Source organism: Yersinia massiliensis, assembly GCF_003048255.1.
GTDB classification, from domain to species: Bacteria; Pseudomonadota; Gammaproteobacteria; order Enterobacterales; family Enterobacteriaceae; genus Yersinia; species Yersinia massiliensis_A.
This window is the reverse complement of sequence record NZ_CP028487.1, coordinates 3,168,273-3,225,943: the sequence shown is the minus strand read 5'-3', so window position 1 is coordinate 3,225,943 and position 57,671 is coordinate 3,168,273. Positions and strand designations below refer to the sequence as shown.

Below are 57,671 nucleotides of genomic sequence, written 5' to 3'. Positions count from 1 at the left end.
TCTGCCGTTGGGGTGAGGGTGGTATTTTTCATGCCCAGCGGCGCGGTAATTTTATCACGCAGTAAGCTGGTATAAGGTTTGCCAGAAGCCCGTGATAGCGCATCAGCCAGTAAGTCATAGGCTAAGTTGGAGTACGCGGCTCTGACACCCGGTGGTACGGTCACGGTCGCCTGTTTCAGCCACTGCCAGCGGTTATCTTTGGTTGGCCAAGTGAATACGGGTCTTTTCTGTGGGCCACCGGGTTGCTCGCGGGGCAGGCCACTGGTATGGCTGGCAAGATTCAACAAGGTAATCGGTTGTTTGGTATTATAAGCAGGCACCTTGGCACCCTTAGGTGCGTATTTCCGTAGCGGATCGGTCAATTTAACCGTGCCATCATCGGCCAGCTTAACCATCACTTCACTGGTCATCAGCTTGGTAATGGAGGCAATGCGAATTAATGAGTCAGGTCGTGGGCGCAGGTTGTTGCCCGGTTTGGTTTCACCAAAACTGCGGTTGACCACTTGATTGTTATCGATAACCACCAACGCCATTCCCATGGCACCACTGTTATAGAAAATATGTTCGGCGTATTGGTCCACAACTTGTGAAGTCAAAAGCTCTGTTTTGGCTTGGCTGTGCAAGGAGGTGGTGAATAGGGCAGCGGCCAGCAGCGAGAAGGAAAAATGTTTCAGCACTCTTTTATCCATATCAAAAAATCAAACAATAAGCAGTCGTGAACTTATAGTAATCGGATATGTGAATAAAACATGCTGAAATTTTCGAGTAGACAAATAATTTACATTTTCAGTAGAAGGGAAGCCGTAAATACGCAAATGGTATCGCAATCTGCATCCTCTCAATACTCATGCAAAAAACGCATCGGAGGGAGGCCGATGCGCTTGATGAGTTCACTTCAGATCAATTAACTTTCTGTCACCGGTTTAGGGATCACAGTGGAAGTTTCTTTCATGCCTAGTGGGTTATTTCCCCAGCATTGCTCATACTTCCAGCCGGTTAACTCTTCAGCAACGGCTCTGGCGTGTGCAGGGATATCCGCCATGGCACCGCCACTTTTAATACGATCAATTTCTTCCAGCAGAATTTTATGATTCTTACGGTCTAACTTCATTTGCGTAGTGTAGTAAATCGCCACTAGCGCCAGTGAGATGACCCCGATAGCAAATACACCCACAATTGCTTGTACCGCCACTTCTGGTTGACTTGATTGACCTGACACAAAACCAAAGCGGCTTAATGTCCAACCCATGGCAAAGACAATAATCGAGCGAACCATTTTACCGGCAAAGGTCATGGCACCTGCGTATATCCCTTCACGGCGACGGCCTGTTAATACTTCGTCTACATCGGCCAGGAAGGTATAAACCGTCCACGGAATGTAATAAATACCACCGGTACTTAAGCCGAATACCGCAGTGATGCCGAATAAAACAACCACAGTTGTTGTTTGTGACCAGCCCGTAAAATAGAGCGCGGCATAGGCAATGACACTGACTATCACCACTTGCAAGGCAATACGGAACGGACGGGCAAAGCCCATTTTGACGCATATACCAATAAAGACGGCGGTTGAGATCAACTGCATGATTGAACTGAAGCTGTTGAGCTGAGAAACCAGTGCAGCATCTTGGCCCAAGCCAAAAATAATAAAGTAGGTAAAGGCGGAAGCGAACAACCATTCAGCACCGAAACCGAACAAATACATGCCCAAATGCTTGCGGAAAATACGTAAATGGAAGGTAGATGCCATGTCCACACACAGTTTTTTCAGTGCTTGACCCAAACTGCTGGTGGTTTCACGTACCACTTCACTGGCTGGACGTTCCCATGAGGAACTGTACAGCCAGATCATCGCGAAGCACATAATCAAGCCGTAGGCGATACCGGTATAGAGGAAGGGGGTCGCTGAATCTTTGCCATAAATAGCAATAAATTGTCCGGGAATAAAGGCCGCTAAAAAGTTAGCAACTTTACCGAAAATGGCTTTGGAACCGGTTAATTTTGAGCGTTTAGCAAAGTCAGTGGTCATCTCGGTTGCCAATGTTTCATAAGGCACCATGATGGAGGTATAAATCAGCTCAAACAGCGCGTAGGTCAGCAGGTAATACCAGAAACCAAAGCCACTCATCCAGAGCATCGGATAGACTAATACGAGTGGAATACCCAGCAAGATAAAGAAGCGACGCCGACCAAAGATGCGGCCCAAGCGAGTGTTGTAGAAGTTATCGGTGATATAACCCATGATTGGGTTACTAATAGCATCGAGAATACTGGCGATTGAAAAAATTGTAGCGGCTTCGACGACAGACAATCCGCAAAAGGTGGTGTAGAAATACATCAGCCAAGCACCGCTGATGGCTAACGCCCCACTGCCCAATAAATTGGCACTCCCATATGCCAATGTGTGCCTGGTTGTAATAGGTTTACTCATTTAAACTGCCACCTCAAATTAAAACAATGTTTCATAAATAATGGATATCTGTTTTCTTTATAAAGGTATGGCGTTTTTAAAAATGAGGGCTAGATCACGAAAAGGTTTTTTTGGCTCTGAAATGGCGCGTATTACAGTGATAAATTGATATAAATCAAATTAGTGGTGATTGAGGATTTTCAACAAAACACTGAAATGCCCGTGATAATGCACATACGCGATAATGCCTCTTTACGCTAATTATGACCGTGACCGATGTGGCAAGATTTTCATCGGCAAACTGAAATATCATCACCAGTATTAGGTCTATCGCTTGGCGTGTTAAAGTGATGCTATTGAGAATGAATAAATAACGATAGGCGCAGCCTAATCATGCCTGTTGGCTGTCATTGCAGTGAGCAGTAAAGGAATAAAATGGCGAAGAAAAACCCTTATTACGATGCCAGTAAACCCCATCACACGGAGTTTGGATTCCAGAATCTGGAGCCAGTTATTCATCATCCGCAAGATTTGAAGCGCTGGCGTGAAGAACGTAAACGCCAAGCATTACCAAAACCGCCTCAGCAGGGCTACACACAGTTCATCAATGACTGGTGGCAGGCGGCAGATTTTAGTGGTCAACAAGATGCGTTGTGGTGGTTAGGGCATGCCTCGCTTTTGCTGCGTGTGGCTGGAAAGACAGTGTTGTTTGATCCTGTGTTATCCAGCCGTGCTTCGCCGCTAAATTTTTACGGGCCTGCTCGTAAAACCCCAGTTCCCGCCAGAGTCAAGGCATTGCCGCAAATCGATGTGGTGGTGATTTCCCATAATCACTACGATCATTTGGATGTCACTACGATTAACCAATTATTGCGGCGCTTTCCCGATATCACCTTTTTGGCCCCCCTAGGACTGAAAAATTGGCTACTGCAACACGGTGCTCGCCATGTTCATGAGCTGGATTGGTGGGATACAACGACGGCCGCTGAATTTGAGTTTCATTGTGTACCGGCCCGTCATTGGAGCATGCGAACGCCTTGGGATCGCAACCAAAGTCTATGGTCGGGGTGGGTGGTCAAACGCGATGGAATCAACTTTTATTTCACTGGTGACACCGGTTATTGCCAGCAATTGCTGACTATAGGCGAGCGGTTGGGGCCATTCAATTATGCTGCATTACCGATTGGTGCTTATGCCCCTCGCTGGTTTATGCAAGCGCAGCATATGGACCCGCAGCAATCAGTGCAGTTATTCCAGCAATTAGAGCAGCCTATAACAGTGCCGATTCATTGGGGAGTATTTGAGTTGGCAGATGAGTCGTTGGATGAACCCCCGCAACAACTCAAATTAGCGTTAGCGGAAGCGGGGGTATCAAACGATAACTTTGCGCCGATTAAAATTGGTGCACGGATCTTATTGGGATAGGGCGTTTTAGCGGGTGATAAGCGATCACACCGCTAAAACGGTTGTTTTGCTGAAAAATAAGCTCTGCTGTACTAGATCCTAAACTGATTCACCGCGCCAGTTAAATCAACGGCCTGCGCTTGTAAGGCTGCAGATGCTGCTGTTGATTCCTGCACCAACGCTGCATTTTGTTGCACCATCGTATCCAACTGAGCGACTGCACTATTGATCTCATGGATGCCGCGCATTTGTTCATCTGCAGCGTTAGTGATTTCTGACATGATAATGGTGACATCAGAGACGCTGCTGACAATCTCAGTCATGGTATTGCTGGCCAGTCGCACTTGGCCAGAACCTGATGACACACTGCTGACGGTGGATTCGATCAGGGTTTTAATCTCTTTCGCTGCTTGTGCGCTGCGTTGCGCCAAGGTGCGAACCTCACCAGCCACCACTGCAAAACCGCGTCCTTGTTCACCGGCGCGGGCTGCCTCCACCGCGGCATTCAATGCCAAAATATTGGTCTGGAACGCAATGCCATCGATCACACTCGTGATATCGCCAATTTTGCCCGATGCGGCTTCAATTGATTCCATCGTGGTGATCACTTTTGCAATCACGTCACCCCCACGAGAGGCATCTTTCGCCGCAGAGAGTACCGCCGTGTTTGCTTGGCGTGCGGCACTGGCTGATTGGGCAACAGTGGCCGATATTTGCTCCAGTGCTGCCGATGTTTGCTGCAAGCTAGCCGCAGCCGATTCTGTTCGACCGGATAAATCCTGATTACCAGCCGCAATTTCATTGGCAGCAATACGTACCGATTCGCTGGTATCGCGAATTTGTGCCATCACAGCACTCAGCTTGTCGGCAAATCGGTTGAATGATTGGGCAATTTTTGCCACTTCATCACGGCCTTCGATCGGCAAACGTCTCGTTAAATCCTCGGTGCCGGAGCTGATGGCGTCCATGGCTTTATGCACATGGCTAAGGGGGAGTAAGGCACGCTGTGTGATCAGGCCAATAATCACGATAGCGATCAAAATAATCACTATCAGCGTCACCAATGACGTTGTCAGTAATGATCGCATACCGGCAGTGGCTTGTGCCTGATCTAGGGCGACCACTGTAAACCATTGTGTCCCCGGTACAGCTTGCGCAAGCAGCAACTTAGGCTGCTCACCTATCTTGGCAACAATAGGATCTGTCGCCGTCAATAGAGCTTTTAGATCTAATGACGGTGCAATATCACTTAGCGGCTTAAGGGTTAGCTGTGCATCCGGATGAGCGATAATGGTGCCATCGGCATCAATTAACATGCCGAAGCTATCATCGGTTGGATGTATGGATTTCACGTTTGCAATAACGCTATCCATAGTGACATCGGCAGCCAATACCCCTTTGACATTCCCATCCTGAATAATGGGTAAGGCAAACGTCACCACTAATTGATTAGTCCCCGCATCAACATACGGTGGAGTCACCACGGGTTTGCCAGCCTTAACCGCTTGCAAATACCACGGGCGACCAGTGGGGTCATAGCCTTCAGGAATGCCATCAGGATTAGAAAAGGTGGCTGTTTTATTGGCATAACCAATATAAACGTTAATAAAATTACCGGCCGCTGCCACTTGACGCAATGCGGGTATCGGGTCAGCCGTCAGTGCACTGTCTTTGAGTGACACAATCATTTGTGTTTTAGCGGCCACCCAGTCTGCAATCCCGACACCATGACTGGCGGTCACAGCAGTCAAAGTGTTATCGATGGCACTGCTGTTATATTTGTTGGCAACGGAATAGTTAAAATAAGTGTTAATGGCGAGAGAACCCGCGACGATGATGATGCAGGCAGCCAAGATACGTGAACGAATGGAATCAAGCATAGAGCGTCCTAATTAATGGGGATGGCATGATCCCAATAACGGCTTAGCAGCGTAAAACTTGAACTGAGTCACAGTCACAAAAGGCGATAAGTGCGTCATTGTTAACGCTTCTTTATGTAATAGTGAGAAAGTGGGGGGGATAGTTGTAATCGATATCGAAGGAAAACATAAAGTTGACAAAGGCAATGTCTAAAGTTTATTGGTGAGAATCAAAAAAATGTTGAAAATAATAGTGATATTTAAAGTATAAAGTCAGCCTCAATATGAGGACTACAAAGGTGTGTAGGCGACATATTGAGGCTGATTCTTGGCGGCGACATCGCGTGGGATGATTAAAATTTATGCTGCAAACCCAAGGACAGTGTTTGGTGGCGGTAAGCGATACCAGCACCCTTTAGCGTGTTTATGGACTGACCCGTTGCTTGGTTGAGCATTTGTGAATTTCCTTTACCTTCGGAGTATCGATTCCAAGAAGCTTCAACAAATACTTTGGTATTTTTAGTGACATAATATCCGACATCCATAGCGACACCATAATAGCGAGAGTTTTTGCTGGTATCGTTGAAGGTTTGATTACGCAGATGATGCTTATCATAGCCATTGGCATTGACCCAACTGCTATATTTAAACATTGTATTAAGCTCGAAATTTTGATGGCGATAATGGCCAGCTAACCCAATATAGGGCATATTAAATTTTTGCTTATAACTGATGGCCATGATGTCATCAGACAGCTTAATGAGTTGGCTGCCATTACTGTAAATTAAATCACCACCATATGCCACCCAACTATTGTTACTCTGCTGATAGCCGGATATGGCTCCAATACGATAATTATTATTGTTTAAAAGCCAAAACTTGACATTGAGATCAATTTCATTGGCATGGTTTAAATTAGTTTTACTATGATGAGACCACTCACTCCAATTAATTTGATTTTGATTTAGCCAGTCATAATTATCCATGAAGCCATCTGCAGATGATAATGTGCTCCAGCCTTTGGCCGTTAAAGTTAGTCTAGATAAGAGATCCCATGAAATATCCATCTTGATGATGGGGGCGTTTCTCACTTTCCAATCCAGTTGGCTGACTTTATGCCCTTGGTTTTCGGGTTGATAGACAGATTCTTGCGATTCTGCACTTAATAAACCCAGTGAGGTGCTCACTTTTAAGTTATCGGTAATACTTGAATTATAGCTAGCTGAGGCTATATGGCATGTCATAAGCAATGCTAATGCGCATACGCTTTTCTTAATTAATGTTACGTTCTTCATTACTAACCTTTAATGGACTTAAATATCGATAATGAAAGGTAACATTGATATAAGGTTAATGTTTTAAATTAAATATTAAAAGAAAATTAAAAATATTAAATATTGCTTATTTTATTAGAGTACAATAGAAAACTATCTAATCCGAGCGGAATTGCTCGGATTACTTCAGATTAAAAGTCACTGACAAGCCATTCGTCTGCTTCTTCAAACATTTCTTCAACCAAACGATTGAGCACTGATTTTTCTTGTTTGTTCGCATCAGTATTGATGCCGTTCGCTTGCATCGCTTTGACTTTCACGTCGGCATCCGGAAAGACACGATGCACACGTTTAGTTAGCTCCGCCTTAATCATTTCACCTGCATTAGCCAAACCAGCGACATTCCGTTTGTCATAAATCAATTCAACACGCATGTTTTTTTCCAAAAAGAGATAATATACTGTGTTAATGTACAGTATTAAGGCGCATGAAACAACGCGTTTTAGCTATTCTATGATGATAAAATCAGTAAATTAGATTGTTTATCGATATAAAAATAGCCACAGGTGATTTTCGCGATTCATGACTTGCCGCTATTTTTTATCTCAATGTTAAAAGAGGGGATTTAGTTTGATAACGCGTAGTTCTCAAGACTACAGATGTACGAGACTAATCTTTTGCCGACCAGTGGGCATTCACGACGACCCCAGTATTTTATAGTGATCTGTTAGCTTGAGCAGACGATAGGCTGGATCCTGTGGCCTCATACCAAATTGTCCGCACTTACTCCGACAGAGATAAAAACATGGGAGGACTTAGGGTGCTCTGCAGAATGAGCAAATTTCTCGGTACACAAGATAGGTTTTTACCCAGCCAGCAATAGGCGTCTTTCGGATATGAAGTCATAAACTTTCGAATTGGCAATATTAATTGATAATCATTGCTATTTAAAGGCTAACTAACATAGCAATGATTGTTATTTTTTATGCTGCATGGTGTTAAGCAGTGTGTGTTTTTTAATAAAAATAAAATATTTTCACTTTTACAACGTAAATATTATGTAAATATCATTTTCTGATAAATATGAATTATGATTTTTTTGATTTGACTCAAAAAATGATTGTGGTCTTGATTATCACACTCATTTATCCCATGAGAAAATTCCTACCATTCTGTTTTGTCTTGTTTTTTTATTTCATTTTTTGTCGCTATTATTAACTTGTGACTGATGGGGTAATTTATTTTCAATATCTAATGTAGGTATTTTCCTACAAGTTAAATGAAAAATCCCACACCTTATTTTCTTTTTTCTTTTTTCTTTTTTCTTTTGTTCATACTTATTCATTCTTATTATTTTACAAAATAGTAATACCTATGTGTTTTTTAGCCTAATTGACAATGTTTTAAATGATGAAATAATAGCCATAACGAAATCGGACTTCACTGGTTCAGGATATAAATCCTAATTAAAAACATTGTTCTAAACATATTTAAGATCACGGGGAAATAAACATGAAAATTAAAACTACCAGCGCATTAATTGCAGCTATCACTGGTCTGTTTATCGCGCAGTCTGCTTTTGCTACAGACGGCACTATTACTATCAATGGCCAAATTACTGATACCACTTGTGGCGTTTCAGTAAATAATGGCACTAAAGATGGCACAGTCAATTTACCGACTATCTCTGCCAGCGCATTGAGCACGATTAACTCGGTTGCCGGTACTACACCTTTTAGTATCGTCTTATCTGGTTGCTCTGGGGCGTCAATGAATAATGCTTATGCTTATTTTGAGCCAGGCGCTACGGTAGAAACCTCAACAGGTCGTTTGAACAGCAATGGCACATCGACAGGTGTTCAGGTTCGTCTATTAAATAAAAATAGCTCGCCTATTATGGTCGGCGGTGCAGGTCAGAGTAGTGTCGTCGAAGATATATCTGGTGGTGGCGCGACATTAGCCTATTATGCACAGTATTATGCGAACAACGCTTCAGTCGGTGCGGGTACAGTAACGACTCAAGTTGACTATACTATTGTTTATGACTAAGTAATGCTTGTGATATAGCGGGGCTGATAAGAGGGAGATAGTTAATCTCCAATGTTATCAGCAACAACATGGGAGCTTAGTGCTCCCTGTTTAGTTCGCTCTATAATTGGAAACCTTATGCGTAAAACATTCTTTATAGCGTTCACCTTGGTCACATTATTCATTACGGCGACAATTGCTCGCGCGGAAGTGATGATCACTGGGACGCGTGTCATTTACAATGAAAAGCAACGTGAAGGTATAGTTAAGGTTTCCAATACAGGGAATATGCCAGTTCTCTTGCAAGCCTGGATTGATAACGGTGATGCGAATGCACGTCCGGATACGATCAAGGTACCTTTTAGTGTTACGCCACCAGTAATACGTTTAGATCCTAAAAGAGATCAAACTATCCGGCTGTTTCGGACGGGCAGTGGCTTAGCAACTGATCGTGAAACGCTTTTTTGGTTTAATTTGTTAGAGATCCCACCTAAGCCAACAAAAAGTGCTACCGGCGAAGATAACAAACTACAACTGGCTTTCCGCACCAGAATTAAAATGTTTTATCGCCCAGCAGAATTAATGATGACGTCAGAACAAGCGATGAAACATTTGACCTTTTCTAAGAAAGGCAACCAGTTGGTAATAAAAAATGCGTCACCGTATTACATTACCTTTAGGAAAATTGAGTTTCGTGCATCTAAAGACAGCCCAGTTTTGGCTAACTTGAGTAAAATAAATAATAAAATGGTAGCACCTTTTGCTGAGCTTAGTTTACCTGTGAACACTCAAGGGGCGACTAATAATACGACACAAGTCTTTTATTCTATTATCAATGATCAAGGTGGAGAGACGCAGGGCTCTCAAAAACTGGAATAATAAAATTAGAAAGCATAAAAATAATTAATTTAACTCTTTATGCCTTTTTACGGCACATCTTCATTTAATGGCCTAGATATAATGCATTGTAATGATATGTATTATCAAAAAAACGAGCGCCTGAACTATTTATCGGCATTCTCCCTTGTTATTTTTAGCTTGGGCAGTGTGCTATTTAGTCCGACTTCAGCAGCTGAAGATCCTGAACATGTTGAGTTCAGTGATTCTTTCCTTCGTTTCTCTGTGGATGCGGCGCGTTATAGTGAGGGGAACCCAGTTGCTCCAGGTGAGCGCAGCATTGATATTTATCTGAATGACCAGTGGGTTGGGCGTCAGAATATGCGCTTTGAATTACCTACGCCAGATTCTAAAGTTGCCTCCCCGTGTTATGACTCCGCGCTATTTGCTGAATTAGGCGTTGATATCACACATATCACTTCTGATATCTTAACGCAGCTTGATACAACCGGCGTATGCTTGCCATTGAGCAATCTCGTGGAGGGCGGCAATGCGATTTTTGATGAGAATATTCAGCGCCTCGATATTCAGGTTCCTCAAGCATTTTTAATCCGTCAGGCTCGTGGTTATGTTAACCCCAAATATTGGGATGACGGGGTGACTGCGGCAACGTTAAAATATGATTACACCGGTTATCGTAGCAATCAGCGCGATATTAGCAGCCAGACATATCAATATCTGGGGCTGTTGGGCGGTTTTAACTGGCAAAGTTGGCGTTTGTATTATCGTAGCGCACTCAATCGTAGTGATAACCAAGGATTTGATTATCAAAACTTAGCCACCTATGCTGAGCGCGCAGTGCCATCCTTATACAGCAAAATGACAATTGGTGATTCAAGCACTGATGGTCAGGTGTTTGACAGCATCAGTTACCGCGGTATTGAACTGACCTCAGATGATCGCATGTTTGCTGATTCTCAGCGTGGTTATGCACCAGTGGTACGTGGCATTGCTCGGACCAATGCCCGCGTAGTGGTGCGACAGCAAGGCCAATCCATCTATGAGACCACGGTACCGCCGGGGCCTTTTACCATCGACGACCTCTATCCTACTGGTCAGGGCGGTAATCTGAGTGTGACTATCACCGAAGCCGATGGTAGCGAACAGTCTTTTACCGTGCCTTTTACCGCCATTGCTGAATTATTACGGCCAGGAACAACGCGCTACTCCTTGATGGCCGGTGAGTATCGTGACAATTCAATGGTGGAAAAACCAACCCTGTTTATGGGGACCGTACGCCATGGTCTATCCAATCTCATTACGGGCAATGGCGGGGTTGTCGCTGCTGAAGGGTATCTTTCGGCATCTGCTGGGCTGGCATTTAATACTTCCGTCGGTGCGCTGGCATTTAATGTGACACAAGCACAAACCAAACTACCGGATGAAGGCGATCAGAATGGCCAGAGTATTGGTATCACCTACGCCAACTCCTTACCCGAAACCAATACCAGCCTGACCATCGCCAGCTACCATTATTCTAGTGATGGTTTTTACACACCCTCTGAAGCCATGCGGATGCGTGATTATCTACAGCACGGTGAAGTGAATAGAACTATTTTCAATTCTAGCCTGCCAACAGATAGCACTAGCTATGATGACAGCTTTAAATATCGTCGTCGTAATCAGGCGCAAATCAGTATTACTCAAGGCCTGCCTGAGGGTTACGGTTCGTTTTATGCCAATGCCAATGCGCAGGATTATTGGGGTGGGCAGAGGCGCGATATGAACTTCCAGCTTGGCTATAATAATAGCTATAAGTCATTGAGTTATAACGTCGCGATTAACCGGTTGCGCAATATGTCTAGCGGGGATTGGGATAATCAGTTGAGTGTTTCTTTCTCTATTCCGTTGGGAACTCAAAATGGCTCACCGCGGTTGAGTACCAGCTATACCAGCACTCGCGACAGTCATTCGCTACAAACGGGCGTTTCTGGTTCTGCCGGAATTGATAATCAATTTAACTATGGTGTCTCGGTTGCGGATAATCGTACTGATGAGAATGGCAACTATAACACTCTGGGTGTGAATGGTAATTGGCTGGCACCGAAAGCCACTGTGGGTGGCAGTTATTCAAAAAGTAATGATTACGATCAGGTCAGTGCCAGCCTGTCTGGCGGTGTTGTTGCTTACAGCGGTGGTGTGGTATTTGCCTCGTCGTTGGGTGATACCGTTGGCATTGTTGAAGCACCGGATGCGGCCGGTGCCCGTGTGACTAACTATTCGGGAACACGCCTTGATAGCCGAGGCCGGGCGATTGTGCCTTATCTGAGCCCTTATCGGCAGAATGATGTTGAACTTGATCCGAAAGGTTTGTCATCAGATGTGGAATTTAAAACCACCAGCCAGCGAGTTGCGCCAACCGCAGGGGCGGTGGCACTGATGAAGTTTGAGACTTCAAGCGGTTATTCGATTCTATTGACCGGTCGTCGGGCAGATAGCACGCCACTGCCTTTTGGTGCTGAAGTCAAAGACGCTAATGGTATCGGTGTGGGCTATATCGCTCAGGGTGGGCAGGCCTTGGTTCGAGTGAATGAACAAGATGGCCATCTGCGTGTGATATGGGGTGAGGGGGTTGGTGAGAGTTGCGGATTTGATTATAAATTACCCAGTGGCGCAGTGGCTCAGGGAGAATTCCGGCAGTTAGAGGTGATATGCAAATAAATGCTTATCGGAAGACAGGAATACGACAATGATGCAACGTGATTTTTTACGCTTTAGCTCGACTCTCTGGGCCGCGGTGACCCGATGGAAGCCTCTGTTTTTGGGCGGGTTGTTGCTGCTTGGTTATGCCGGTTCGGTCAAAGCCGAGGGCATTTATGCTAACTGTGCGCGTAACAGCGGTTATTATCAGTATTTCGATACTACGGCTCTGGAAATAGGCAAAGACAGTACCGTCGGGAGTGTGATTGGCCCTTGGATCAATTCAAATAACCCTACCGCCTGGAGTTGCACACCTAACAGCAACTATCAGCAGCCGATAACTTTTAGCGTGCAAGGTTATCCACCCTTTACAGTGAACAGCAGTATCAGTACTGATGGGCAAACTTACACTGTTTACAATCATCCCAACAAGGTTGGTTTGGGTTACATTGCCCGCTGGCGCTTTACCTTAAATGGCAAAACCACCAACTGGCAGCCACTGACTATCGCCACTGGGGGGCAACAAACGCATCCTGATTCGATAGCCATCAGTTACAATGCCGGGGCCAAGTTCTATCTGGGGCTTGATGTTCAGGTTCGTTTTGTCAAAATCGCCACTAATCTGACCAGTGGCACCATCCCATTGTTCGACCCCACTTATATGCGCCATGTGCAAACCTACAATAACGGTACGCCTGCAGTAGGGGATCTCACCTATATGATCACCCAGTTTAAAAGTGGGAGTTCAATTGCTGCTGGCACAGGGACTTGCACAACGCCGAATGTGACGGTTAACCTGCCTGAGGCTTCAGTCAGTGATTTTCACGGAGTTGGCTCTAATGCGGGGCGTAAAGCATTTAATTTGGCATTCAACCAATGTCCAGCCGGTTTGGCCAGTATCGGTTACAGTTTTGCGGCCACCACGCAAGTGCTTGATGCCACAAATGGTGTGGTGGCACCTAACGCGAGCTCCACTGCCAGTGGGGTCGGCATCCAACTATTGCGTGGTACGGGTACACCGGTGACCTTTGGTACGGTTTATCTGCTGGATAACTACGATGCAACGTCAAAGGCCAACTATCAGGTGCCAATGCAGGCTGGGTTGTTTCAAACCGGCAACTTGGTTGGCGCAGGCAGTGCGAATAGCGAAATCACTTTTACGCTGAATTATAAGTAGGGCTACTATGTCAGCTTTTAATTGTTGGAATTTTAACCTGAAAGGTCGATGGGTAAGTGGCTTGTTGCTGATTAGCGCGGTGGCCCTGCTTATCCCAATTCCAGCAGCATATGCCGAGATCTATCTGGGGGCTACGCGTTTGATCGTCAACGCGAAAGAGAAAGAAGCAACATTGAGAGTGGTCAACGAAGGCCGTTCAGCCGTGCTGTTACAGATCTGGGTAGATCTTGGGGAAAGTGAAGCACCGCCAGAGAAAATCACCACGCCTTTTATCGTTTCTCCACCGATTTTGCGCCTTGACGGCACACGCTCACAACGCCTCAGAGTTTTGTTTACCGGCAGTGGTACGCCACTGCCAAGCGATCGTGAGTCGGTATTTTGGCTAAATGTACTGGAAGTCCCGCAGAAGGTAACGGGTAATACCGCCAGCCATATGCAGATGGCTTTCAGAACGCGAATTAAATTATTCTATCGACCGTTGCAGTTGCAGGGAATAAGCACCGCCAATATTCAGGAACAATTGCGTTTTAGCTTGATAAAACAAGGGAATAAATCTGCGGTGCGGGTCAGTAACCCCACACCTTTTCACCAGACATTGCTGGAGATCTCACTGGGGCGCGATAAGAACCAGATTGTCGCGAGTGTCATCCCTGAAAGCGGCATGATTAATCCTAAAGGTCAGGATAGTTTTGTTTTGGAGCACACCAAGGCAACAGTTGCTTCTGGTATGACGGTGTTTTACTCGGTATTGGACGACTTTGGCACGGTGGTGACGGGGGAGCAGCAGCTACAGCCCTGACAGATGGAATATCCAATAATAACGGATGATATTCCGGTGGTCCTGCCCAATCAGTTTAACTGCGGTCAGTTCCCCCCTCGTTAGTCCCACCATTTCATGTTAAATTCAGCTGTCTAAGGCCATTGCATCGTTTTGGGTATCTGTATGTTTACATATCAAGAAATATCAGCGTTAAACGAACTGGAATTGATCGTTTATAACTACATCATCAAAAATACCGACAAAGTGATGTATATGACCATCAGAGAATTAGCTGATGCAGCGGGTGTTTCTACCACCACGGTTTTGCGCTTCTGCAAGAAAATGAATTGTGATGGTTATTCTGAATTTCGGGTTCGCTTTAAGCTGTATTTAGAACATGATGATAAACCCCCTGTCAGTTTTGGTATCAGCGAAATAATAAACTATTTCAAGAGTATTAATAATCGCGAATTTGATGAATTACTTGATGTTGCTGCGGCGCAAATAGCCGAAATGAACCGAGTTATTTTTGTTGGAATAGGCACGTCTGGCGCATTAGGTAAATACAGTGCGCGTTTCTTTTCTAATATTGGAAAGTTTAGTACTTATATTGATGATCCTTATTATCCAATAAATAGTGATATGTATCAGGACGCCATTGCGATTATCCTATCTGTATCTGGCGAAACAGAAGAGATCATCCGGATTGCCAACCAATTTAGTCTGCATAAATGCAAGATAATCAGCCTGACAAACAGTGATAACTCTACGCTCGCCAAAATGGCTGATCTTAATATATCCTATCATATGCCGCCTATCGTCTTAGAAGGCCAATATAATATTACCACCCAAATACCGGTGCTATATATTATTGAAACCATAGGCAAAAAACTCCCGCAATTAACACGAAAATAAGCACCCTAAAACAGGGTGTTTTTTCTATGTGACATATTCCAAATCACGAGTTTTGTTATATCGTGACATCAAATTACTTTTTGCTAAACTCCATCCTCAGTCAAAAAAATACTAATAATAAACGAATAACGTTCTGCTTCCCTTATACTCAGTATCTGCGACAGGAGATTAATAATGGCAATTGATTACGCACTCACCGCTCAAGAAATTATTAAATATATCGGCGGTGATAATAATGTGATTAATGTCACACATTGTGCGACACGTTTACGCTTTATATTGAAAGATAATACCGTTGTCGATAAAGAAAAATTAAATCGCGTGAAAGGCGTTATCACCGTTATTGAAGCGGGTGGGCAGATGCAGGTGGTAATTGGTAATCATGTCAGTGATGCCTATCTCCATGTGACTCGTTTGATTAATATCGATGAAAGCACCCCCGTTGCCGCACCTAAAGTCGGTGTCGTGAGCCGCCTGATGGATATTATCTCCAGTATTTTTGCTCCCTTTCTCTATCCGTTGGCTGCATGCGGTATCTTACAAGGGATTATCTCTTTTCTTGCCGCGATAGGTTGGATGGATGCCGCGAGCGGAACTTACCGTATTCTGAATTTTGTCTCATGGACCGGTTTTACTTTCTTGCCGGTGATGGTGGCCTTTACCGCCGCGAAAAAATTCAACGTGAATCCTTTTACGGCCGTCATTACCGCTTGTGCGCTGATCAGCCCTGACTACATGAGTATGCTGACCGCGAATAAAATCACCACAGTGAATTCTGCTGACCCTGCTGTTCAACAACTGATGCATGACGCGGTAAATAACCCACAGATTGCGCATATTTTAAATACCATTGCGGGTATTCCGCTATCCTCTCCTACACTGGATTTCTTCGGCATTCCCGTGCAATACCTGAGTTATACCGCCTCGGTCATTCCGATCATCTTGATGGTGTGGGCGATGTCATATGTACAGCGCTTCTTTGAACGCATCCTACCGATGGTGGTGCGCAACTTGTTCACGCCGATGTTCTGTATTGCCATCATGGTGCCATTAACACTGTTGGTGTTTGGCCCAGTGGGTAACCTTATTGGCGGCGCGATTGGAGGCGTTTACAACACGCTTTATAACCTCAGCCCCGCAATCGCAGGGTTTATGGTTGGGGCATTCTGGCAGCCATTGGTGACGTTGGGCGTCCATTGGGGCATTACACCGGTCACGGTGGGTAACTACGCCACTTTGGGTTATGACACCTTTACCGGCCTGCAAGCCTCTGCGGTGTTTGCCATGGCGGGCACCATGTTCGGCGTTTACTTGAAAACACGTAATCGTGAAATGAAAGGAATTTCTTTGTCAGCCGGTATCACGGCATTGTTTGGGATAACCGAGCCAGCCATTTACGGTGTGGCGTTACGATTGAAAAAACCGTTCCTCTGTAGCTGTGCTGCTGGGGGAATTGGCGGGGCGATTGCGGGTTCCTTTAATGCGGTGTCGTGGAGTTACTGCCTACCGGGTATTGCTGTACTGCCGGTCTTCTTTAAAGAAGGGCATATGACTCAGTTCCTCGGATTCTTGCTCTCCGTCACGGTCGCATTTGTGTTGGGTGCTGTTTTCACGTGGTTGGTAGGTTTTACGGATGAACCAAACAGCGTGGAGCAAAGTGTTAGCCCATCTGAAACGCCGCTGACACAGGCGCAGATGAATCAGGGCTAAATGAAACCGGTATCCTCATCAGGCGGGGCATTACCCGCCATTGATTTCTATTTCAGGGCGTATAGCTGCCCATTGAACCAAGGGAGAATTTTATGAGTGACAAACAATTACCAAAAGATTTCTTATGGGGCGGCGCTGTTGCGGCGCACCAAGTCGAAGGCGGCTGGGATAAAGGTGGCAAAGGGGTGAGTATCGCCGATGTCCTTTCCGGTGGCGCACACGGTGTTGATCGTGTCATGACCGATGGTGTACAGGAAGGTTACCGCTATCCTAATCATGAAGCTGTTGATTTTTATGGTCACTACAAAGAAGACATCGCACTCTTTGCGGAAATGGGCTTCAAATGCTTCCGGACTTCCATTGCTTGGACGCGTATCTTCCCGAACGGTGATGAGCAGCAGCCGAATGAAGCGGGCCTGCAATTCTACGATGACATGTTCGATGAATTACTGAAATACGGTATCGAACCGGTGATTACGTTATCTCACTTCGAAATGCCGTGGCATTTGGTGAAAGAGTATGGCGGTTGGAAAAATCGCCAAGTGGTCGACTTCTTCGTGAAATTCAGCGAAGTGGTGATGGAGCGCTATAAAAGCAAAGTTAAGTATTGGATGACCTTTAACGAAATCAATAACCAACGTAACTGGAAGTATCCATTGTTTGGTTATTGCTGTTCGGGCGTGATTTTTACCGAACAAGAAAATCCTGAAGAAACCATGTATCAAGTGCTTCATCATCAGTTTGTTGCCAGCGCTAAAGTGGTCAAACTGGGCCATGCCATTAATCCAGACTTCAAAATTGGCTGTATGGTGGCGATGGTGCCCCTGTATCCGTTCTCTTGCCATCCAGATGACATGATGTATTCCGTTGAAGCTATGCGTGAACGTTATCTATTCGGTGACGTCCACATGCGTGGCTACTACCCGTCATACATTCTTAATGAATGGGAACGTCGTGGATTTACCATTCATATGGAGGAGGGCGATCTTGAGGCGCTGCGTGAGGGTTGTGCAGACTACATGGGGCTGAGTTATTACATGAGTAACGCCGTTTCTGCGGTCAACCCAGGAAGCGGCAATTCACTCTCTGGTTTTGAAGGCAGTGTCCCTAACCCGCATGTGAAGGCATCAGACTGGGGATGGCAGATTGACCCTGTGGGCTTGCGTTATTCACTGAGCGTCTTGTATGAGCGTTATCAGAAGCCGCTGTTTATCGTTGAGAACGGTTTTGGCGCGATCGATAAAGTTGCAGACGACGGCATGGTCCATGACGATTACCGTATTGCTTATCTGAAAGCCCATATTGAACAGATGAAGAAAGCAGTGTTTGAAGACGGGGTTGATTTAATGGGATACACCCCATGGGGCTGCATCGATTGTGTGTCATTCACCACCGGTGAATACAGCAAACGTTATGGTTTTATCTATGTGGATAAAAACGATGATGGCACTGGCACTATGGCGCGTTCACGCAAATTAAGTTTCGATTGGTATAAGAATGTCATTTCGAGTAACGGTGAAGATCTCTAAACCGCGATAGCACTCTTAACCACAATAAAACTGTAAATCGCAACAACAACATTGTTTAATTTTGGAAAGGCGGGTTAATCATACCGGCCTTTCTTTGTTACTTACCCTGACTTAGCCAGTTCTCTTCACGTCAAACTCCCGCTTTTATATTAAAATAATCAAAATTAATATTTCTTTTTATATATGAGACTATTCTCTATTTAGTCGGTTTTATTAACAATTCATTTGCAAAAACTAATTTTGGTGAGAAGGTTTTACGTCACATAAATATAAAAAAATAATAATCCAGTTTGAGTGAAAAATCTGAAACATTAAATTACACATCAATTAGCACGCGACTCAATGAGCTGTGATTTATAAATAATTTGTTTTTTAATTCTGCCAATTTAATCCTAAGTGGTTTTAAAATCTAGAAAAAGTTGTTTTGTCAGTTCTTTAGATCGGGTATAGTCCTGCCCATGGTGCTTGATCGTCTTGCTTTTTGTGGTTTTCAATTCATCACTCTTCTTTGTCAATAATGACAGGATGCAAGCATATTTATTTAATTAGTTAATAAGCGTTATCCAATCAATATATTGGCATGAATTATGTTGAAAATGCTCGTTGCGTACTATTGTGCGTAGGATTTCTTTTGTTTTAAAAACAAGCCTTCATGCCGATTGTACATAAAATAACGGAGGTTCTATTTATAGACGAAATTCTAATTGAGCGTTACAGATTATGCGAAGGAAGTCCTGTTAAGCGTGTTTGATAAGCACATGTTTAATTCAAAACAGATACGGAATAAGTTGTGAAATTATCAACAATCATCGATCAACACGATGTCCGCTAAGGGATTAGACCGCCACACTTTTTCATGTTCACGGTTATGAAACATTATTTATTCAAAGGAAGATAGTATGAAAATCAAATCATTGGTTGCTGGTATTGCCGCAGTTCTTTCTCTGACTGGCGTCGCTAATGCTGCGACTATCGTCAACGGTGGCTCGATCCACTTCAAAGGCGAAGTCGTTAATGCGGCTTGTGCCGTGGATACAGGTTCTATTGGCCAGACGGTACCAATGGCGCAAGCAAGAACAGCTTCGTTGGCTACCGCTGGAGATGTCAGTTCTTCTATTGGGTTCAATATCCAACTGAATGATTGTGATCCAGGGGTTGCTGGCTCGGTCTCTATTGCTTTCATGGGCACCGCAGTTAACGCTACCTATCCTACTGCTCTGGCTCTACAAGCTTCTGCAGCGGGTAATGCAGAAAACGTTGGTGTTCAGATCCTTGATCGCATCGGCACAGCATTGGCAGTTGATGGTGCGACCTTCAGTGCGGAGACTACGCTCTCTGAGGGCATCGTTATTGTTCCATTCCAGGCTCGTTATATCGCGACTGGCACTGCCACTGCCGGTATTGCCAACGCTGATGCCACTTTCAAGGTGCAGTATCTGTAAGCTGAACTCATCAAGGATGACGATTGCAGGCCAAGGAGGCCTGTTTTCTCAGTTACGGAGCCAGATATTGTTTCTGGTATCACCGCGGCACAATCTTCGGCTTATGGCCGTGCAGCATTATGGAGGTCAGATCCTGATGGACGAGGTATATGTGAGAAAAACAACGATGGTTGGAAAGATGATGTCCGTATTGCTGCTGTTGGCGGCGGGGCAGGTAGGTATGGCAAATGCCGGCATTGGCCTTGGCGCGACTCGGGTGATCTATCCTTCTGATCAGAAACAGGTCACTTTGGGTGTCAGCAATAACGATGAGAACAGCACCTATCTGATCCAATCTTGGGTAGAAAGCGCCGATGGACAAAAAGATGGCAGCCTTATTATTACGCCACCGTTGTATTTGATGCAGGGAAAAAAAGAGAACACGCTGCGCATCATTGATGCGACCAACCAGAGTTTGCCGAAGGATCGGGAGAGCCTGTACTGGGTCAACGTCAAAGCAATCCCCTCACTGGACAAATCACGCCAAGATGAGAACACCCTGCAATTGGCTATTACCAGCCGTATCAAACTGTTTTATCGCCCAAATGGGCTCAGTGTTGCGCCAGACAAAGCACCGGAGCAGTTACGCTTTAAACGTAACGGCAAAGAGCTGACGATCGTCAATCCGACCCCCTATTTCATCACTTTGAGCGAGCTCAATGCGGGCTCGCGGCTGCTGGCTAACACCATGGTGCCGCCTATGGGGTCGGCCAACGTGACACTCCCTGCTGATGCAGGTAGCAATATCAGCTATAGGACTATCAACGACTACGGTGCCCAAACATCGGCACTCAAAGGTGTCATGCAGTAAGGCATAGAGCCGCCACCTATCTCATCAAGCTATAACCAGATAAATCAGGCAGCCGGGTAACTTGCATCGAACCGGAGGAACCATGCTATATCTGAAAAACGGTACGGAAAGTCACAGAGTGATAAAAGATAACTACCAGGACACCTCCATCTTTAAGCTGGCTTCAACGCCATTGGCCATGATGCTGTTGGCGTTAAGTGGTGATGCATCGGCTCGAGCGGAACACTATTTCAACCCGCGTTTTCTTTCTGATGATCCGGCTAAGGTGGCCGATCTGTCTGGATTTGAAAAGGGGCTTGAGGCACCTCCGGGTATCTATCGCGTCGACATTTATATGAATGACGGGTTTATGTCGACCCAAGATGTCTCTTTCCAGCCCGATAACGATCACAAGGCTTTGCTGCCTTGTCTGACCAACAGCCAACTAACCTCAATGGGCGTCAATACTCGTTCGGTTCCGGGAATGGCGGTGTTGGCAACAGATGTTTGCGTACCCTTGGCCTCGATGATCGAAGAGGCTTCCACAGATTTTGACGTTGGGCGGCAGCGTCTGTCTATCAGCATTCCTCAAGCCTACATGGGGCAATCTTGCCCGTGGCTATATTCCCCCGGATCAATGGCAAAACGGCATTACCGCTGGGTTGCTCAATTACAGTTTCACCGGCAGTAATGTCCGTAACCAGCAATCGAGTACCAGCAATTACGCCTTCCTTAACTTACAAAGCGGCGTAAATCTTGGGGCTTGGCGGCTGCGGGATAATACCAGTTGGAGTTACAACAGCGGCAGCGGATCGAACTCTAATCAAAACCGCTGGCAGCACGTGAATACCTATTTGCAGCGTGATATTGCGTCTCTTCGGAGTCGTTTGACGCTGGGCGATAGCTATAGCTCGGGGGCTGTTTTTGATGGCGTGAACTTCCGCGGCGTGCAGGTGGCGACGGATGACAATATGTTGCCAGACAGCCAACGAGGTTTTGCTCCAGTGATCCGCGGCATTGCCCGCGGTACCGCGAGGGTCACGGTCAGGCAGAATGGGTTCGAGGTGTATCAAACTACGGTGCCACCAGGTCCATTTGCTATTGACGACCTTTCTGGAACAGGGAGCGGCGGCGATCTGCAAGTCACTATTCAGGAGGCTGATGGTTCGGTGCAGGTCTTTACCGTGCCCTATGCGTCGGTGCCGGGGTTACTGCGTGAAGGGCATGTGAGATATGCGGTGACGGCGGGACAATATCGCAGCGGCAACGATCAGCAGGAACAACCCACCTTTGGCCAAGGCACGCTGATGTGGGGGCTGGCCGACGGCTGGACGGTGTCCGGTGGTACCCAGCTTGCCGATCGTTATAGTGCATTCAATCTCGGGGTGGCTAAAGATCTGGGCATTGTCGGTGCCGTGTCGCTGGACATCACCCAGGCCCGAGCCACCCTGCCGGATGACAGCTCGCATCAGGGGCAGTCGCTGCGTTTCCTATATAACAAGGCCTTAAATGAGTGGGGCACCAACCTGCAACTGCTCGGTTACCGTTATTCCACCAGCGGTTATTACAGTTTCGCTGACACCACCTGGAGCCAGATGAACGGCTACAGCGTGGCAACCGATGACGGTATTGTCCAGCTCACGCCGAAGCTCACCGATTACTACAATCTGGCCTACAACAAGCGTGGCCGGTTGCAGATGACGCTGACTCAGCAGGTTGGGGACAATGCGACTTTTTATCTGACCGGCAGTCACCAGACTTATTGGGGGGTCGGTAAGGCAGATGAACAACTTCAGGCCGGTTACAGCGGCACGCTGGAGGATATCACTTACACCCTCAGCTACAGCCTGACCAAAAATGCCTGGCAGGAGGGACGCGACAATATGTTGGCCTTCAACGTCAGCATCCCGTTCAGCCATTGGCTGCGTTCCGACAACAAGTCCGCTTTCAATCGCTCCACCGTCAGTTACAGCATGTCTGACGATCTGAGCGGCAGGATGACCAATCAGGCTGGGCTATATGGCACGTTACTGGAGGATAACAACCTGAGTTACAACGTGCAGGCCGGTTACGCCGGCGGCGGAATGGGCACTTCAGGCGAGACGGGGAATACATCGCTGTCTTATCGCGGGGCTTCTGGCAATGCCAACATTGGGTACAGCCGCAGTAGTGGTACCAGCCAACTGTTTTACGGACTGAGCGGCGGCGTGTTGGCTCATGAGAATGGTATCACCTTGAGTCAACCGCTGAACAACACCCTGATCTTGGTCAAAGCACCGGGGGCGGGCAATGTTTCGGTGGAAAATCAGAGTGGGATCTATACCGATTGGCGGGGATATGCCGTACTGCCGTTTGCCATGGATTACCGAGAAAACCGTGTGGCGCTGAACCCCAATACGCTGGCAAACAACGTCGAGCTGGACGAGGCGGTGGTCAGAGTAGTGCCGAGTCACGGCGCTGTGGTGTTGGCCGATTTTAAGACCCGTGTTGGTTTTAAGGTCCTGATGACGCTGACTTATAACGGACAACCCTTGCCGTTCGGATCGGTGGTGTCCTTCGATGATGGCCGTTCTGGCAGCATTGTGGCCGACGGTGGGCAGGTGTATCTGACCGGTTTGCCGCCAAGTGGTGAAGTGAAAGCCAAATGGGGTGAGGGGGCCAGTGAGCAGTGCGTGGCGAGTTACCAATTGCCGCCGGAAAGTCAGCAGCAGGCACTTAGCTATCTAACGGCAGCATGCCGATGATGCGGGGCGGGAGAGGCGAGAAATGAGAAAAAAACTTTATATCCTGTGTCTGCTGGCGCTGTTTAGCACCAGAGTAACGCAGGCCGCGGACAGCACCATCTCCATTAGCGGCTACGTTAAGGACAATGCCTGCTCTGTTGCACCGGGCTCACAAAGTTTTGTGGTGGATCTGTTGAGTCATGCGGCCAAGCAGTTGCATCGGGTAGGGGCAACGACGCCGAGGGTACTGTTCAGCATTGTGCTCGATAATTGCTCGGCGATCGCGGTGAAAACGGGTTTCACCGGTGGAGCAGACAGCGACAACCTCAGCCTGCTGAAAATCGACAGTGGTGCCGGTGCGGCGGCCGGCATGGGTATACAGATCCTCGATAACAACGGCAATGCCATTGCTCTCAATGAGACATCGAGCGGGCTGAACTGGTCAAGCATAACCACTGGGCAGTCCAATACGCTGTATTTCTATGCGCGTCTGATGGCGACCCGTGCACAGGTGACTGCAGGGCAGGTCAGTGCTACGGCAAACTTTACCCTGGAATTTCAGTAACCGGAGAAAGGTCGATGAACATAAACAAACTGGGGCCGCTCGCTGGGTGGTTACTGATGCCCGCTGGGTGGTTACTGATGCTCGCTGGGTGGTTACTGATAATAGTACACCCTCTGGCACAAGCAGCAGATGTCACCATCACTATCAATGGCAAGGTGGTGGCCAAACCTTGCACGGTATCTACCGTATCTACCATGGTAGAACTGGACGATTTGTATACTTTCAACCTGCTCGCGGTGGGGGCGACTTCGCCATGGCATTCAGTGACGTTGAGCCTCACCAACTGCCCAGAAGGGACCACAAAGGTCACCGCGGCCTTTTCCGGCACGGCCGATAGCACCAACAGTTATTACGCCAATCAGGGCGAGGCCCGCAACATTGCACTACAACTGGCCGATAGCGACGGTGTGAATCTGCCCAACGGCAGTACCAAAGTCGTGGCGGTGAATAATGCTTCACTGGCCGCGAACCTAGTGTTACAGGTGAGAGCCATTACACCCGGCGGTAATGCGACACAGGGTTCGGTTCAATCCCTGATCAACGTGACTTACACCTATTCCTGATGATGAAGAACATATGAAAGACTTAATCCGCGTATTTTTGAAATATCTTGGTGCAGCCGCGATCATGATTGGCTATTCATCCAATGCCCATGCATTTGCTTGCCAAACAGCGGCCGGGGCGGCCATTCCTATTGGCGGCGGCAGCGCCAACGTCTATGTTGATTTGGCTCCACAGATCGGAGTGGGCCAAAACTTGGTGGTTGATTTGTCCAGTAGGATCTTCTGTCGTAATGATTACCCAGACAGCATTATAGACTACGTTTCTCTGCAAGCGGGTTCAGCCTATGGCGGCGTACTGGCGAACTTTATGGGGAGTTTTATTTATGACGGTAGGCCTTACGCATTCCCGACCACGGCTGAAACCCACCGGGTGATTTATAATTCCAGAACCCCAAAGTCCTGGCCCGCGGTACTTAATCTTACACCGATGGGCACGGCTGGTGGCGTGGCGGTAGAGAACGGCTCGTTAATTGCTGTGTTAAATATGCATCAGACCAATAATCAGAATGCGGACTCGTTCGCGTATATTTGGAATATCTACGCCAACAATAGTGTGGTGATCCCCACCGGCGGCTGTGACGTCTCTTCCCGCGACGTCAACGTGAGTCTGCCAGAATATCCGGGAACCGTGTCGATACCGTTGACGGTACGTTGTGCCCAGAACCAAAACTTGGCCTATTACCTGACTGGGCCAACCACGGATGCGGCAAACACGATTTTTGCTAATACCGCCTCTACACCTGTCGCTCAAGGGGTGGGTATTCAGATTGCCAACAGCAATGGCGTGATTGCCGCCAATCAGAACATTTCGCTGGGTGTCGTTGGCACCTCGTCAACCAGTTTAGGGTTGACCGCCAATTATGCACGAACCACCGGCCAAGTCGTGGCCGGTAACGTCAAGTCAGTGGTTGGCGTCACTTTTTTGTACCCGTGAATATGCGACAGAATCTCCCCGCGGTTAAGGTATATACAGAACATCGTTTTATTTTGATTTAAATGAAACGGTGTTCTGTGATGCAACTCGCTTTACCTCCTTCTAGCGAATGATAAGCTTTCTCCACAATGGAGATTCTTATGATTCGTTTACCTCTGGTGGCTACCATTACTCTACTGTTGTCATGTCAGGCGGCATTTGCCTCCTTACCCACCTTTTCCATCTGGCCCGGCGGTGAAGCGCCTGGGGCGAAAAACAGCCCGACGACTGAATCCCTCGTGGAGCGTAGCAAAGACGCCTCGCAGCCCGATCGGGCCGTAACCGGAGTTCGCGCGCCAAAAATCACCGTCTATGCGCCGGAGAAGCCCAACGGTATCGCGCTATTGGTCACGCCAGGCGGCTCTTATCAGCGGGTGGTGCTGGATAAAGAAGGTAGCGATCTCGCTCCAGTGTTTAACATGCAAGGCTATACCCTGTTTGTGATGACCTACCGGATGCCGGCAGAGGGTCATGCGGAGGGCAGTAATGCACCGTTGGCCGATGCGCAACGCGCGTTGCGTACTCTGCGGGCGCGTGCCGCAGAGTGGCATATTGACCCTGAAAAAATCGGCATCATGGGCTTTTCTGCTGGGGGGCACGTGGCAGCCAGTCTGGAGACTCGCTATGACGAGTCGGTTTACGCCGCCGTGGATGCTATCGACCAACAAAGCGCACGACCAGATTTCGCGGTACTCGGTTATCCGGTGATTTCCATGGATCCGGCGATTGCTCATCCCGGATCGCGCAAAGCGCTGATTGGCGATGCACCGACGATGGAGCAGGAGCATCGCTATTCAACGGAGCAGAACGTTACGTCAGAGACACCGCCAACCTTTATTCTGCATGCGGTTGATGATCCTTCCGTGCCGGTTGATAACTCGCTGGTGATGTTCAATGCGCTACGCGCCCACAAAGTGCCGACGGAGCTACACTTGTTCGCTGAAGGGAAACATGGGTTTGGTATTCGTGGCGCTAAAGGCCTGCCTGCAGCCGAATGGCCGCAGTTGGCGATGAACTGGATAACCTCACTGCCTGAAATACAAAAATAGCGGTAGCGAGGACAATCCCCTCCCTATTTTCGGAAAATGTCAGGTCTTTTATCCAAGTTCTGCCGCATGCAACGTTTAAATCAACTCGATAGTGTTGGCACTACGTCAGGGGTTCTAGGGGGAAGGACATACGATGCCTTCTCAGATGGGAAGATGTCGATGAAGGCTAGGATTATGTCAACTCACGTAATGGTTATCCACGCTAGCGGCATCAGCGGATGAGGTATCTCATCTTTTGAAGCCGTTTGTTGAATCCTAAGGTGTAGCACCCTTGACGTATCATCCACCCGGTATGGACTTGGACGCTTTTGCTTATCACATCGCCAACAATGCAGAAAAATACGGCTGGTCGATGCTTGGGGCACAAATAAGCTATTTGATTTCCCGAGTGGGAGCGCGCCATCCGAAGTGAAGTCTGCATTAGCAGTGGTTCCGGTGGATACAGATATTATCAATACATACGCCACTAATGCTCAGCCCATCGCCCAGCAGGTCAAACATACTCACTGCTACAAGCGAAAGGCTCACTATGCTTACTGCGACTAAGATAGTAGGAATGACATATTCTTTCATTACTCTTCCTTGAGAGATGGGGATAGCAGCAGGTTAGCCACTTTAGAACATCTCAGCTTCACGCCACCAGTGGACGAACCACTCGGCTAGCCACCCAATGTAAATAACACTAAAGATGGCTGCGATAGTTAGAATGATGACCACCAAATATGCCTTCACTCTCCCTCCTTGAGCTATCTGTGTGCTAGCAGCAGGTTAGCCGTGGGTTAGCTGAGTAATCAGAAATACCGATCTCTATGCCTTTAATGTTTCTTAAGCATCATAGACCGAATAAGTTGTAACACAAATACTGGGGACATATCAGGGAGGGAGTAGCTGATAATTAACCGGCTTTGGATAAGAGGTCAAGTCTGAAACCAATCATCAGCACTTTCCCACGTTTCCTTCAAAATCTCCTGAATCACTTCTTTGTCGTGAGGCAGCCCACCCAATACGCTCAACCCGTCCATACTCGCCAGTCTTATTGTAGCTTCCGCATCTGGATAGCGACGCTTTACGTGATCATTAAACTCGATAGCTAGAGCAGCCAAATATTGCCGGAGTTTTTCCCTTGGGTTTTCCCTGATTTTCCCTACCACCAATCCCACAAACAAAAAAACCAACCCTAACGGATTGGTTTTCTTGAGGATATTTGGTCGGCATGAAAGGATTTGAACCTTCGACCCCCGACACCCCATGACGGTGCGCTACCAAGCTGCGCTACATGCCGATGCTGCGGTGTTTATACTACATTTTACCGTTGCTATTGCAAGGCTTGGCAAATCAATTGCTTATTTTTTAAACGTGCTAATTGTTGTTTCTTAGGGCTAGTTCGCAATAAATCGTTTTATATCGGTCAGTACTTGTAAGAGTAGTGGCAACTGAGGCTTTTCATCTTTGATTTCATTGCCTTGATCATCGTAGGTACGATACTCACCGTTATTATCAAGAACAATCGTTTGTGTCGGCGTTGTAATCACTAGCATGCCATTATCACCCGTCGCTACCCAGTTATTATTACGCTGTGCAGCAAACAAGTCTTCCCCTTGCGAATAATCTTCGGATGCGGTTTTAACATGCAACAACCGCTGCATCAAGGTCGTCATGATGTCTTCATGGTTGGTCAGCTTATTCACTGTTTGCGCAGGTGTCCCCGGCCAGTGGATGACGAGTGGAACTTGAAGCTGATGGCGATTAAAGCGACTCCCAGCCCCCCATGCATCAGTGCCACTATCATTGAATTCGACACCATGGGCGGCAGTAATAATCACTACGGTTTTATCGAGTTGCCCTTGCTGTTTTAGTGTGTCCAGAATAGTAGCAATTTGCTTGTCTACTTCTTTCGCACCAGTTTGGTAGTTATGGATAAAGTCTGATGGTAATTCCATTCTCTTGTCTGCGACAGGGTCTTGCGATTCAGGCGAGCCGTTCAGGTTAATATACGAGAACCAAGGCGAGCCATTTTTCACTGTTGACAACCATTGCTGCCACTGCGCGGTAGTCTCACGATCCGATTGTTCTACCGGGGCCGGTAACGTGAAGTCAGCCAAGAGGGCTTGACGGTAAAGAGGGGATTCAAATCCATCGGAGGAGAACAGACCGAACTGATAACCTTGCCCACTCAATGCAGTAATAAAGGCAGAGGGTTCGCGGGCTGAAAGAATACCGTCTAAATAGGTCGGTGAGATGCCATAAAACAGGCCGAATAAGCCAGTATCCTGACGATTACCCGAGCTGTAGTGACGATCGAACTGAATGTTTGAACGGCCAAATTCTGCTAGCGCAGGCATATCCTTTTGCAAACTACTGGTACGCATACCATCAACCACAATCAATAGTAGGTTATAGCGGCTACCTTTATCGCTGAAAGTAATTGGGCTAAGTGGATACTCAACTGCCAGTGCATCTGGTGTGCCTTGTTCCGTCAAGCGGCGTTGATACTCTTGTTGATCAAGTAGGCCGTGTTTCTCAAGGAATTTACGGGCAGTCATCGGATAAGAGAGCGGCAGGTTTGCTCGCTGCATACTGATAGGGCGATAGAAGTTGGCGTCAGCCCAGATATACATCAAATGCGAAGCAAAGAAGGCCGAAATAAATACCGCAACCAGCGGCTTGGCGAAACGCTGCCGGTTAAGGCTGCGGAGTTTTTGCCATGCCCAAGTGCCAAAAAGCATCTCGACCAGAAAAATGACGGGTACCGAGATAAACATCAATTGCCAATCGCGCGCCAGCTCGGTTTGGTCTGGGTTAACCACAAGCTCCCATACCACAGAGTTTAGGTGCAAATGGAAACGGGTAAAGACCTCAGTATCTATCAATAGCAGAGTCAAACCTGCAGTCGCAAAGGCGGCAGAAAGAAAACGGAGTAGTCGCTGTGACATCACCACAAAAGTAAGGGGGAAGATCACCAGCAAATAGGCGGCAAAAACAATAAAACTAAAGTGCCCAAGCCAGCTAACGAGGGCATAGATACGGCCAATTAGCGATGAGGGCCAATCGGAGACAAACAAATAGCGACTACCCAGCACGAGGCTGAACAGGATATTAAACAAGGCGAACCAGTGCCCCCAACTGATCATCTGGGAGACTTTTTCACGATAGCGCTGACGATTTGTCACCATATTGAGATTGCAGTCTTGGCCGATAAATTAATGAGCTTTATCTTCACGTACCGAAGCTTGAAGCGCCTCGGCGAAAGAACGTGCCAATACTTTGCGTTGCGCTGGGGCAATGCTGGTATTGATCAGATTAGTTACCATATTACCCAACACCATCAAAGAAAGATCGGTCGGGGTACGGTGTTTTTCCAGTACGCTGACCAATTCAGACAGTAGTTGTTCAACGTGTTCGTCGCTATAACGGGATGATTGTGGCATAAAAATTGTACTCAACACCTGACAAAGTCCCACATCTTACCGTATAGAGACGCGCTTTTCCGCTATTTTATAGCATTAAGAATCATTAGCCGTTAATTGAGGGGCGTCGTCGCTTTTGGTTGCAGCTCTCCAGCATCAGTGATTGAATACGCCCCTAGCCAAAAGGAGTATTTATCATGAGTCTGGATATTGACCAGATAGCCTTACATCAGCTTATTAAGCGTGATGAGCAAACGCTTGATGTGGTATTGCGCGATTCTCTGTTACCTACCAATGCGGTAGTTGAAGAAATGATGGCCGAGCTACACCGAGTTTACAGCGCCAAAAATAAAGCTTATGGCTTGTTTAATGAGCACAGTGAATTAGCGGAAGCGCTGAAACGAAGCCGTAAGGGTGATGAAGACTTTCTCAGCTTTAGCCGTGCGGCAACAGGGCGATTACGTGATGAGTTAGCAAAATACCCGTTTGCTGAAGGCGGCGTGGTGCTGTTTTGCCAATACCGCTATTTAGCGACCGAATATTTGCTGATCTCAGTACTGAGCAGTTGCAATAGTATGCGCGTCAATGAGCAGCTTGATTTGAGCACGACTCATTATCTCGACATTAACCGTGCGGATATTGTGGCGCGTATTGATTTGACGGAATGGGAAAATAACCCAGAATCGACCCGTTATCTCACCTTCTTGAAAGGGCGGATAGGGCGCAAAGTCTCTGACTTCTTTATGGATTTCCTCGCGGCGGCTGAAGGGTTAGATACCAAAGCGCAAAACCGTGGCTTATTACAAGCGGTAGACGACTATTGTGCAGATGCTGAGTTAGGTAAAAATGAGCGTCAGGCATACCGCCAGCAAGTCTATAGCTATTGTAATGAGCAATTGCAGTCCGGCGAAGAGATTGCTTTGCAGGAACTGGCTCAGGAACTGCCGAAGCTGGGCGAGAAAGATTTCCAGCAATTTACGGCTGAACAGGGCTATGCATTGGAAGAGAGCTTCCCTGCGGATCGCGGCACCTTGCGTCAGTTGACCAAGTTTGCAGGCAGTGGCGGTGGGTTAAGTATCAATTTTGACGCTTTATTGCTGGGCGAGCGTATTTTCTGGGATGCGGCAACCGATACGCTGACGATTAAGGGCACGCCACCGAATTTACGTGATCAGTTACAACGTAATTCAGGTAACAAATAACAGTTATTGCTGTGGCCTTGCTTGCTCAAGCAATCCGCGGTCTTATTCAAGCAATAAACGTGTTTCACCGATAAAGATCTCAGCCAATAAAAAACGCCGCATAAGCGGCGTTTTTTATTTCGGCGTCCCGAATATATCGAAAACGAGGCGATTAAGCGCGAACGAAGTCGATATGAGTCAGTTTTGGCTTGAAAGCGTGACGCTGAACAGCCTGAACTTTAACTTTGATTTCTTTACCGTCGACTACCAGAGTCAGAACGGTATCGTAAAAGCCCGGTTTTGCTTCCATGTTCTTGGTGGTGTCATGGTCAAGAGCAATAGAGATAGCTGCTTCTGTGCCACCGTAAACGATAGCCGGGAATTTATTTGCTGCACGCAGGCGGCGGCTCGCACCCTTACCCTGGTCTTTACGTACTTCTACATTGATAGTGGTCATGTTTATTTTCTCTTAAGAAATTTACCCTGCTACAGGCGACCCAGCAACAGGTTCGATACTCGGCTTTGATTGGGTAAACCCAGAGCAAAGCGGGCGACATTCTAGCGAAAGATCAGCACGACAGCAAATGAAACCGCGAAAATCTCAGGCGAAATGCGGCTTAGGCGAGGGAATCTGCTCGCCGAAAACGGCCCTGATAATCAAATACCTTTTCTCTGATTTGCCACCATTGCCCACGGCGGCGGGCGACGACAAAATCGGGGTAACGTAATAGGGCTTGTTGGGCGATGATATCCGCTGCTGTTTGCCATTTTAAGGTGACTCCGGGGGCGCGCTGATGTGGGCGTAAGAATATTTGCTCGAATGCCATACGCTGTGCGGGTGTTGTTAAGCGAAAGCGTTCGCTGGTATGAGTGCCATCTTCGTCGTAATAAGTGATTTTTAGCCATTCCCCTTTGGCATCATGGCCGCTTTCTAAACTCATCCCACCACATCGTAGCACCAGCGCATCTTTTAATTTCAGTGCGGCTTTCAGCATATCATCAGGATCAACCAGCACTTCTTGGCACTGATGGCAGCGACGTGCGGCAATATCGTTCTCAGCCCCACAATGCGGGCAAGATTTAAAGCGGAAGCGATAATCACATTGTGCTCGTGCACCTTGATCATCCTCAAACCAGCCCTGACAGCGGCGGCCATAGTGCTCAATTATCTCACCTGATTCGGTACATTTTCCCCAGAAAATATTGGCAAAACCGCAATCGGGGCAAAAAACCTGTACCGGCTGGCTATCACCCTGTGGCTTGCTCGTCCCCACTTCTGGCGTGAAGAGATCGTGAGGATTGCCAGCATAGTCCAGAATCAGACAATCTTCTTTACCCGGCGATAACCGCAAACCACGGCCGACGATTTGTTGATACAAACTGACCGATTCGGTTGGGCGTAGAATGGCAATCAGATCGACATGGGGGGCATCAAAACCGGTGGTTAAGACGGCCACATTCACCAAATAATGCAGTTGTTGCTGCTTAAACGCGCTGATTAAGGCATCCCGCTCAGCAGGGGGCGTGCCAGCGCTCACTAACGCCGCCTTGCCTTTGGGCAGTAATCCGTAGACTTCTTTCGCGTGTTCGACTGTCGCGGCAAAAATCATCACGCCACGGCGCTGGGCCGCGTACTCAATTATCTGGCTAACGATATGTGGGGTAATTCTTTGTTGCTGTTTAAGCTCACGATCCAAATCCGCTTCGCGGAAAAGGCCATCGCTGTTGCTCGTGAGGCGGCTAAAGTCATATTGGACGACGGGCATATCCAGCCGTTCAGGCGGCACCAGAAAACCGTGTTTGATCATATAACGCAGCGGTAACTCATAGATACAATCGCGGAACAGAGACTGGCTATCACCGCGGGTAATGCCATGGTAGTGGAATTGGTATATCCAGCCTTTGCCCAATCGATAAGGCGTCGCTGTCAGCCCGAGTAACCGTAGCCGGGGATTGTTAGCGCGTAAATGCTGGATGATTTGCTGATACTGGCTGTCATCTTCGTCACTGATACGGTGACATTCATCGATAATCAGCAGCGAAAACGCGCTATCAAACAGTGGGAGATTGCGTGCCACAGATTGTACGCTGCCAAACACCACTTTGCCTTCACTTTGGCGCTGTTGCAGCCCTGCGGCGAAGATGTCAGCCTCTAAATCATAGGCACAATATTTGGCGTGATTTTGCGCCACCAGCTCTTTGACATGCGCCAGCACCAGTACGCGACCACGGGCCAATTTGGCCAATTCAGCAATGACCAAGCTTTTGCCTGCGCCGGTAGGCAAGACAATCAGCGCAGGTTCTGCATGGCGGCGAAAATGAGCCAGAGTGGCATCAACAGCCTCTTGCTGATACGGGCGTAGCGTAAAGGCCATTAAATCGTCTGCCCAGCTAAGTGATTTATCGCGGTTGACCTATTCACCATTTGCAACAATTTTGTGCATTGTATTAGTGACATTTATCTCTCCCGATCACGAAAAACTTTCTATTATTATGCCTACCAGCGATAGCTGATGCGAGAGTCATGAGCGGCTAGCGAGGTACAGCCAGAGTGCGTGATGTGAAAACAAAGAGATAGCCTTTCTTAATCGCGTGTTTTTTTGAGTAACTGTTCCTAGGCTGATAGCGCAACCGCCGCTATACTGATGTTTCAGGTTGGTTAGGCAGCAAATGATTTTCCCCTATACCACTTTATTATTTCATTCTTTCATACCGCATTATGAGCACTATTCCGTTTTGGGTTGGTGTGATGGCGGGTATCGTGCCTGTCAATGGCACGACAATACAACAGGCAAAATAGATTCAATGCGATTGGACAAGTTTTTATCTCAGCAACTGGGTGTTAGCCGTGCGTTAGTCGCGTGTGAACTGCGGGCCAAACGAGTCACAGTTGATGGCGAAGTGGTCAAAACGGGTGCGATGAAGTTGTTACCTGAGCACGACGTGAGATTCGATGGTAACCCATTACAACAAACCCTTGGGCCACGTTACTTTATGCTGAACAAGCCGCAGGGGTATGTGTGTTCGACAGAAGACCCAGATCATCCGACGGTTCTTTATTTCCTTGATGAGCCTGTGGCATACAAACTCCATGCCGCTGGGCGGTTAGATATCGATACCACCGGATTAGTGCTGATGACTGACGATGGTCAGTGGTCGCACCGGATTACTTCACCGCGCCATCACTGCGAAAAAACCTATTTAGTGACGCTGGAACATCCAGTGGCAGATGATACGGCGCAGAAATTTGCTGACGGCGTGCAATTGCACAATGAAACCTCTTTGACCAAGCCCGCTCAACTCGAGATTATCGAGCCGCAGTTGGTGCGTTTGACCCTTAGCGAGGGGCGCTATCATCAGGTAAAACGCATGTTTGGGGCTGTCGGTAATCGAGTGGTAGCATTGCACCGCGAACGAATTGGCGCGATGAAACTTGATGACGATTTGGCACCTGGAGAATACCGCCCACTGACGGCAGAAGAGATTGCTAGCGTAGGCGCTCCCCATCTGTAATAGGGATGCTGTTGTCGTGTGGGTAAGTTGTACCCACACGGCTTACAGTCAAGATCCCTTGCTATCCGTTATTGAAGGAGTTGTTAACCGTGCTTGCCCCTAATCAAAATGAAGCGCAAAACCGCACATCCCACTTTGGTTTAATCTTTATTCTCGGTTTGTTGTCGATGTTGATGCCTTTGGCCATCGATATGTATTTGCCGAGTATGCCGATCATTGCGCAAGAATTTGGCGTAGAGAGTGGTGCGGTACAGATGACACTCAGTGCGTATGTGCTCGGGTTTGCTATTGGGCAGCTGTTTTATGGCCCGATGGCAGACAGCCTAGGGCGTAAGCCGGTCATCTTCTGGGGGACGTTAATCTTTGCGCTTGCGGGTATGGCTTGTGCCATGGCGCAATCGGTTGAACAACTGATTAATATGCGCTTCCTGCACGGCTTATCCGCCGCCGCAGCCAGTGTAGTCATCAATGCCTTGATGCGAGATATGTTCACCAAAGACGATTTCTCCCGAATGATGTCTTTTGTGGTGTTGGTGATGACTATCGCCCCGTTGTTGGCTCCGATTATTGGGGGCGCATTGCTGGTGTGGTTTAGCTGGCATGCCATCTTTTGGACAATGGCAGGTGCGGCATTAGTCGGTGCTATTCTGGTTGCACTCTATATCAAAGAATCGTTACCCAAAGAGAAACGGCAACGGTTCCATCTGCGCACTACCATCGGTAACTTCGGCACGTTATTCCGCCATAAGCGGGTGCTGTGTTATATGCTGGCCAGTGGTTTCTCTTTTGCTGGGATGTTCTCATTCCTCAGTGCCGGTCCGTTTGTCTATATCGAGTTAAACGGCGTTTCACCACAGAATTTCGGCTATTACTTCGCGCTAAATATTGTCTTTTTATTCTTGATGACACTGATTAATAGCCGCAATGTTCGCCGTTTCGGTGCGCTAAAAATGTTCCGATTTGGCATGTTGGTGCAATTTGTGATGGGGATCTGGCTGCTGGTGGTTTGTGCCACGGGCATGGGATTCTGGGCCTTGGTTCTGGGAGTGGCGGCTTACGTCGGTTGCATTGCAATGATCACCTCGAATGCCATGGCGGTTATTCTGGATGATTTCCCACACATGGCTGGGACGGCTTCATCTCTGGCGGGGACGTTACGCTTTGGTATCGGTGCGGTAGTGGGAACACTGTTGTCGATGGTATCCTCGCACAGTGCCTGGCCGATGGTGATCTCAATGGCATTTTGTATTGCTATTGCCATGCTGCTTTATCTCTATGCCAGCCGCCCACATAAAGTGGCGGTGAAGACGTCATAATCAAGAGCACATTAGGGGAAACGTGACATGTTTCCCCGCTTCAATCCTGCCGATTAACCCCGCGATCCTCTCACTTATTTTGTTAAAAATAACAGTGATGGCAAGTGATACCCCCCCTGTTTATTGCGCTTAATCAATATTATAAGCATGCGTATCATTATTCATTGCATAGTGATGTTTAGACACATATTGTTAACTTTTTAAGCGACAACATAAATAATCCGAAAATAGTTATTGTGGATTCTTATCAGATAATTCTGTCATTCAGCAGGTAACAAATATTCATTAATTTATATATTTATCAATTAATTAAATATCCGCGATAGCACTAGATAACGCAAGAATTGTTCCTTAAATGTAAATTTTTGACGGCGGTTAGGTAACGCGTTTGCAATAAAATGGTTGAGATGATCGTCGTAAAGGTATAAATATAACGAAAAATGGGATCTAAATCCCAAACCTGAAATTTCAACCTTGGCAGAACGGGTTGAGTGAAGATTAAAAAAAACGCAAAAATAGCATTGTTATATTTAAGTTTCTAAATTGTTATCAAGGTTGTGTTTTGATGAGGTTTGAATCAGGCACAATGACAACTTAGCGACTATAACTTTAGTCAGTGTGAGTCTTTGTAGTGCCTTTTTAAGTTTTAAAATTTTATTTTGACTAGGAAAAACACGTGAATAATATCCAACTTTCGGTAGTACATCGTCTGCCGCAAAGTTACCGTTGGTTATCTGGCTTTATCGGGGTCAACGTTGAACCGATACCACTGACGGCGGCGATAGACGATACACAAAATGACTTGATGGGGCTGAAACTACTCAGCCACGATGGTTACCATGCACAAATTATCATGCAGCGGCTTCACCTCTCGCTTCAAGAGATACAAGTGGACTCAGCGATTGTTGAATGGGAAGGTGAGCCTTGCCTCTTCGTGCATCGGCAAGATGAAAGCGCGACCATGTGTCGCCTAAAAGATGTTGGCGTGGCTATTGCTGAAACCATGACGGCACTTTATCCCTTCTGAAGCGATAGAGCCCATATCGGTGCCAATGATAGGCCGACATCTTTTATTGATCACCGACATCGACGATATCGTCGGTTCGGTATGTTGGCGCTCTTTTTCCCCGTATCACTAATCTGTGAATTGGAGTAGTTGCTGCGTATATTGCTCTTTGGGTGCAGCAAAGACTTCATGACAGTCACCTTGCTCCACGACTTCCCCTTGCTTCAGCACAATCACCTGATGACATAACGAACGCACGACTTGTAAATCATGGCTGATAAACAGATAACTGAGTTGGTAACGTTGCTGCAGGGATTTGAGCAACGTCAAAATCTGTGCCTGTACTGATTTATCCAATGATGAGGTTGGCTCATCAAGGATCAACAATTGAGGTTGCAGGATTAAAGCGCGCGCAATAGCAATACGCTGCCTCTGGCCTCCGGAGAATTCCGTTGGGTAACGATAGCGGCTTACAGGATCTAACCCCACTTCTTCCATGGCCTTAATAACCCGTTGCTCACGATGTGCGGCACTGAGCCTCTGGTGCACTTCGAGTCCTTCAGCAATAATTTGCTGCACATTTAAACGTGGGTTTAGCGCTGAGTATGGGTCTTGAAACACAACTTGAATGCGGCTGCGGTAAGGCAACATCTGTTTTGATGTAAAACGGTGTAACGGTTGACCGCTAAACCATATCTCACCCGTTGAAGGCAGTAGGCGCAGCAAAGCTAACCCTGTGGTACTTTTGCCTGATCCAGACTCACCCACCAACCCTAAACTTTCACCGGGTTTCAACTCAAAACTAAGCTTCTTCACAGCGTAGTGGTGATCGACCGTGCGCCGTAACAAGCCACGTCTGATAGGGAAAGCCACTTGCAGATCTTTTACCTGCAGCAGTGGCGCAAGACCCGCGGTGAGAGGTAAAGGATCACCTTGCGGTTCAGCATCCAATAACTGACGCGTATAAGGGTGCTGTGGCGCACTGAACAACGCTTGGCGGCTATTGTGTTCAACGATACGGCCTTCACGCATTACAGCGACGTTATCAGCCAGCCTGCGCACAATATTCAGGTTATGAGTGATAAACAGCAAACTCATGCCCATTTCTTGCTTTAACTCTTTCAGCAAATTTAAAATTTGGGCCTGTACTGAGACGTCCAGTGCGGTAGTTGGCTCATCGGCAATCAGTAACTTAGGTTGAGTCAATACTGCCATGGCAATCATCACCCGCTGGCGCTCCCCGCCGGAAAGCTGATGCGGGAAATCCGCTAATCGGCTTTTAGCCTGACGAATGCCGACACGGTCAAGACACTGAATGATTTCAGCTCTGGCGGCTTCTTGGCGCATGCCACGATGCAGTGACAGAACTTCAGCTAACTGTCTCTCGATAGTGTGTAGTGGGTTAAGAGATACCATCGGCTCTTGGAAAATCATGGAGATCTGATTACCGCGAATGGCCCGCAGCGTCGGTTCATCGGCATGAAGTAGTGATTGGCCTGCAAACAGAATATCGCCACTTGGATAGACCACGGGCGGCGAGGGCAGTAAACGCAAAATCGATAACGCAGTGACACTTTTACCTGAGCCTGACTCACCCACCAACGCAAGTGTTTCACCGGCATTCACCTGCAATGACAGTTCGCGAACCACTTCGCGGTCAATGCCAGCTTGGCGAAATGCAACACTGAGGTTTTGAATATCCAGAAGTGGAGACGTCGCCATATCAGTACACCTTACTAGGATCAAAGGCGTCACGAACTGCTTCGCCAATAAAAATCAACAGGGATAACAGCACCGCCAGCACCAGAAATGCGGTGATACCCAGCCAAGGGGCTTGAAGGTTATTTTTGCCCTCTAATAGCAGCCCACCTAATGAGGGGGAACCCATCGGCAAGCCAAACCCAAGGAAGTCCAGCGAGGTCAGCGTGGTTATCGAACCGCACAAAATAAAGGGCAAAAAGGTTAATGTCGCGACCATCGCATTGGGCAACATATGCCGAGACATGATTGTGCGATCACGTACGCCCATCGCGCGAGCTGCACGAATATAGTCATAATTACGCGTGCGCAGAAACTCTGCGCGGACGACACCGACGAGTCCCATCCAACCAAATAACACGGTGATGCCTAATAACCACCAGAAATTCGGCTGCACCACGCTGGAGAGGAGAATCACTAAAAACAGCGTTGGCATGCCAGACCAAACCTCAATAAATCGCTGGCCCCACAGATCAACCTTACCACCGTAATAGCCTTGTATCGCACCGGCACAGATGCCAATCACACTGGAGATCAAGGTGAGTGTCAGGCCAAATAACAGCGAAATACGAAACCCATAAATGACTTTCGCTAAAACATCACCGCCGGTACTGTCAGTCCCCAATAAGTTGGTGCGGCTTGGCGGTGAAGGGAAGGGCTTGTCTGTGGCGAAATTAATCGTGTTATTGCTAAAACGGATTGGTGCCCAAATAGCCCAGCCGTTATTTTTGATTCGGCTAAGCACGTAAGGATCTTGATAATCGGCGGCGGTGGTTAAAATGCCACCAAAAGTCGATTCACTGTAATTGGCCATAAAGGGCATATAAATCTTGCCCTGATAGTTCACCAGCAGGGGCTTATCGTTAGCGATCAGCTCGGCAAACAAGCTGATAATAAACAGCGTCAGGAAAATCCACAGCGACCAGTAGCCACGGCGATTCTGACAAAAGCGTGCCCAGCGGGCGTGATTAATTGCACTTAACCCTGTCATTATTGGCGGCTCTCAAAATCAATTCGTGGGTCAACCAAGGTATAGGTGATATCGCTGACAATATTGAGCAGCAAACCAATCAGCGTGAAAATATAAAGCGTGCCAAACATCACCGGATAATCCCGCTGCAAGATGGCTTCATAGCCCAGTAACCCTAAACCGTTCAGTGAGAACATCACTTCGATCAACAGTGAACCGGTGAAGAATAGGCTGACAAAGGTGGCTGGGAAACCCGCGATAACCAGCAACATGGCGTTGCGGAAGACATGGCGATACAGGATCTTTTCCTCAGGTAACCCTTTAGCGCGGGCGGTCACCACATATTGTTTGCGGATTTCATCGAGGAAGGAGTTTTTGGTCAACATTGTCAATGTGGCAAAGCCACCAATCACCGTCGCCAAGACAGGTAAGGTGATATGCCATAAATAGTCAGTGATTTTGCTGTACCACGGCAGCGTGTCCCAATTACTGGAAACCAAACCGCGTAGCGGGAACCAATCAAAATAACTGCCTCCCGAAAATAGCACCACCAGCAAAATAGCGAATAGAAACGACGGGATAGCATAGCCGACGATGATAATGGCACTGCTCCAAGTATCAAAGGCCGTACCACTACGTACCGCTTTTTTAATCCCCAAGGGAATGGATACCAAATAGATAATCAGCGTGCTCCACAACCCGAGTGAGATGGAGACGGGCACACTGTGCTTAATCAACGAGACAACGGATTCGCCACGGAAAAGGCTGTCGCCAAAATCAAAGCGCACATAGCTCCACAACATATCGAAGTAGCGTTCATGCAACGGTTTATCAAAACCGAAGCGCTGTTTGATCTCAGCAATCACTTCTGGGTCCAATCCCCGAGAGCCACGATAGTTGCTGTCGCCGACTTGAGTGGCATTCAGGCCAACTTTGGCCCCGCCTAATCCATCGCCCCCCCCACCTGAACTGTAGGTGCCGGAGTGACCTAACTCAATATTGGCGATCGCTTGATCAACCGGCCCACCCGGAGCGATTTGCACGATAAAGAAGTTGATAGTGATAATCGCCCACAGCGTGGGAATGAGCAGCAACAGCCGCCGTAACAAATATGCGCCCACAACGGCCCCCTATTGACGTTCTGTTGGCAGACGGGCTGCCTTGTTGACATCAAACCACCAGCTATCAAATCCAAGCGAATAGGTGGGGCGTTCCGCAGGCATTGAGAACTTATCCCAATAGGCAAAGCGGCTATGGTTGGAGTACCACATTGGGATCATCAGATAGTTCCACGTCAGCACACGGTCGAGAGCGCGGCCGAGTGACAGCAGTGCCTCGGGTTGTTCTTGATGTTTGACAATCTGCTCAATCAATTCGTCAATGGCCGGATCTTTGATGCCAGAGGCGTTGTAGGTGGAATCGACATACGCTGAACTCCACCACGTTTGTAGGTTGGAGCTAGGGTAGGGGAACGCGCCATAAACTGTTGGGATCATGTCGTAATCACGGCTGCGCAGGCGGCTCAGGAACTGAGAACTGTCGACTTCACGTACATTCATCGTAATGCCTAAACGCTGCAAATTATGCTTGAACGGCTGAACATATTGGAAGTTACTGCCACTGAGGAGCAGCAATTCAAATTCGAACGGTTTGCCCGTTTTGCTGTTCACCAGTTTCTGGTTTTTCACTTCCCAGCCGGCTTCGCTTAGCAACTCGCGTGCTTTTAACAGATTATCCCGCGAATCACCGCTGCCATCAGTTTGTGGTGGCTGATAAATTTGGGTAAACACTTCCGGCGGGATTTTGCCTTTAAGTGGCGCTAACAAAGCCAGCTCAGCGCTGTCAGGATAACCTTTTGCCGCATATTCGGTATTTTGGAAGAAACTATTCGTGCGCTGATAACTGTTGAAATAGAAAGCTTTATTCATCCAGTCAAAATCGAAAGCCAGTGTTAGTGCATGGCGAACCCGCCGGTCGCTAAAAATAGGCCGCTGGACGTTAAATGCTAACCAACGGGTGTTTTGCGCGGAGCTATCAATAACATCCTGTTTAATAATGTAATCTTTTTCGAAATTGCCACCGGCATATTGTGTTGCCCAACTTTTCGGTGAGCTCTCTTCGCGGAAATCGAAAGCACCTGCTTTAAATGCTTCCAGCGCCACTTTGTCATCTAAATAGTAGTCATAACGAATGGTATCAAAATTATATTGCCCGCGATTGACCGGCAAATTAGCGGCCCAGTAATCTCTCACCCGCTCATAAGTGACATATTGGCCCATTTTGTATTTGCCAATGCGATATGGCCCGCTAGACACGGGGGGCGTACTCAAAGGATCGCTGAGTTTGTGGTTTTTCCAGAAATGTTCGGGCAGCACGACCAAACCAAACAAGCCCAGCATTTTATTTTTATCGGGCTCAGGGAATTCAAAACGTACCGTCAAACGGGAAATGGCCTTTACCTGTACACCTTTATAAGCGAGGCGGAATTGAGGCACGCCCTCAGTCATGAATTTATTGAATGTGAACGCGACATCTTGGGCCGTGATAGGCTCGCCATCATGAAAACGGGCTCGAGGGTTGATATCAACTTCAATCCAACTGAAATCGGGGGCATAACGGGCAGATTCTGCGATTAACGGGTAAAAGCTACCGATCTCATCGTCTGAAGTGCCAAAAAGTGAATCGTATATCCTTTCAGTACGGATAGCCGGATTGCCACGCAAGGCATAGCGATTGAAGTTATCAAAAGTGCCAATGGTGGCTAGGGTAATATCCCCGCCTTTAGGCGCAGCCGGATTGACGTAATCGAAATGGCTAAAATCTGATGAATACTTAGGTTCGCCCAGTATGGCAAAAGAGACACCTTCTTTTATGGTTTCAGCCTGTAGGCCAAAACTCAGGGCAGAAAGCGCCAAGGTAGCAAATAGGCGTAACAACATATTAGTAGTGATCTCCTGCATTTCATTCAGATAATAATAATCTTAAACGAAATTACCAGTTTGCAGGGGCTTAACGCAAACATTAAGCCAACAATATCTATACGACGAGTTATCTCGGTGGCCTTGCCGTGTCCACTCCCTGAGCGACTGACTAGTATCGGCTCATCGAAAAGAGTGCAACAACAACGACTGGCGGTGTGCATGCTGCTTTATTAGGTATTTTGTTGATCACAAAATCTGATTAAGTCCTCAACGGATAATGGTTTGCTGAGCAAATAACCTTGCAAGTAGTTAACACCGTGCTGTGCTAAATAGTGGAGTTGCTGCTCAGTTTCAACGCCTTCAGCCACGGTTTCAATATTCAGCTTATTAGCCAACATTAAGACGGCGTCTAATACCGGTGCAGCCACGGTATTAATACCGATAGTACTGACAAACCCACGATCAATTTTAATATAATCTAACGTAAAACGTTCTAAATAGATTAGGGCGCTATGACCAGTGCCAAAGTCATCGACCGCGATTTTTACGCCTTGTGAACGCATCCACGCAAATTGTTCGATAGCCAATTCTTCTTCAACCATGCCTCGTTCAGTAATCTCGAATACAGGGGAGAAGATATCAGTATTCAATCGCTGCAACATTTGGCTGACATCTTTACGGAAGTCATCATCAACCAGATGAACAGGAGATATATTGAAGGCAAGTTTAGCGCCGACTGGAATGTGACTTGCAATTAATTCACTGTCTCTGATGATTAAATCAAATAAGTGCCGAGTCAGTGGTTGTATTAAATGCTGAGTTTCCGCGTAGGGAATAAAAAGTTCCGGTGAGATTCGCCCTTCAATGGGGTGTCTCCAACGAATCAGCGCCTCTAGCCCTGTTAATGTGCGGTCTTGCGAACGGAATACGGGTTGATATTCAACAAAGAATTCACCACGGCGGATACCGCGTAAAATTTCAGCTTCGGCACTTTGGCTCGCCACTAAAATGTAATAAGCCAAAATACCGACCAAACCTGCCAGCAATAGGCCACCTAATAAGGTCATGCGAATATCATCTGCTGTCAAACTGGTATGGTAAATCAAAACCTTAATAGGGTAGCCGGGGACTTGCACCTCGCGCGCCGGTTTGGCGGGTAATTGGCTAAGTGGGATGACTTTAGAATCAAAGGTTGTTACAGCTAACTCATCAATAATAATGGCGAGGCCGTTAACTTGAGTATTCGAGTAATTCAGCAGTAAATAGGGATGCAATGTTAATTCTAATGTCGCCAATACTCCGTTATTACCGCGACCCGCCTCACGCAGCCAAACACCAATAGCCGGTTTACTTGGCATCATTGGGGTGCCTTGTTGAATTTTGAAATCCAACGGTTGATATGAATTAATTTTTGGGTATAGCACGCTGCTCGGAACATCCATCTCCCCAGTTGCCGAGGAGCAATATGCTCTATTATTTCGGACTAATAAGAATGCCCTCACACCATTTGTAAATGCAGCTCGATAGTGAAGACTGGGGCTGGCTTGCTCGCAACTTTTAGCGCTCAGTGGTATAAGCTGAGACATTGTTGTTGTCAGTTCATTTAGAAACTGAGTCGAGTAAGAAATAATGTGATCACTTTGTGTTGTGAGTTTACGTTCGCTGCTGCGATACAGTAATAACAAAGTAATGATGACAAAACAGAGAAAGAAACCGAGTGCAAAGATGACACTTTTTTTTACAAGATGGCGTCTGGATAAAATATTGCGTGAGAAAGCACTGCTTGAACCCATGTTACTTTGCTCCTCAGCATGTCCAGAAAGTGGTACGAGTATAAGTTAAGTTAGCGACTAGACGCCACCAGTTTGCCTATGGGCAAATTCGACATTAATAAGCTTATCAAATTGAATTTATACCCAACATAAATAAAGATGCGCTCTAAATGCATCTATTAGTAAAGCCATGAGAAACATATTCACAGATATTTTGTAATATATATCAGTCAAACAAATCTTCAGCTTATTAATGCAATATGCATATTCTTATCTAGAATAATCGTTGGCTGATAGGCCTTCGTACCAGAAAAGTCTTGCTTAAGAGCGCGGATTTTACACAGATAATTCTTGAATATCGCGATTACCAACAAAAAAAGAGATTTCCTACAAGTTGATCAGACGTTGGCTAGTGTGGGGGACAGGCAATAAAAAACGCTGCCGAGGCAGCGTTTTAGTATTTCGTTTGGTATCTCGGACAACAGGAATAAAATCTGCTAGCTGCGCGAACCGCTACTTAGCACTCGGCGCCCATCGCGATAACGCTTATTCCAATAATCTTCATTTAGGCTCGATATTGTCACACCGACACTTGTCGAGGCATGAACAAATTTATCGTTACCTAAGTAAATACCAACATGGCGGCCAGTCGAACCCGCTCGGAACAGCACTAAGTCACCGGGGCGCAATTTAGTACGTTGGATTTTTTTACCGAGATCTTGCTGCTCAGAGGTTGAGCGCGGCAAATCCATACCAAATTGTTCACGGAAAGTCGTTTGTACAAAGGCAGAACAATCAATTCCGCGCTTCGTGCTACCGCCTAAACGATAACGAACCCCTTTCCACCCTGCATACTGTTCTAAGATTTTCGACTTGACGTCAACGTTGCGTACCATTGCTTCGAATTCATCCTGAGAGGCTTGCAGTAAAAGCCCATCTTTGTCATTAACTGCACGCATCTCAGTTTGCGAATTATGTAAGTTCGAAGTCTGTGGTGAACTACACGCTGATAACATTACCGCTGCTGCAACCGCAGGAATGACCCGCAGAATATATCTCATAATAGGTTGAGACTTGACCATTGTTGTTGTTTTCCCTTGCTGTCCTTACGACGGATGTCGCTACCAAAATGCCAAACGAATCGAGATTATGGCTTGTGGTCTGATGAGACAATCACTTAACCGAATAAATGTGCAGGAACGCACAATATTAATCAGGACAGCGGTGAGAATACTGATATCCGAACACAAACGTTTTTGAGATTACCGTAATGATTAATAAAAGGCGAGGGGTTTTATAACCATTATTTTACGAAATGTTAATGTAACAGAATGTGATATTTTATATTAATGTGGAATAGGTGAATTTGTAACCGTTTGGTGATAATAAATGAGAGGAAGTATTAATGAGGGAGGACAAGAAATAAGCTCATTTGCCTCTCCCTCATTGATGCAGGCTAATACCGATTGGCACCTGGCAAACGCCGATTGATGGCGTCAATGACCTTATCGCTCAGCGGTGTTAGTAATATCCAGCTTGACCCAACCAGTACGACTGAAAGTGAACCCACCGCAATATCAGTAAACCAATGTGCACCAATCATCACGCGTGGCAACGAGAAGATAACCACAATCAGTAATGCGATAACAAACGCCCCACGGGAAAAGTAACGCAGCATAAAACAGGCAAAAATCATCAACATCATGCCATGGTCGCCGGGGAAACTATCGCTAGAAGCATCTTTCGTTGGGATACCGGTTAATTCACTGACGCGATTGACGTTCTCAAACACCAGCGTAGGACTGGGATGAGAAACCGGCAGCAGATGTCCTAATTGATTCAGGATAACGGCAGTTAGCAACATCACGAATCCCATGACGACCAGACGGCGGCGGCCAGTAGGCGTTTCTTTTATAAAGAAGTAAAGATAAAGCGACCCCATACACAGTAGAGAAATCGCATCGAAAGCACGATTATTAGTGATTGCCACCAAATGCAAGAACGAAGGGCTGGAGAGCAGATGTTGGTTGAAATAGAAGAATATTGCCGAATCTATTTTAAACCAAAAGCCGTGATTCGCAGGAATATACCAAGATAGAAAAAGCACTATCCCGAGTAAATTGAGCAATAGTATTGTCGGTAAATGACGACGGGTCATGCGCTGGCCTATAAATTTTCAATGTATTGATAGAGTAAAAAGTATGAATGGCGTAAAAAGTCGGGCCGTATCATACCCCGTTACTTAAACGGATATTCAGTAATCCATGTTGTAATTTGTTCCAGTCTATTTCAGTCGCGTTAATGAGTTCAATTCGGCTATCGAGCGGTGGTATTTGGCGGGTCTCTATTTGCAAGTCTGCACCTTGGCGATTAACGACTAATGTGCCTTCAGCAATACGCATTACCCCTTTGACACGTTCAGCCGGATTCAATCGTACCCACTCCAATAGTGGAACCGTATCAAATATGGTATCTGCATTAAATATCCAACCGCAACTCAGATAATCTTGACCTTGATTAAGTGCTCGACGCCAAGGTTCAGTGCCTTTCAAGCTGAGTGCTGCCAACCCTTTTTTCTGCTGTGTGCCATGATGATGTGCGCCGTCGGGTAATTCATTATGATTAGTGTGTGGTATATCGAGTAAGGCCACATCAATTTTGCCTTGCTCTGCATAATACAGTGGGCGGGTGACTGGCTGCTGTTCCTGCCATTGCTGTAATGCGGTGTAATCCGCGGCGCGATAAGTATCTTGCTTATTCGCCACAATAATATCCGCAGCGGCTAATTGGTCGCGGAAATTCTCATTTTCTGTGTACCGAGCCTCACTCAATTGGCGGGCATCTAATAGACTGATTGTGGCGCGTAAATCAATCCAAGGCAGATAAGTCTCGGCAGTTAATAATGACAATATCTGTTTAGGATGACCCAATCCTGTTGGCTCGATGAGCAATCGATCGGGCTTTGCTTGTTGTAGTAGCATGTTCAGACCCACTTGCATGGGTAAACCATTAACGCAACACATGCATCCGCCCGGTATTTCTTTCAATACTGCGCCGCTTTCTGATAACAGCGCACCATCAATCCCAATCTCACCAAATTCATTGACCAGAACAGCCCATTTTTCATTTTCAGGCTTCTGCGAAAGTAAATGGCGAATCGTGGTGGTTTTACCGCACCCCAGAAAGCCGGTAATCAGGTTGGTTTTTGTCATTTTAGGCCTCCGGTATAAAAATTTTTTTTAAATAAATTATCAAGGTGATTACTATTTCCAAGGTGATAATCAGAAAGGAGATAACCCCGAGTAAACTTATTTTTGAATGAAATATACGCAAATAGAGAATATTTCCTAGGATGCGTAGGAATCCTGCCTAATCGTTATACACCGATAAGAAATATAATTCACTTCTTCGAGGTATTTTAGTGAGTTATAGACCGAGTAAGGCAATAAAAATTGCTCTAACATTCGTATTGCTCTGGCTGAAATCCTCTATCTTTAAAATGACAGATATGAGAGACGAGGTGGTTATGAGCAATTATCGGGTACAAATTATCTTAGCGATAATGTTTTCATGGATAATCTCTTTCCCTGCAAGTAGTACGCAATCCAACCTGTCAGTTTCAGGCACAATTACATTTCACGGTGCCATTGTAGACAGTCCATGTAATACGGCGGTAGTGAATCAAACGATGACAACAAGTTGTTATCGTAATGGCGAAACCCTGACTCATCGACAACCTCTTTCACGTAATATGCCTTTACTCTCACAGTTACCGGGTAATTTAGCGTCTTCTCGTTTGGAATGGCTAAATCCGCAGCGTAGCTTGGGCATAATGACAGTGAGTTACCTTTAATATTTCCAGTCGTATTATTCTCAATGGCATCAAGTCACGGCTTATCATTTCGATAAGCCGTGATAAACCTCATAATGCTGTTTGACCGCATGATATACTCACCTCATTCAAACACCCTTTTGGTCAGGCCAATTAAGCCTATCGATAATTGCCATATCGATGCTAACAGCGTGATGCAGGAAATAAGGTTATGCGGTTATATCAGGAAGTGGGCAGTCAACTGCGCGAATCCATTGTTAACGGGCAGTACAAGTTAGGCGATCGTTTACCGCCTGAGCGTGATATCGCTGAAAATTTCAGCGTCAGTCGCAGTGTAGTGCGTGAAGCACTGATTATGCTGGAGCTGGAAAAGTTGATTGAAGTGCGTAAAGGCTCCGGTGTTTACGTGGTCAATGTGCCTGATACCTTATCTGAGGGGGAATCTGCTGTTTCCGCTGACAGTGGATATGGCCCCTTTGAGCTGTTGCAAGCCCGCCAACTGTTGGAAAGTGAAGTCGCTGCGTTCGCCGCCATGCAGGCCACCAAGGCCGATATCATCAAAATGCGACATGCTATTGAGCTGGAGAAAACGGCACTGGCAGCGGGTGCTGTGGATGAGAGTGCTGATGAGTTATTTCATTGCCTGTTAGCGCAATCGACACAAAATAGCGTCCTAGCCAATATGGTTGCAGAAGCTTGGCAAGCCAGGAAAACCAGCGCGATGTGGCAGGGGGCTCACAGTCATACGATTGATTTTAGTTACCGCTGGCAATGGTTGGAAGACCACCAAAAAATTCTGCAAGCGGTATTGCGTCGCGACAGTAAAGCCGCCAAGCAAGCCATGTGGCAGCATTTGGAGAACGTTAAAATTAAGCTGTTGGCACTTTCTGATGCGGATCATCCGGATTTTGACGGGTATCTGTTTGAATCAGCGCCGAATCAATTAGAAGAGTAATGATCCCACCTCTTATCCTTTGGCGCTGTCGATGGACAACGCCAATGATTGATGGGGCGCTATCGGCTGAATAACAATTATTTAGCCGCAGTATTTAGGCATAGTAGTATTTAGCCCAAGTAGTATTCAGCCGATAGTATTCAGTCACGGTATTAAGCCTGCATTGCTAAGCGCTTAACACTCTCTTTAGCCCCAAATTTTTGCAAGCTGAGATAAGCCTCAGTGACCGCTTGAACAAATTCTTGCTGCTGTGGCAAGGATTCACCAAACAGTGATTTCAACGAGAGCAAACTCTGCACGCGCGCAATGCCATCTTCGCTGTTAGCGACGCACTTCTTAAAGCTATCAACCATAGGGTCACGGATATCAATAGATTGACCACTATCATCGACACCACTGACATAACGCATCCAACCGGCGATACCCAATGCTAGGCAACGATAGCTTCCGCCATGCTGCAGATGCCAGCGTACAGAATCCAACATCCGCTGTGGTAATTTCTGGCTACCATCCATCGCAATTTGCCATGTGCGATGTTTGAGTGCCGGATTGCAATAGCGTTCGATCAATTGGTCCGCATAAGCATTGAGATCAACACCTGTGACGCGCAAAGTGGGAGCCTGTTCTTCCATCATTAAGCGACGTGCGGTTAAACGATAGTTATCGTCAGCCATGCAATCATTAATGTGCTGATAACCCGCCAGATAACCCAAATATGAGAGATAAGAATGGCTCCCGTTGAGCATGCGCAGCTTCATTTCTTCAAAGGGTAAAACATCGTCAACTAATTGTACGCCAGCCACTTGCCAATCTGGGCGACCGGCCACAAATTTGTCTTCGACCACCCACTGAATAAACGGCTCGCAGGCGATACCACAGGGATCTGCCACGGTCAGAGCATCAGCGATTTCTTGTAAAGTTTCAGGCGTGGCAGCAGGAACAATACGATCGACCATCGTATTGGGGAAAGTCACATTTTGGCTGATCCATTGGGCTAATTCGGGGTCGCGAGCCATTGCCAATCCCATCACGGCATTTTTGACCACATGACCATTTTCCGGAATGTTATCGCAAGACAGCACGGTAAAAGGCGGCAAACCCCGTAAACGACGCAGACGCAGTGCTTCGACCAAAATTCCTGGGGCTGAGGTTGGTGCATCCGGTATGGCCAAATCGGCGCGCACAAACTCATTTTGCAGGTCTAGCTGACCCGTACCCGGTTCAATGCAATAACCTTTTTCCGTAATAGTCAGAGAAACGATGGCAACCTGTGGTTCAGCTAATTTTTCCAGCACCTGCATGATGCCATCTAACCGAGCATGCACCGACTCACAAACGGAACCGACAATAATGCCTTGATGACCTTGTGCGCCTTTCTCCAGAACAGAGAAGAGATGATCTTGTTGGCGTAAATTTTGGATCAAAACATCGCCACCAAACAGGCTGACTTCACATATCCCCCAGTCCCCCCCTTGCTTATTGAGCACTCGGTCGGTCAGGAGTGCCTGATGGGCGCGATGAAATGCACCAAAACCGATGTGAACAATACGGCTTTTCAGTGCCGTTCTATCATAAGTAGGTCGCTGTACGTTGGCGGGAAGTGTGCTGTTGGCAATGGTGTTCATGCGTTACTCCAAAATTATTCACCCCGATGATGAAGGGTTGACATAAAAAGTGGCAGATAAAAGTTATTAGACCAGTTTCAGTTGGCGATCCGTAGGAAAAAAAAGCCACAGCATACCGACCATTTTCTTTTGCTTGTTGCCATGAATATCGGCTTGCAGTGTAAAGCCATATGACAGAAAATAAAATTGGTAAGTCCAATTTTGATAATATTCGTGAGTTGGATCAACCAATGAGGTTTTGCTTTTTGACACGCAACGCATAAAGCGTAAGGATAAAGCTGAGTGATACCTCTTGGAAATCGGTATAACAACATTTTTAGCACCTGAACAGTTTACGCATACGCAGAAGGTAGAAAATAAATGGAACAAACATGGCGTTGGTATGGACCGAATGATCCGGTGTCGTTAGATGATATCCGTCAGGCGGGGGCAACCGGAGTAGTGACGGCATTACATCACATCCCAAATGGCGAAGTCTGGCCGGTAAGTGAAATTAAACAACGTCAGGCTGAATTGGCGGCGAAAGGGTTGGTATGGTCGGTAGTGGAAAGCGTGCCGATCCATGAAGAGATCAAAACCCACAGCGGCAATTATCAGCAACATATTGAAAATTACCAGCAAACCCTGCGAAACCTTGCTGCCTGCGGTATTGATACTGTGTGCTACAACTTCATGCCTGTGCTGGATTGGACACGAACGGATCTGGAATATCAATTGCCAGATGGCTCCAAAGCATTACGTTTTGATCAGATAGCTTTTGCGACCTTCGAGCTACACATCCTGAAACGCCCTGGTGCTGTCAATGATTATACGGCTGAAGAGCAAGCGCAGGCGGCAGATTATTTCGATGCCATGTCTGAGGCGGATATCGCTAAATTGACAGGCAATATCATTGCTGGGCTACCGGGCGCAGAAGAAGGTTATACGTTGGATCAATTCCGTGCACGTCTGGCGGAGTATGACGGTATCGATAAAGCGCAATTGCGGGAAAATATGGCTTATTTCTTGCGCGCAATTATCCCAGTAGCAGAACAAGTTGGGTTGCGTATGGCGGTTCACCCTGATGATCCACCGCGTCCAATTCTCGGCTTGCCGCGTATTGTTTCGACCATCGAAGATATGCAGTGGCTGAAGGAAACCGTTGATAGTATTCATAACGGTTTTACCATGTGTACCGGTTCTTACGGTGTTCGCGCGGATAATGATTTGGTGAAAATGATCGAAACCTTTGGGGATCGTATCCACTTTACCCATTTGCGCTCAACTTGCCGCGAAGGGAACCCGAAAACCTTCCATGAAGGCGGTCATTTGCAAGGCGATGTCGATATGTATTCCGTGGTTAAAGCGATTTTAACGGAAGAGCAGCGTCGTCAGACCGCCGGTGATATGCGTCCGATCCCGATGCGACCAGACCACGGGCACCAGATGCTAGATGATTTGCATAAGAAAACCAATCCAGGGTATTCAGCGATTGGTCGGTTGAAAGGGTTAGCTGAAGTGCGCGGTGTGGAGTTGGCGTTGAAGAGGGCGTTCTTCCCTGAGTTCAAATAACATCCCCGTCAGTTTTCAAATTGCCTGTGTGTTGGCTGCGTTCTCCGTAGCCAGTGCTCGGCCAATAAACTAAGGGCCGATTTCCGGCCCTTAATATCGATACAATCCCTTAATCCCTACTTAGCGAGATGAAGGGGATTACTCTGCGCGGCCCATATAACGGCGTTCCGCAATATGGATACGGATCTTCTCACCTGGGCTGATATATTCTGGCACCTGAATAGATAGACCGGTACTCATCACTGCTGGTTTGTTACGGGCGCTGGCTGATGCCCCTTTGATGCTAGGTGCTGTCTCAACAATTTCCATATCAACGGTTTGCGGCAATTCTAACGCCAGCAATTGGCCATCCATGGTTAACACTTGCATACCCGGCATACCGCCTTCAGGGATAAACAACAGTTCATCTTCGATCTGTTCTTTTTTGAAGTTATATGGCGTGTAATCTTCATCATCCATAAAGACGTATTCGTCGCCATCGATATAAGAGAAATTCACAGAACGACGCGTCAGGGTGATGGTATCGAGGATTTCATCGCCCTTAAAACGCTCTTCAACTTTTAAACCTGTACGCACATCAGAAAAACGCATTTTATACAGGGTACTTGCGCCACGGGCGCTTGGACTTTGCACATCAATATCTTTCACCAACAGCAATTTGCCGTTGAGGTTGACTGCCATACCACGTTTAATTTCGTTAGCTCTTGCCATAAAAATAACCGCCAATCAGGGTTGAAGTTAAGTTGCGACAACTTACCCGTGACAGATGATTCAGGCAAGCAGATAGCGCAAAAAAACGTAAGATTTTCGAGGCCAAATTGACCTTACGCATACACTGGCAAAAGGCCGAACAGTGCGGCAATGTGCGCGACCGCATTCACCAGACCAAACAGGATAATAAAGCCAATCATAAAGCGGCCCCCCGGTGCCCGGTAAACGGCTTTCGGGAAGCGCTGACGGCTGGCGCGTGCCATCAGTGCTGGCACGATCACCGCCCAAATGGTGGCGGCTAAGCCCGCGAAGCCAATGGCGTATAAGAAGCCGTTAGGGAACAGCAGCGCGCCAAGGGTTGGCGGTACAAAAGTGATTAACGCAGACTTAGTTCGCCCGCTGCGGTTATCAGAGAATTTGAAGAAATCAGCAATGTAATCGAACAGACCAAGGGATACCCCGAGGAACGAGCTTGCGAGTGCCATATAAGAAAACGCATTGAGTAGTTGGCTGGTGGCTTGACTGGTCGACACGCTATCCATTTGTTTTAGCAAGCTGCCGATATTGCCACCGTCAGCAATTACTTGTTTGAAAGCATCCCGAGCGATATTGCCCTGAATGGCATACTGCCATAACACATAGATAACCAATGCGATCAAGGTGCCGTACAGCAGACTACGTACCACAGCCTTGCTGTCTTTTTGATAATATTTCACCAGCCCTGGCACATTACCGTGATAGCCGAATGAGGTTAGCAAGTAGGGCAGTGCCGCCAGTGCATAAGGTAAATAATGAGCATTACTGTCAGTTTGATTAAATAGAACAGTACTTTGCACGTGGCTAAACATATCGCCGACGGACATGATAAAGGTGATAACCATACCGCCGATTAGGATCGTACTCAGGCGGTCAACAGCGCGAGTCGATAACCAAACAATAAAGGCCACCAATACGGCAAAGATAAAACCTGACTCAGTTTGGCTGATGCCCGCCACATTTTGCAGTGTATGCGTGATAATTGAGCCACCGGCAGAGATATAGGCGTATGTCAGAATATAAAGCACGAAAGTTATCGACAGCCCGTTGATTGAGCTCCACACCTTACCGAGCAAATCTTTCACCATGGTGTGAAAGCTCGCCCCAGTCGGGTAGTTCAGGTTAGCTTCCAGAATCATTAGGCCGGATATCAACATACAAGCCCACGTATAAATCAGCAGCATGACTGAACCGCTAAACCATACCCCAGCCGTCACAATTGGGATTGAAAACATTCCCGCGCCCACGGCAGTGCCTGCGATAATCATCGCGCCACCAAGAACGGAAGGTCGTGCTAACGGTTGGGATAAATCCATCGACATCTTTTCTCCAAATTCCCTTTATCTTTGCGGTGGGAATCAATTTTGTTGGGAATTAATAATTGTGTTGGGAATAACGAATAGTGATAGTAGTTCTTTCGTACTAGCTTAATGGTACAATATGCCGCTAATACTGTAAACAGCTGAATATACTTTCGCTGATTAATTAACCAGTGATTCATTTGGCTCTTTAGCCTTTACTTGATGATATATCGGCTAGAACGATTTGGGTTTGGTTGATAAATAAACGGAAATGAAAAGGGGGCAGTGGAAGCGCGCGAATAAGAATGCTCAATACGACACAGTTCAATAATAGTACTGGTAGTGACGTCGGGCGATTGCTATGGTCCGCACTCATACCACCGGCCTACAGGAGCTTGCTGATGGAATGTCGTTCAGATTGCGGTGCTTGCTGTATTGCTCCTTCGATTTCCAGCCCGATCCCCGGTATGCCTTTTGGCAAGCCAGCGAATACCCGTTGCCTGCATTTGGATGACGATATGCGCTGTGCTATTTTTCACTCCCCCGCACGCCCAGCTGTCTGTGCCAGCCTACAAGCCTTGCGTGAGATGTGTTTTGATACTCGCGAGCAGGCGCTAGTGTACCTCATTGAGTTGGAGGCTGAGACTGCGCCTTAACCGATGGCCAGTTATACCGATTTAAGATGCGTCGTCAGCACGATAAAACTGCTGATTAAGCCATAAATCAATCGCGTTGCGGCTGGCTTCAAAGTGCGGTTCCGGTAATTCATGTGGGTTGCACCAAACCCATTGCTGACATTTCTCGGGTTCCTTCAGCTCAGGCTGCCCACTGGTATGCTGCGCCAGTAAGCAAACTGAAACGGTATGTTTACCCTCTTCACGCCAAGTAGCGATATTATTGCAAAGCGCAATAACCTTTATCTTATTGATATCTAATCCTGTTTCTTCGAAAACTTCGCGTATCGCCGCTTGTTCAAACGACTCGCCAACCTCCATGTGACCACCTGGAATCGACCAATAAGGCGCATGCTGACTGCAGCGCTTACCGAGCAAAATATCACCTTGTTGATTCACAATGATGACCCCTACACCGACCATAACTGACATCGTGTTCATTCCTTATGGATGACTGTCAGCAAGCATCAGCGGATGTGGCTGATTAACTGCTGACATAAACCTATTCACGGTAAAAATGTGCTGAACATCAAAAATTCATCAAGAATAAAAGCAGAAAACTTGCATATATTCTTAGTCGGAAACACACTCCTTGAAACGTTTCAGCGTTATCTCGTCACCAAATGATAAAGGGTAACGCGCTTTTTTCTCATTAAAGCTGAAACGATTCAACTTCAGCAAGAGAGGAGATATATGTTCCAGTTATCGACGAAAGATATCCATCTGGCTGCTCACGCAGACAGCAAAAACGAGGCTATCACTCAGGTGGCGGCTGCACTGACTCAAGCGGGTTGCGTAGAGGCGGCATATGTTGATGGTATGCTGGCACGCGAGCAGCAAACATCCACCTATCTGGGCAATGGCATTGCTATTCCACATGGTACCACCGATACTCGCGATTTGGTGCTGAACACCGGTGTGCAGGTCTTCCAATTCCCGCAGGGTATTGCGTGGGGTGAGGATCAAACGGCTTATATTGTTATCGGCATTGCTGCCCGTTCTGATGAACATTTGGCCTTGCTACGTCAGTTAACTCACGTCTTGAGCGATGATGCGATTGCTGCCCAACTGGCAAAAACCACCTCTGCTGAAGAGTTGCGCAGTTTGCTGATGGGCGAGAAAAAATCGGCTGAATTCCACTTCGACACTTCGCTCATTGCCCTCGATGTTGCTGCTGACAACCTGATCACGCTGCAAGCGTTGAACGCGGGCCGTTTACAGCAAATTGGTGCAGTTGATGCGCGTTTTGTTAGCGATGTGATCACCCGCGAACCTCTAAATCTGGGGCAGGGTATTTGGCTGAGTGACAGCACCGAAGGTAATTTGGTGAGCGCGGCGACGGTAAGCCGCCCTACCAGTGCATTTGAACATCAAGGCGAGAAAGTGGCTCTGCTACTGACGCTCTCTATGGTTGATGATCAGCCGTTCTCAGTGCTGAACTACCTCAGTGATTTGCTGTTGGCGAAAAAAGCTGATGTTTTGCTGAACGCAGATGCTGCTGCATTGTTGGCACTGTTAACCAGCGAGTATGTCGAACAAAAAGAGTTATTAAGCGCTGAATTTGTCATCCGTAATGAGCACGGGTTACATGCGCGACCAGGGACGATTTTAGTCAATACAATCAAACAGTTTACCAGTGAAATCACCGTAACCAATTTGGACGGCACCGGTAAACCCGCTAATGGACGTAGTCTGATGAAAGTTGTGGCTTTAGGGGTTAAAAAAGGAAATCGCCTGCGCTTTACCGCCAGTGGCGAAGATGCGCAGGCTGCACTGGATGCGATTGGTGAAGCGATTGCCGCAGGTTTGGGTGAGGGGGCGGTATGAGCAGAAGAGTCGCAACCATCACGCTAAACCCTGCGTATGATTTGGTGGGTTTTTGCCCTGAAATCGAACGTGGTGAAGTCAACTTGGTCAAAACCGCTGGCCTGCATGCTGCCGGTAAAGGGATCAATGTTGCCAAGGTGCTGAAGGACTTGGGCATTGATGTCACCGTCGGTGGTTTCTTGGGGAAAGATAACCAAGATGGCTTCCAACTGCTCTTTAGCGAGCTGGGTATTGCCAACCGTTTTCAGGTGGTGCCAGGTCGTACCCGTATCAACGTCAAACTGACTGAAAAAGATGGCGAAGTTACTGACTTTAACTTCTCCGGTTTTGAAGTTACCAAGCCTGATTGGGATCGCTTTGTTAACGACTCACTGAGTTGGTTAGGTCAATTCGACATGGTCGCGGTCAGCGGCAGTTTGCCCGCTGGCGTCAATCCCGATGATTTCACTGACTGGATGAAACGCCTACGTTCTCAATGCCCGTGCATCATCTTCGACAGTAGCCGTGAAGCGTTGGTGGCTGGGCTGAAAGCCTCGCCTTGGCTGGTGAAACCAAACCGTCGTGAGTT

General features: G+C 47.1%; 49 protein-coding genes, 1 tRNA gene and 1 pseudogene (2 of these 51 cut by a window edge). 27 read left to right on the top strand and 24 right to left on the bottom strand.

The window, feature by feature from the left end; genetic code table 11:
• Positions 1-689, bottom strand: partial view of a D-alanyl-D-alanine-carboxypeptidase/endopeptidase AmpH gene (gene ampH, locus DA391_RS15055; RefSeq protein ID WP_050081353.1) — the 5' portion only. 454 nt of this gene lie to the left of the window's left edge; 689 of the gene's 1,143 nt are visible here — the first part of the coding sequence; its start codon is at positions 687-689; its stop codon lies beyond the left edge, outside the window.
• 215 nt (positions 690-904) lie between these two features.
• Positions 905-2,431, bottom strand: a complete 1,527-nt coding sequence (locus DA391_RS15050) for an MFS transporter (RefSeq protein ID WP_050081354.1) — start codon at positions 2,429-2,431, stop codon at positions 905-907.
• A gap of 414 nt (positions 2,432-2,845) precedes the next feature.
• On the opposite strand from DA391_RS15050, the gene DA391_RS15045 reads away from it, so the two are divergent.
• A complete protein-coding gene (locus DA391_RS15045) occupies positions 2,846-3,835 on the top strand; it encodes an MBL fold metallo-hydrolase (protein ID WP_050873254.1) in 990 nt (329 codons plus the stop codon).
• A 71-nt stretch (positions 3,836-3,906) separates the two neighbouring features.
• Here DA391_RS15045 and DA391_RS15040 read toward each other — a convergent pair whose 3' ends face one another.
• The 3 genes from DA391_RS15040 to DA391_RS15030 form a co-directional block, all read right to left on the bottom strand.
• The gene (locus DA391_RS15040) at positions 3,907-5,694 is read right to left on the bottom strand and encodes a methyl-accepting chemotaxis protein (RefSeq protein WP_108087922.1); all 1,788 of its coding nucleotides are present in this window, start codon (positions 5,692-5,694) and stop codon (positions 3,907-3,909) included.
• 332 nt (positions 5,695-6,026) lie between these two features.
• Positions 6,027-6,968, bottom strand: a complete 942-nt coding sequence (locus tag DA391_RS15035) for an omptin family outer membrane protease (protein ID WP_108087921.1) — start codon at positions 6,966-6,968, stop codon at positions 6,027-6,029.
• 170 nt (positions 6,969-7,138) lie between these two features.
• Entirely contained in the window at positions 7,139-7,381 is a 243-nt protein-coding gene (locus DA391_RS15030) for a DinI-like family protein (protein WP_050081358.1), read from the bottom strand.
• 1,078 nt (positions 7,382-8,459) lie between these two features.
• Between DA391_RS15030 and DA391_RS15025 the strand changes: the two genes are divergently transcribed.
• The 16 genes and pseudogenes from DA391_RS15025 (at position 8,460) to DA391_RS24220 (ending at position 27,159) form a co-directional block, all read left to right on the top strand.
• Positions 8,460-8,996 (top strand): fimbrial protein, encoded by a 537-nt coding sequence (locus DA391_RS15025; RefSeq protein ID WP_019209389.1) that lies wholly within the window; start codon positions 8,460-8,462, stop codon positions 8,994-8,996.
• A 117-nt stretch (positions 8,997-9,113) separates the two neighbouring features.
• Positions 9,114-9,854, top strand: coding sequence for a fimbrial biogenesis chaperone (locus tag DA391_RS15020; RefSeq protein WP_088130362.1), 741 nt, complete (start codon positions 9,114-9,116; stop codon positions 9,852-9,854).
• A gap of 96 nt (positions 9,855-9,950) precedes the next feature.
• Positions 9,951-12,533 carry a fimbria/pilus outer membrane usher protein gene (locus DA391_RS15015; protein ID WP_167398178.1) on the top strand — a complete coding sequence of 861 codons (2,583 nt, stop codon included), beginning with the start codon at positions 9,951-9,953 and terminating at the stop codon, positions 12,531-12,533.
• 28 nt (positions 12,534-12,561) lie between these two features.
• A complete protein-coding gene (locus DA391_RS15010; protein ID WP_098904373.1) occupies positions 12,562-13,689 on the top strand; it encodes a fimbrial protein in 1,128 nt (375 codons plus the stop codon).
• A gap of 7 nt (positions 13,690-13,696) precedes the next feature.
• Entirely contained in the window at positions 13,697-14,488 is a 792-nt protein-coding gene (locus DA391_RS15005) for a fimbrial biogenesis chaperone (RefSeq protein WP_050873259.1), read from the top strand.
• A 144-nt stretch (positions 14,489-14,632) separates the two neighbouring features.
• On the top strand, positions 14,633-15,364 hold the full coding sequence (locus DA391_RS15000; RefSeq protein WP_050081362.1) for a MurR/RpiR family transcriptional regulator: 732 nt from the start codon (positions 14,633-14,635) through the stop codon (positions 15,362-15,364).
• A gap of 174 nt (positions 15,365-15,538) precedes the next feature.
• Positions 15,539-17,074, top strand: coding sequence for a PTS transporter subunit EIIC (locus DA391_RS14995; RefSeq protein ID WP_108087920.1), 1,536 nt, complete (start codon positions 15,539-15,541; stop codon positions 17,072-17,074).
• 92 nt (positions 17,075-17,166) lie between these two features.
• Positions 17,167-18,603: a 6-phospho-beta-glucosidase gene (locus tag DA391_RS14990; RefSeq protein WP_019209396.1), complete on the top strand. Its 1,437-nt coding sequence runs from the start codon at positions 17,167-17,169 to the stop codon at positions 18,601-18,603.
• Positions 18,604-19,502: 899 nt separating this feature from the next.
• The gene (gene fimA, locus DA391_RS14985) at positions 19,503-20,045 is read left to right on the top strand and encodes a type 1 fimbrial major subunit FimA (RefSeq protein ID WP_050081365.1); all 543 of its coding nucleotides are present in this window, start codon (positions 19,503-19,505) and stop codon (positions 20,043-20,045) included.
• 130 nt (positions 20,046-20,175) lie between these two features.
• On the top strand, positions 20,176-20,895 hold the full coding sequence (locus DA391_RS14980; protein ID WP_409945044.1) for a fimbria/pilus periplasmic chaperone: 720 nt from the start codon (positions 20,176-20,178) through the stop codon (positions 20,893-20,895).
• An 82-nt stretch (positions 20,896-20,977) separates the two neighbouring features.
• Positions 20,978-23,618 (top strand): annotated as a pseudogene (locus DA391_RS14975) (fimbrial biogenesis usher protein).
• Between the two features lie 22 nt (positions 23,619-23,640).
• On the top strand, positions 23,641-24,162 hold the full coding sequence (locus DA391_RS14970; protein ID WP_050081367.1) for a fimbrial protein: 522 nt from the start codon (positions 23,641-23,643) through the stop codon (positions 24,160-24,162).
• Positions 24,163-24,218: 56 nt separating this feature from the next.
• The gene (locus tag DA391_RS14960; RefSeq protein WP_050286872.1) at positions 24,219-24,725 is read left to right on the top strand and encodes a fimbrial protein; all 507 of its coding nucleotides are present in this window, start codon (positions 24,219-24,221) and stop codon (positions 24,723-24,725) included.
• Positions 24,726-24,738: 13 nt separating this feature from the next.
• Positions 24,739-25,659 carry a fimbrial protein gene (locus DA391_RS14955; protein WP_108087918.1) on the top strand — a complete coding sequence of 307 codons (921 nt, stop codon included), beginning with the start codon at positions 24,739-24,741 and terminating at the stop codon, positions 25,657-25,659.
• Positions 25,660-25,799: 140 nt separating this feature from the next.
• Entirely contained in the window at positions 25,800-26,747 is a 948-nt protein-coding gene (locus DA391_RS14950; protein WP_050081370.1) for an alpha/beta hydrolase, read from the top strand.
• 271 nt (positions 26,748-27,018) lie between these two features.
• Positions 27,019-27,159, top strand: coding sequence for a hypothetical protein (locus tag DA391_RS24220; RefSeq protein WP_155411018.1), 141 nt, complete (start codon positions 27,019-27,021; stop codon positions 27,157-27,159).
• A 505-nt stretch (positions 27,160-27,664) separates the two neighbouring features.
• Here the strand turns inward: DA391_RS24220 and DA391_RS24530 are convergent.
• From DA391_RS24530 to DA391_RS14930, 4 genes are all read right to left on the bottom strand, one after another.
• Positions 27,665-27,901 (bottom strand): DinI family protein, encoded by a 237-nt coding sequence (locus DA391_RS24530; RefSeq protein WP_050081481.1) that lies wholly within the window; start codon positions 27,899-27,901, stop codon positions 27,665-27,667.
• A gap of 51 nt (positions 27,902-27,952) precedes the next feature.
• Positions 27,953-28,029: transfer RNA gene (locus DA391_RS14940), tRNA-Pro, on the bottom strand.
• Positions 28,030-28,126: 97 nt separating this feature from the next.
• A complete protein-coding gene (gene yejM, locus DA391_RS14935) occupies positions 28,127-29,920 on the bottom strand; it encodes an LPS biosynthesis-modulating metalloenzyme YejM (RefSeq protein ID WP_050081371.1) in 1,794 nt (597 codons plus the stop codon).
• Between the two features lie 27 nt (positions 29,921-29,947).
• Complete coding sequence (locus DA391_RS14930; RefSeq protein WP_002208836.1) at positions 29,948-30,175, bottom strand: YejL family protein; 228 nt, start codon at positions 30,173-30,175, stop codon at positions 29,948-29,950.
• Between the two features lie 176 nt (positions 30,176-30,351).
• Between DA391_RS14930 and yejK the strand changes: the two genes are divergently transcribed.
• Positions 30,352-31,356: a nucleoid-associated protein YejK gene (gene yejK / locus DA391_RS14925; RefSeq protein WP_019209406.1), complete on the top strand. Its 1,005-nt coding sequence runs from the start codon at positions 30,352-30,354 to the stop codon at positions 31,354-31,356.
• Between the two features lie 151 nt (positions 31,357-31,507).
• Here the strand turns inward: yejK and rplY are convergent, their stop codons facing one another.
• Both rplY and DA391_RS14915 read right to left on the bottom strand, forming a co-directional pair.
• Positions 31,508-31,792, bottom strand: coding sequence for a 50S ribosomal protein L25 (gene rplY, locus DA391_RS14920; RefSeq protein ID WP_050081372.1), 285 nt, complete (start codon positions 31,790-31,792; stop codon positions 31,508-31,510).
• Between the two features lie 160 nt (positions 31,793-31,952).
• Positions 31,953-33,710 (bottom strand): DEAD/DEAH box helicase, encoded by a 1,758-nt coding sequence (locus tag DA391_RS14915; RefSeq protein WP_057650639.1) that lies wholly within the window; start codon positions 33,708-33,710, stop codon positions 31,953-31,955.
• Between the two features lie 430 nt (positions 33,711-34,140).
• Here DA391_RS14915 and rsuA point away from each other — a divergent pair, with 430 nt between their 5' ends.
• The 3 genes from rsuA (at position 34,141) to DA391_RS14900 (ending at position 37,191) form a co-directional block, all read left to right on the top strand.
• Positions 34,141-34,848, top strand: a complete 708-nt coding sequence (rsuA, locus tag DA391_RS14910; RefSeq protein WP_108088287.1) for a 16S rRNA pseudouridine(516) synthase RsuA — start codon at positions 34,141-34,143, stop codon at positions 34,846-34,848.
• A gap of 89 nt (positions 34,849-34,937) precedes the next feature.
• Positions 34,938-36,164, top strand: coding sequence for a Bcr/CflA family multidrug efflux MFS transporter (locus DA391_RS14905; RefSeq protein ID WP_050081374.1), 1,227 nt, complete (start codon positions 34,938-34,940; stop codon positions 36,162-36,164).
• 676 nt (positions 36,165-36,840) lie between these two features.
• Positions 36,841-37,191, top strand: coding sequence for a YejG family protein (locus tag DA391_RS14900; RefSeq protein ID WP_019209411.1), 351 nt, complete (start codon positions 36,841-36,843; stop codon positions 37,189-37,191).
• Positions 37,192-37,299: 108 nt separating this feature from the next.
• Here the strand turns inward: DA391_RS14900 and yejF are convergent, their stop codons facing one another.
• The 8 genes from yejF to DA391_RS14860 all read right to left on the bottom strand — a co-directional run bounded on the left by yejF (position 37,300) and on the right by DA391_RS14860 (position 47,803).
• Positions 37,300-38,892 carry a microcin C ABC transporter ATP-binding protein YejF gene (gene yejF, locus DA391_RS14895; protein ID WP_050286841.1) on the bottom strand — a complete coding sequence of 531 codons (1,593 nt, stop codon included), beginning with the start codon at positions 38,890-38,892 and terminating at the stop codon, positions 37,300-37,302.
• Position 38,893: 1 nt separating this feature from the next.
• Positions 38,894-39,919: an ABC transporter permease gene (locus tag DA391_RS14890; protein WP_050081376.1), complete on the bottom strand. Its 1,026-nt coding sequence runs from the start codon at positions 39,917-39,919 to the stop codon at positions 38,894-38,896.
• On the bottom strand, positions 39,919-41,019 hold the full coding sequence (yejB, locus tag DA391_RS14885) for a microcin C ABC transporter permease YejB (protein ID WP_050081377.1): 1,101 nt from the start codon (positions 41,017-41,019) through the stop codon (positions 39,919-39,921). Before yejB ends, DA391_RS14890 begins: the two co-directional genes overlap by 1 nt.
• 9 nt (positions 41,020-41,028) lie before the next feature.
• Positions 41,029-42,837: an extracellular solute-binding protein gene (locus tag DA391_RS14880; protein ID WP_108087917.1), complete on the bottom strand. Its 1,809-nt coding sequence runs from the start codon at positions 42,835-42,837 to the stop codon at positions 41,029-41,031.
• Between the two features lie 212 nt (positions 42,838-43,049).
• Positions 43,050-44,612 (bottom strand): cyclic di-GMP phosphodiesterase, encoded by a 1,563-nt coding sequence (locus DA391_RS14875; protein WP_088130361.1) that lies wholly within the window; start codon positions 44,610-44,612, stop codon positions 43,050-43,052.
• Between the two features lie 476 nt (positions 44,613-45,088).
• A complete protein-coding gene (gene mepS, locus DA391_RS14870) occupies positions 45,089-45,673 on the bottom strand; it encodes a bifunctional murein DD-endopeptidase/murein LD-carboxypeptidase (RefSeq protein WP_019209417.1) in 585 nt (194 codons plus the stop codon).
• 374 nt (positions 45,674-46,047) lie between these two features.
• A complete protein-coding gene (locus DA391_RS14865) occupies positions 46,048-46,749 on the bottom strand; it encodes a phosphatase PAP2 family protein (RefSeq protein WP_050081380.1) in 702 nt (233 codons plus the stop codon).
• 70 nt (positions 46,750-46,819) lie between these two features.
• Positions 46,820-47,803 (bottom strand): CobW family GTP-binding protein, encoded by a 984-nt coding sequence (locus tag DA391_RS14860; RefSeq protein ID WP_050081381.1) that lies wholly within the window; start codon positions 47,801-47,803, stop codon positions 46,820-46,822.
• A gap of 314 nt (positions 47,804-48,117) precedes the next feature.
• On the opposite strand from DA391_RS14860, the gene DA391_RS24650 reads away from it, so the two are divergent.
• The gene (locus tag DA391_RS24650; RefSeq protein WP_050081382.1) at positions 48,118-48,444 is read left to right on the top strand and encodes a hypothetical protein; all 327 of its coding nucleotides are present in this window, start codon (positions 48,118-48,120) and stop codon (positions 48,442-48,444) included.
• A 190-nt stretch (positions 48,445-48,634) separates the two neighbouring features.
• The gene (locus tag DA391_RS14850) at positions 48,635-49,378 is read left to right on the top strand and encodes a GntR family transcriptional regulator (protein ID WP_019209420.1); all 744 of its coding nucleotides are present in this window, start codon (positions 48,635-48,637) and stop codon (positions 49,376-49,378) included.
• A 152-nt stretch (positions 49,379-49,530) separates the two neighbouring features.
• On the opposite strand, the gene DA391_RS14845 is transcribed toward DA391_RS14850, so the two are convergent.
• Together DA391_RS14845 and DA391_RS24525 are read right to left on the bottom strand one after the other, a co-directional pair.
• Entirely contained in the window at positions 49,531-51,003 is a 1,473-nt protein-coding gene (locus DA391_RS14845; RefSeq protein WP_050081383.1) for a mannitol dehydrogenase family protein, read from the bottom strand.
• Between the two features lie 66 nt (positions 51,004-51,069).
• Complete coding sequence (locus tag DA391_RS24525) at positions 51,070-51,255, bottom strand: hypothetical protein (RefSeq protein ID WP_050081483.1); 186 nt, start codon at positions 51,253-51,255, stop codon at positions 51,070-51,072.
• A gap of 108 nt (positions 51,256-51,363) precedes the next feature.
• Here DA391_RS24525 and uxuA point away from each other — a divergent pair, with 108 nt between their 5' ends.
• Positions 51,364-52,554: a mannonate dehydratase gene (gene uxuA, locus DA391_RS14835; protein WP_019209423.1), complete on the top strand. Its 1,191-nt coding sequence runs from the start codon at positions 51,364-51,366 to the stop codon at positions 52,552-52,554.
• A 138-nt stretch (positions 52,555-52,692) separates the two neighbouring features.
• Here the strand turns inward: uxuA and yeiP are convergent, their stop codons facing one another.
• Positions 52,693-53,265 (bottom strand): elongation factor P-like protein YeiP, encoded by a 573-nt coding sequence (gene yeiP, locus DA391_RS14830; protein WP_019209424.1) that lies wholly within the window; start codon positions 53,263-53,265, stop codon positions 52,693-52,695.
• Between the two features lie 113 nt (positions 53,266-53,378).
• Positions 53,379-54,623, bottom strand: coding sequence for a tryptophan permease (gene mtr / locus DA391_RS14825; protein WP_108087916.1), 1,245 nt, complete (start codon positions 54,621-54,623; stop codon positions 53,379-53,381).
• 380 nt (positions 54,624-55,003) lie between these two features.
• Here mtr and DA391_RS14820 point away from each other — a divergent pair, with 380 nt between their 5' ends.
• Positions 55,004-55,258 (top strand): YkgJ family cysteine cluster protein, encoded by a 255-nt coding sequence (locus DA391_RS14820; RefSeq protein ID WP_049605453.1) that lies wholly within the window; start codon positions 55,004-55,006, stop codon positions 55,256-55,258.
• A 21-nt stretch (positions 55,259-55,279) separates the two neighbouring features.
• Here DA391_RS14820 and DA391_RS14815 read toward each other — a convergent pair whose 3' ends face one another.
• On the bottom strand, positions 55,280-55,708 hold the full coding sequence (locus DA391_RS14815) for a nucleotide triphosphate diphosphatase NUDT15 (protein WP_050081386.1): 429 nt from the start codon (positions 55,706-55,708) through the stop codon (positions 55,280-55,282).
• A gap of 261 nt (positions 55,709-55,969) precedes the next feature.
• On the opposite strand from DA391_RS14815, the gene fruB reads away from it, so the two are divergent.
• Together fruB and fruK are read left to right on the top strand one after the other, a co-directional pair.
• A complete protein-coding gene (gene fruB / locus DA391_RS14810; protein WP_108087915.1) occupies positions 55,970-57,103 on the top strand; it encodes a fused PTS fructose transporter subunit IIA/HPr protein in 1,134 nt (377 codons plus the stop codon).
• Positions 57,100-57,671: the 5' portion of a 1-phosphofructokinase gene (gene fruK, locus DA391_RS14805; protein ID WP_019209429.1), read on the top strand. It continues 367 nt past the right edge of the window; the window shows 572 of its 939 coding nt (coding positions 1-572); the start codon lies at positions 57,100-57,102; the stop codon falls past the right edge of the window. The genes fruB and fruK overlap by 4 nt, the downstream gene beginning before the upstream one ends.

Coding starts and splice junctions, on each gene's coding strand:
- DA391_RS15050 (WP_050081354.1), bottom strand. CDS start 2,431: ATGAGTAAACCTATTACAACCAGGCACACATTGGCATATGGGAGTGCC.
- DA391_RS15045 (WP_050873254.1), top strand. CDS start 2,846: ATGGCGAAGAAAAACCCTTATTACGATGCCAGTAAACCCCATCACACG.
- DA391_RS15040 (WP_108087922.1), bottom strand. CDS start 5,694: ATGCTTGATTCCATTCGTTCACGTATCTTGGCTGCCTGCATCATCATC.
- DA391_RS15035 (WP_108087921.1), bottom strand. CDS start 6,968: ATGAAGAACGTAACATTAATTAAGAAAAGCGTATGCGCATTAGCATTG.
- DA391_RS15030 (WP_050081358.1), bottom strand. CDS start 7,381: ATGCGTGTTGAATTGATTTATGACAAACGGAATGTCGCTGGTTTGGCT.
- DA391_RS15025 (WP_019209389.1), top strand. CDS start 8,460: ATGAAAATTAAAACTACCAGCGCATTAATTGCAGCTATCACTGGTCTG.
- DA391_RS15020 (WP_088130362.1), top strand. CDS start 9,114: ATGCGTAAAACATTCTTTATAGCGTTCACCTTGGTCACATTATTCATT.
- DA391_RS15015 (WP_167398178.1), top strand. CDS start 9,951: ATGTATTATCAAAAAAACGAGCGCCTGAACTATTTATCGGCATTCTCC.
- DA391_RS15010 (WP_098904373.1), top strand. CDS start 12,562: ATGATGCAACGTGATTTTTTACGCTTTAGCTCGACTCTCTGGGCCGCG.
- DA391_RS15005 (WP_050873259.1), top strand. CDS start 13,697: ATGTCAGCTTTTAATTGTTGGAATTTTAACCTGAAAGGTCGATGGGTA.
- DA391_RS15000 (WP_050081362.1), top strand. CDS start 14,633: ATGTTTACATATCAAGAAATATCAGCGTTAAACGAACTGGAATTGATC.
- DA391_RS14995 (WP_108087920.1), top strand. CDS start 15,539: ATGGCAATTGATTACGCACTCACCGCTCAAGAAATTATTAAATATATC.
- DA391_RS14990 (WP_019209396.1), top strand. CDS start 17,167: ATGAGTGACAAACAATTACCAAAAGATTTCTTATGGGGCGGCGCTGTT.
- fimA (WP_050081365.1), top strand. CDS start 19,503: ATGAAAATCAAATCATTGGTTGCTGGTATTGCCGCAGTTCTTTCTCTG.
- DA391_RS14970 (WP_050081367.1), top strand. CDS start 23,641: ATGAGAAAAAAACTTTATATCCTGTGTCTGCTGGCGCTGTTTAGCACC.
- DA391_RS14960 (WP_050286872.1), top strand. CDS start 24,219: ATGCCCGCTGGGTGGTTACTGATGCTCGCTGGGTGGTTACTGATAATA.
- DA391_RS14955 (WP_108087918.1), top strand. CDS start 24,739: ATGAAAGACTTAATCCGCGTATTTTTGAAATATCTTGGTGCAGCCGCG.
- DA391_RS14950 (WP_050081370.1), top strand. CDS start 25,800: ATGATTCGTTTACCTCTGGTGGCTACCATTACTCTACTGTTGTCATGT.
- yejM (WP_050081371.1), bottom strand. CDS start 29,920: ATGGTGACAAATCGTCAGCGCTATCGTGAAAAAGTCTCCCAGATGATC.
- DA391_RS14930 (WP_002208836.1), bottom strand. CDS start 30,175: ATGCCACAATCATCCCGTTATAGCGACGAACACGTTGAACAACTACTG.
- yejK (WP_019209406.1), top strand. CDS start 30,352: ATGAGTCTGGATATTGACCAGATAGCCTTACATCAGCTTATTAAGCGT.
- rplY (WP_050081372.1), bottom strand. CDS start 31,792: ATGACCACTATCAATGTAGAAGTACGTAAAGACCAGGGTAAGGGTGCG.
- DA391_RS14915 (WP_057650639.1), bottom strand. CDS start 33,710: ATGGCCTTTACGCTACGCCCGTATCAGCAAGAGGCTGTTGATGCCACT.
- rsuA (WP_108088287.1), top strand. CDS start 34,141: ATGCGATTGGACAAGTTTTTATCTCAGCAACTGGGTGTTAGCCGTGCG.
- yejF (WP_050286841.1), bottom strand. CDS start 38,892: ATGGCGACGTCTCCACTTCTGGATATTCAAAACCTCAGTGTTGCATTT.
- DA391_RS14890 (WP_050081376.1), bottom strand. CDS start 39,919: ATGACAGGGTTAAGTGCAATTAATCACGCCCGCTGGGCACGCTTTTGT.
- DA391_RS14880 (WP_108087917.1), bottom strand. CDS start 42,837: ATGTTGTTACGCCTATTTGCTACCTTGGCGCTTTCTGCCCTGAGTTTT.
- DA391_RS14875 (WP_088130361.1), bottom strand. CDS start 44,612: ATGGGTTCAAGCAGTGCTTTCTCACGCAATATTTTATCCAGACGCCAT.
- mepS (WP_019209417.1), bottom strand. CDS start 45,673: ATGGTCAAGTCTCAACCTATTATGAGATATATTCTGCGGGTCATTCCT.
- DA391_RS14865 (WP_050081380.1), bottom strand. CDS start 46,749: ATGACCCGTCGTCATTTACCGACAATACTATTGCTCAATTTACTCGGG.
- DA391_RS14860 (WP_050081381.1), bottom strand. CDS start 47,803: ATGACAAAAACCAACCTGATTACCGGCTTTCTGGGGTGCGGTAAAACC.
- DA391_RS24650 (WP_050081382.1), top strand. CDS start 48,118: ATGAGCAATTATCGGGTACAAATTATCTTAGCGATAATGTTTTCATGG.
- DA391_RS14850 (WP_019209420.1), top strand. CDS start 48,635: ATGCGGTTATATCAGGAAGTGGGCAGTCAACTGCGCGAATCCATTGTT.
- DA391_RS14845 (WP_050081383.1), bottom strand. CDS start 51,003: ATGAACACCATTGCCAACAGCACACTTCCCGCCAACGTACAGCGACCT.
- uxuA (WP_019209423.1), top strand. CDS start 51,364: ATGGAACAAACATGGCGTTGGTATGGACCGAATGATCCGGTGTCGTTA.
- yeiP (WP_019209424.1), bottom strand. CDS start 53,265: ATGGCAAGAGCTAACGAAATTAAACGTGGTATGGCAGTCAACCTCAAC.
- mtr (WP_108087916.1), bottom strand. CDS start 54,623: ATGTCGATGGATTTATCCCAACCGTTAGCACGACCTTCCGTTCTTGGT.
- DA391_RS14820 (WP_049605453.1), top strand. CDS start 55,004: ATGGAATGTCGTTCAGATTGCGGTGCTTGCTGTATTGCTCCTTCGATT.
- DA391_RS14815 (WP_050081386.1), bottom strand. CDS start 55,708: ATGTCAGTTATGGTCGGTGTAGGGGTCATCATTGTGAATCAACAAGGT.
- fruB (WP_108087915.1), top strand. CDS start 55,970: ATGTTCCAGTTATCGACGAAAGATATCCATCTGGCTGCTCACGCAGAC.